Origin of the sequence: Methanolobus mangrovi, assembly GCF_031312535.1 — an archaeon.
GTDB lineage: Archaea > Halobacteriota > Methanosarcinia > Methanosarcinales > Methanosarcinaceae > Methanolobus > Methanolobus mangrovi.
Genome location: NZ_CP133594.1, coordinates 403,435 through 461,105 on the forward strand (window position 1 = coordinate 403,435; position 57,671 = coordinate 461,105).

At 41.7% G+C, this 57,671-nt stretch carries 54 protein-coding genes (2 of these 54 only partly in view); 45 read left to right on the top strand and 9 right to left on the bottom strand.

All coding sequences use genetic code 11. The features are described 5' to 3' along the window. Positions 1–162, bottom strand: partial view of a rhomboid family intramembrane serine protease gene (locus RE476_RS02120; protein ID WP_309309546.1) — the 5' end (the start) only. It extends 705 nt beyond the left edge of the window; only the first 162 of its 867 coding nucleotides appear in the window; its start codon is at positions 160–162; the stop codon falls past the left edge of the window. A 375-nt stretch (positions 163–537) separates the two neighbouring features. Here RE476_RS02120 and cdhA point away from each other — a divergent pair, with 375 nt between their 5' ends. From cdhA to RE476_RS02155, 7 genes are all read left to right on the top strand, one after another. Further along, positions 538–2,949 (top strand): CO dehydrogenase/acetyl-CoA synthase complex subunit alpha, encoded by a 2,412-nt coding sequence (gene cdhA / locus RE476_RS02125; RefSeq protein WP_309308739.1) that lies wholly within the window; start codon positions 538–540, stop codon positions 2,947–2,949. After that, a complete protein-coding gene (gene cdhB / locus RE476_RS02130; protein ID WP_309308740.1) occupies positions 2,950–3,462 on the top strand; it encodes a CO dehydrogenase/acetyl-CoA synthase complex subunit epsilon in 513 nt (170 codons plus the stop codon). Positions 3,463–3,491: 29 nt separating this feature from the next. Continuing rightward, positions 3,492–4,910, top strand: coding sequence for a CO dehydrogenase/CO-methylating acetyl-CoA synthase complex subunit beta (cdhC, locus tag RE476_RS02135; RefSeq protein ID WP_309308742.1), 1,419 nt, complete (start codon positions 3,492–3,494; stop codon positions 4,908–4,910). 11 nt (positions 4,911–4,921) lie between these two features. Beyond that, positions 4,922–5,674, top strand: a complete 753-nt coding sequence (locus RE476_RS02140; RefSeq protein ID WP_309308744.1) for an ATP-binding protein — start codon at positions 4,922–4,924, stop codon at positions 5,672–5,674. Positions 5,675–5,701: 27 nt separating this feature from the next. Next, on the top strand, positions 5,702–7,027 hold the full coding sequence (cdhD, locus tag RE476_RS02145; protein ID WP_309308746.1) for a CO dehydrogenase/acetyl-CoA synthase subunit delta: 1,326 nt from the start codon (positions 5,702–5,704) through the stop codon (positions 7,025–7,027). Positions 7,028–7,030: 3 nt separating this feature from the next. Continuing rightward, the gene (gene acsC, locus RE476_RS02150) at positions 7,031–8,440 is read left to right on the top strand and encodes an acetyl-CoA decarbonylase/synthase complex subunit gamma (protein WP_309308748.1); all 1,410 of its coding nucleotides are present in this window, start codon (positions 7,031–7,033) and stop codon (positions 8,438–8,440) included. Between the two features lie 158 nt (positions 8,441–8,598). After that, positions 8,599–8,946, top strand: a complete 348-nt coding sequence (locus RE476_RS02155) for a hypothetical protein (RefSeq protein ID WP_309308750.1) — start codon at positions 8,599–8,601, stop codon at positions 8,944–8,946. A gap of 426 nt (positions 8,947–9,372) precedes the next feature. Here RE476_RS02155 and RE476_RS02160 read toward each other — a convergent pair whose 3' ends face one another. Further along, complete coding sequence (locus RE476_RS02160) at positions 9,373–9,525, bottom strand: hypothetical protein (RefSeq protein WP_309308752.1); 153 nt, start codon at positions 9,523–9,525, stop codon at positions 9,373–9,375. Between the two features lie 462 nt (positions 9,526–9,987). On the opposite strand from RE476_RS02160, the gene RE476_RS02165 reads away from it, so the two are divergent. The 7 genes from RE476_RS02165 to RE476_RS02195 all read left to right on the top strand — a co-directional run bounded on the left by RE476_RS02165 (position 9,988) and on the right by RE476_RS02195 (position 17,222). Continuing rightward, a complete protein-coding gene (locus RE476_RS02165; protein WP_309308754.1) occupies positions 9,988–11,049 on the top strand; it encodes a DUF362 domain-containing protein in 1,062 nt (353 codons plus the stop codon). A gap of 58 nt (positions 11,050–11,107) precedes the next feature. Continuing rightward, positions 11,108–12,160: a 60S ribosomal export protein NMD3 gene (locus RE476_RS02170; protein WP_309308756.1), complete on the top strand. Its 1,053-nt coding sequence runs from the start codon at positions 11,108–11,110 to the stop codon at positions 12,158–12,160. Positions 12,161–12,176: 16 nt separating this feature from the next. Continuing rightward, positions 12,177–13,346, top strand: a complete 1,170-nt coding sequence (locus RE476_RS02175; RefSeq protein WP_309308758.1) for an ATP-grasp domain-containing protein — start codon at positions 12,177–12,179, stop codon at positions 13,344–13,346. Positions 13,347–13,451: 105 nt separating this feature from the next. Further along, positions 13,452–13,949 (top strand): transcription factor, encoded by a 498-nt coding sequence (locus RE476_RS02180; protein WP_309308760.1) that lies wholly within the window; start codon positions 13,452–13,454, stop codon positions 13,947–13,949. 1 nt (position 13,950) lies between these two features. Then, positions 13,951–14,457, top strand: a complete 507-nt coding sequence (locus RE476_RS02185; RefSeq protein ID WP_309308762.1) for a TIGR00295 family protein — start codon at positions 13,951–13,953, stop codon at positions 14,455–14,457. Between the two features lie 111 nt (positions 14,458–14,568). Beyond that, a complete protein-coding gene (gene psmB, locus RE476_RS02190) occupies positions 14,569–15,198 on the top strand; it encodes an archaeal proteasome endopeptidase complex subunit beta (protein ID WP_309308764.1) in 630 nt (209 codons plus the stop codon). A 113-nt stretch (positions 15,199–15,311) separates the two neighbouring features. Beyond that, on the top strand, positions 15,312–17,222 hold the full coding sequence (locus RE476_RS02195; RefSeq protein WP_309308765.1) for a beta-CASP ribonuclease aCPSF1: 1,911 nt from the start codon (positions 15,312–15,314) through the stop codon (positions 17,220–17,222). Positions 17,223–17,281: 59 nt separating this feature from the next. Here the strand turns inward: RE476_RS02195 and RE476_RS02200 are convergent, their stop codons facing one another. The 5 genes from RE476_RS02200 to RE476_RS02220 all read right to left on the bottom strand — a co-directional run bounded on the left by RE476_RS02200 (position 17,282) and on the right by RE476_RS02220 (position 21,927). Further along, positions 17,282–17,935 (bottom strand): HAD family hydrolase, encoded by a 654-nt coding sequence (locus RE476_RS02200; RefSeq protein ID WP_309308766.1) that lies wholly within the window; start codon positions 17,933–17,935, stop codon positions 17,282–17,284. Between the two features lie 143 nt (positions 17,936–18,078). Further along, positions 18,079–19,011: a nucleoside recognition domain-containing protein gene (locus tag RE476_RS02205; protein ID WP_309308767.1), complete on the bottom strand. Its 933-nt coding sequence runs from the start codon at positions 19,009–19,011 to the stop codon at positions 18,079–18,081. A 229-nt stretch (positions 19,012–19,240) separates the two neighbouring features. Beyond that, the gene (locus tag RE476_RS02210; protein ID WP_309308768.1) at positions 19,241–20,464 is read right to left on the bottom strand and encodes a carbohydrate-binding domain-containing protein; all 1,224 of its coding nucleotides are present in this window, start codon (positions 20,462–20,464) and stop codon (positions 19,241–19,243) included. A 20-nt stretch (positions 20,465–20,484) separates the two neighbouring features. Continuing rightward, the gene (locus RE476_RS02215) at positions 20,485–21,180 is read right to left on the bottom strand and encodes a DUF4956 domain-containing protein (RefSeq protein WP_309308769.1); all 696 of its coding nucleotides are present in this window, start codon (positions 21,178–21,180) and stop codon (positions 20,485–20,487) included. Next, positions 21,181–21,927, bottom strand: a complete 747-nt coding sequence (locus RE476_RS02220) for a polyphosphate polymerase domain-containing protein (RefSeq protein ID WP_309308770.1) — start codon at positions 21,925–21,927, stop codon at positions 21,181–21,183. Positions 21,928–22,684: 757 nt separating this feature from the next. On the opposite strand from RE476_RS02220, the gene RE476_RS02225 reads away from it, so the two are divergent. After that, positions 22,685–22,903: a hypothetical protein gene (locus tag RE476_RS02225; RefSeq protein ID WP_309308771.1), complete on the top strand. Its 219-nt coding sequence runs from the start codon at positions 22,685–22,687 to the stop codon at positions 22,901–22,903. On the opposite strand, the gene RE476_RS02230 is transcribed toward RE476_RS02225, so the two are convergent. Continuing rightward, positions 22,900–23,796 carry a hypothetical protein gene (locus RE476_RS02230; protein WP_309308772.1) on the bottom strand — a complete coding sequence of 299 codons (897 nt, stop codon included), beginning with the start codon at positions 23,794–23,796 and terminating at the stop codon, positions 22,900–22,902. The genes RE476_RS02225 and RE476_RS02230 overlap by 4 nt on opposite strands. A gap of 323 nt (positions 23,797–24,119) precedes the next feature. On the opposite strand from RE476_RS02230, the gene mbhE reads away from it, so the two are divergent. From mbhE to RE476_RS02380, 30 genes are all read left to right on the top strand, one after another. Then, complete coding sequence (gene mbhE / locus RE476_RS02235; RefSeq protein WP_309308773.1) at positions 24,120–26,489, top strand: hydrogen gas-evolving membrane-bound hydrogenase subunit E; 2,370 nt, start codon at positions 24,120–24,122, stop codon at positions 26,487–26,489. Then, entirely contained in the window at positions 26,486–26,902 is a 417-nt protein-coding gene (locus tag RE476_RS02240; RefSeq protein WP_309308774.1) for a monovalent cation/H+ antiporter subunit B, read from the top strand. Before mbhE ends, RE476_RS02240 begins: the two co-directional genes overlap by 4 nt. Then, the gene (locus RE476_RS02245) at positions 26,899–27,327 is read left to right on the top strand and encodes an NADH-quinone oxidoreductase subunit K (RefSeq protein WP_309308775.1); all 429 of its coding nucleotides are present in this window, start codon (positions 26,899–26,901) and stop codon (positions 27,325–27,327) included. The genes RE476_RS02240 and RE476_RS02245 overlap by 4 nt, the downstream gene beginning before the upstream one ends. Then, entirely contained in the window at positions 27,324–28,865 is a 1,542-nt protein-coding gene (locus tag RE476_RS02250; protein ID WP_309308776.1) for an NADH-quinone oxidoreductase subunit M, read from the top strand. The genes RE476_RS02245 and RE476_RS02250 overlap by 4 nt, the downstream gene beginning before the upstream one ends. Further along, entirely contained in the window at positions 28,862–29,356 is a 495-nt protein-coding gene (locus RE476_RS02255; protein ID WP_309308777.1) for a Na+/H+ antiporter subunit E, read from the top strand. The genes RE476_RS02250 and RE476_RS02255 overlap by 4 nt, the downstream gene beginning before the upstream one ends. Continuing rightward, entirely contained in the window at positions 29,353–29,619 is a 267-nt protein-coding gene (locus RE476_RS02260) for a cation:proton antiporter (RefSeq protein ID WP_309308778.1), read from the top strand. Before RE476_RS02255 ends, RE476_RS02260 begins: the two co-directional genes overlap by 4 nt. An 11-nt stretch (positions 29,620–29,630) precedes the next feature. After that, positions 29,631–29,987, top strand: coding sequence for a monovalent cation/H(+) antiporter subunit G (gene mnhG, locus RE476_RS02265; RefSeq protein WP_406600986.1), 357 nt, complete (start codon positions 29,631–29,633; stop codon positions 29,985–29,987). 465 nt (positions 29,988–30,452) lie between these two features. Then, positions 30,453–31,505, top strand: coding sequence for an L-threonylcarbamoyladenylate synthase (locus RE476_RS02270; RefSeq protein WP_309308780.1), 1,053 nt, complete (start codon positions 30,453–30,455; stop codon positions 31,503–31,505). 7 nt (positions 31,506–31,512) lie between these two features. Next, entirely contained in the window at positions 31,513–31,740 is a 228-nt protein-coding gene (locus RE476_RS02275) for a hypothetical protein (protein ID WP_309308781.1), read from the top strand. A 755-nt stretch (positions 31,741–32,495) separates the two neighbouring features. After that, on the top strand, positions 32,496–33,983 hold the full coding sequence (locus RE476_RS02280) for a cohesin domain-containing protein (RefSeq protein WP_309308782.1): 1,488 nt from the start codon (positions 32,496–32,498) through the stop codon (positions 33,981–33,983). Positions 33,984–34,071: 88 nt separating this feature from the next. Further along, positions 34,072–34,416 carry a hypothetical protein gene (locus RE476_RS02285; protein ID WP_309308783.1) on the top strand — a complete coding sequence of 115 codons (345 nt, stop codon included), beginning with the start codon at positions 34,072–34,074 and terminating at the stop codon, positions 34,414–34,416. Between the two features lie 292 nt (positions 34,417–34,708). Next, positions 34,709–38,335 carry a hypothetical protein gene (locus RE476_RS02290; RefSeq protein WP_309308784.1) on the top strand — a complete coding sequence of 1,209 codons (3,627 nt, stop codon included), beginning with the start codon at positions 34,709–34,711 and terminating at the stop codon, positions 38,333–38,335. Between the two features lie 22 nt (positions 38,336–38,357). Beyond that, the gene (locus RE476_RS02295) at positions 38,358–40,289 is read left to right on the top strand and encodes a cohesin domain-containing protein (protein ID WP_309308785.1); all 1,932 of its coding nucleotides are present in this window, start codon (positions 38,358–38,360) and stop codon (positions 40,287–40,289) included. Between the two features lie 70 nt (positions 40,290–40,359). Next, complete coding sequence (locus tag RE476_RS02300) at positions 40,360–41,004, top strand: hypothetical protein (protein ID WP_309308786.1); 645 nt, start codon at positions 40,360–40,362, stop codon at positions 41,002–41,004. 52 nt (positions 41,005–41,056) lie between these two features. Continuing rightward, a complete protein-coding gene (locus tag RE476_RS02305) occupies positions 41,057–41,332 on the top strand; it encodes a winged helix-turn-helix domain-containing protein (protein ID WP_309308787.1) in 276 nt (91 codons plus the stop codon). A 368-nt stretch (positions 41,333–41,700) separates the two neighbouring features. After that, on the top strand, positions 41,701–42,372 hold the full coding sequence (locus RE476_RS02310; protein WP_309308788.1) for a hypothetical protein: 672 nt from the start codon (positions 41,701–41,703) through the stop codon (positions 42,370–42,372). A 242-nt stretch (positions 42,373–42,614) separates the two neighbouring features. Further along, positions 42,615–43,289 (top strand): hypothetical protein, encoded by a 675-nt coding sequence (locus tag RE476_RS02315; RefSeq protein WP_309308789.1) that lies wholly within the window; start codon positions 42,615–42,617, stop codon positions 43,287–43,289. 188 nt (positions 43,290–43,477) lie between these two features. Continuing rightward, positions 43,478–47,770 carry a DUF7507 domain-containing protein gene (locus RE476_RS02320; protein WP_309308790.1) on the top strand — a complete coding sequence of 1,431 codons (4,293 nt, stop codon included), beginning with the start codon at positions 43,478–43,480 and terminating at the stop codon, positions 47,768–47,770. A 239-nt stretch (positions 47,771–48,009) separates the two neighbouring features. Continuing rightward, complete coding sequence (locus RE476_RS02325) at positions 48,010–49,551, top strand: DUF7507 domain-containing protein (RefSeq protein ID WP_309308791.1); 1,542 nt, start codon at positions 48,010–48,012, stop codon at positions 49,549–49,551. Positions 49,552–49,598: 47 nt separating this feature from the next. Next, the gene (artB, locus tag RE476_RS02330) at positions 49,599–50,192 is read left to right on the top strand and encodes an archaeosortase B (RefSeq protein ID WP_309308792.1); all 594 of its coding nucleotides are present in this window, start codon (positions 49,599–49,601) and stop codon (positions 50,190–50,192) included. A gap of 123 nt (positions 50,193–50,315) precedes the next feature. Next, on the top strand, positions 50,316–50,564 hold the full coding sequence (locus RE476_RS02335; protein WP_309308793.1) for a winged helix-turn-helix domain-containing protein: 249 nt from the start codon (positions 50,316–50,318) through the stop codon (positions 50,562–50,564). Between the two features lie 175 nt (positions 50,565–50,739). Then, positions 50,740–51,486, top strand: a complete 747-nt coding sequence (locus RE476_RS02340) for an ABC transporter ATP-binding protein (protein WP_309308794.1) — start codon at positions 50,740–50,742, stop codon at positions 51,484–51,486. Next, positions 51,465–52,688, top strand: coding sequence for a SufB/SufD family protein (locus RE476_RS02345; RefSeq protein WP_309308795.1), 1,224 nt, complete (start codon positions 51,465–51,467; stop codon positions 52,686–52,688). Before RE476_RS02340 ends, RE476_RS02345 begins: the two co-directional genes overlap by 22 nt. Before the next feature lie 40 nt (positions 52,689–52,728). Then, positions 52,729–53,583 (top strand): hypothetical protein, encoded by an 855-nt coding sequence (locus RE476_RS02350; RefSeq protein ID WP_309308796.1) that lies wholly within the window; start codon positions 52,729–52,731, stop codon positions 53,581–53,583. Positions 53,584–53,851: 268 nt separating this feature from the next. Further along, complete coding sequence (rpl7ae, locus tag RE476_RS02355; RefSeq protein WP_309308797.1) at positions 53,852–54,208, top strand: 50S ribosomal protein L7Ae; 357 nt, start codon at positions 53,852–53,854, stop codon at positions 54,206–54,208. Positions 54,209–54,230: 22 nt separating this feature from the next. After that, positions 54,231–54,446: a 30S ribosomal protein S28e gene (locus tag RE476_RS02360; protein ID WP_309308798.1), complete on the top strand. Its 216-nt coding sequence runs from the start codon at positions 54,231–54,233 to the stop codon at positions 54,444–54,446. A gap of 10 nt (positions 54,447–54,456) precedes the next feature. Then, positions 54,457–54,645 carry a 50S ribosomal protein L24e gene (locus RE476_RS02365; RefSeq protein ID WP_309308799.1) on the top strand — a complete coding sequence of 63 codons (189 nt, stop codon included), beginning with the start codon at positions 54,457–54,459 and terminating at the stop codon, positions 54,643–54,645. Positions 54,646–54,658: 13 nt separating this feature from the next. After that, positions 54,659–55,108: a nucleoside-diphosphate kinase gene (gene ndk, locus RE476_RS02370; protein WP_309308800.1), complete on the top strand. Its 450-nt coding sequence runs from the start codon at positions 54,659–54,661 to the stop codon at positions 55,106–55,108. 110 nt (positions 55,109–55,218) lie between these two features. Then, positions 55,219–56,997, top strand: coding sequence for a translation initiation factor IF-2 (gene infB, locus RE476_RS02375; protein WP_309308801.1), 1,779 nt, complete (start codon positions 55,219–55,221; stop codon positions 56,995–56,997). 68 nt (positions 56,998–57,065) lie between these two features. Then, positions 57,066–57,482 carry a 30S ribosomal protein S6e gene (locus RE476_RS02380; RefSeq protein WP_309308802.1) on the top strand — a complete coding sequence of 139 codons (417 nt, stop codon included), beginning with the start codon at positions 57,066–57,068 and terminating at the stop codon, positions 57,480–57,482. A 25-nt stretch (positions 57,483–57,507) separates the two neighbouring features. Here RE476_RS02380 and RE476_RS02385 read toward each other — a convergent pair whose 3' ends face one another. After that, on the bottom strand, positions 57,508–57,671 hold the 3' portion of the coding sequence (locus RE476_RS02385; protein WP_309308803.1) for a hypothetical protein. It continues 1,105 nt past the right edge of the window; only the last 164 of its 1,269 coding nucleotides appear in the window; its start codon lies beyond the right edge, outside the window; it ends in the stop codon at positions 57,508–57,510.

The following is a 57,671-nucleotide window of genomic DNA, read 5'->3' on the forward strand; positions in this document are numbered from 1 at the left end:
ACCGCTATAGGTCCTGTCCTGTTTGATCTGTTCCAGTCCTACGCAGGCATGTTGCTCAGGAAGTCTGTGCCTCGAACAAAAGTTTTTTCCACAAAAACGGCATTTAAAAGGTATATTTTCTTCTTTACCGCATATCCAGCATTTTTTGTCCAAATAGTTCACCATGATAATAATGCTTCTCTATGGTATACTGGCATCAAATAAAACTATTTCCAAGAAACATACAAAAAGAGAAAATATATTAACAAGAATAATCGTGACAGATATCGGAAAACTTATATGTGAAAATTGTATATTCATTTCATTCATTTACTCTAATTATATACTCTTTTTTGACAGAACCGTTATGTGAAACACTCTATATTAATCACCAATAATCGTGATAGATTCTGGAAACTTTTTTATATAGGGTGGTGTTATTAGAACATCTTACACAACAGTTTCAAAAATGTTACTAAATCAAAAAGACGTATTAATTAGTTATAATTTAGTGTTTTTTCGTAGCACTTCCACGCCTAAAAAGGAGGACAAAAAAATATGAGCGACATATCAACTGGACAATTTTCCATTGACGAACTGGAAAACGTTCAGATCACAATTGGCAAGATCGTAGGTGCCATTGAGAAAAAAGCGAAAGAAGAGGGAGTTGAAGTAGGACCTACTCCAAAGCCAGGTATCTCTGGCCTTAGGGACTGGGACCACAAGTTGCTGTCACGTTACCAGCCCGTTTATACTCCAGTCTGTGACCAGTGTTGTTACTGTACCTTTGGTAAATGTGACCTTACCGGCAACAAGGAAGGTGCATGTGGTATCAACATGGAAGCTCATCAGGCTCGTGAAACTCTTCTGAGGGTTATTACCGGTGCTGCTGCACACTCTGCACATGGACGTCACATCCTTCATCACCTTATCGATATTTATGGCCGGGATAAAGCTATAGATGTAGGTCCCTCAAACCTGATTGCACCAAACACTCAGGCAGTAACAGGTATCAAGCCGGAAACCCTTGGCGATCTGGAAGAAGTCATGAGCTATGTTGAGGAACAGATCAATCAGCTGCTTGCTACTATCCATGCAGGGCAGGAAGGGGCAGCTATTGACTTCGAGTCAAAGATCCTCCATGGCGGTATGCTTGACCATGTAGGTATGGAAGTATCTGACCTTGCTCAGATGTCATGTCTTGGGATGCCAAAGGCAGATACTGAAGCACCTCTTGTAGAGATCGGAATGGGTTGCATCGATGCAAAAAAGCCTGTACTTCTTGTAATTGGTCATAATGTTTCTGGTGTAACATACATTATGGATTACATACATGACCACAACCTTGATGATAAGATCGAGCTCGGCGGCCTTTGCTGTACTGCCATTGATATGACACGTTACAAGGTAGAGAACGGTGGCCAGCCAAGGGCCAAAGTAATCGGTACCCTTGCAAAGGAACTCAAGATGATCAGGTCTGGTGTACCAGATGTTATCGTTGTGGATGAACAGTGTGTCAGGGCCGATGTCCTTGAAGAGGCAAAGAAGCTCTCTATTCCTGTTATCACAACAAATGAGAAGATCATGTATGGTCTCCCAAACAGGTCGAATGACAGTGCAGCAGAGATCATTGAAGACCTTTCAACCTTCAAGGACCCGGGAGCACTTATCCTTAATTACGATACCCTCGGAGAGGTAGCCCCTGAACTTGCTATCAAGATGTCAAAGATCCGTGATGACATGGGTATCACTGCACTTCCAAGTGATGAAGAACTTCAGGAACTTTCCGAGAAATGTGTCCAGTGTGGTGCCTGTGAACTTGATTGTCCTGTCAACCTCCCGATAATGGCAGCCATGAAAGATGGTGTTGACAAGGACTTCCGTAAGTTCGAGGAACTCCATGACATCTGTATCGGTTGTGGAAGATGTGATCAGGCATGTCCAAAGGATATCCCTGTTCTCAACATGATCGAACAGGCTTCAAAGAAGCTCATCATTGAGGAGAAGGGATTGATGAGAGCCGGAAGAGGTCAGATAAGTGACCCTGAGATCCGTGAGGAAGGTGTCAACCTTGTTCTCGGTACAACACCAGGTATCATCGCAATGGTAGGATGTTCAAACTATCCGAACGGTACAAAGGATCTCTACAAGGTTGCAGATGAGATGCTCAAGAGGAACTACATCGTTGTTATGTCCGGATGTTCAGCAATGGACCTCGGTATGTACAAGAACGAAGATGGTCAGACCCTCTATGAGAAATATCCTGCAAAGTTCCTTGCCGGTAACCTCATCAATGTAGGTTCATGTGTATCCAACTCACACATCACAGGAACAGCTATTAAGGTAGCTGCAATTTTCGCTCAGAGAAATGTTACAGGTAACTACGAGGAGATTGCAGACTACATCACCAACCGTATCGGTGCTGTTGGTGTAGCATGGGGAGCATACTCACAGAAGGCTATCGCGATTGGTTCCGGATGTAACAGGCTCGGTATCCCCGTAGTTGTCGGACCACACGGTTCCAAGTATAGAAGGGCACTCATCGGTAAGCCTTATGATGAGGCAGCCTGGAAGGTATACGATGCAAGGGACGGATCAGAAATGCCTATCCCTTCCGCACCTGAGTTCCTGCTCACAACAGCTGAATCCATTGAGGAACTCTTCCCGATGCTTGCAAAGAACTGTATCCGTCCATCTGACAACAGTATGGGAAGGATGATCAAACTAACCCACTACATGGAACTCAGCCAGAAATATCTCGGTCACATGCCAGAGGACTGGTACAAGTTCGTAAGAACGGAGACAGACCTTCCACTTGCAAAGCGTGAGGAGCTTCTCAAGATCCTCGAGGCAGAGCATGGATGGGAGATTGACTGGAAGCGTAAGAAGATTATTTCAGGTCCTACAATGAAGGCAGATGTTTCCGCTCAGCCTACAAACGTAAAGAGACTCTGCAAGGGGGAATGTTAAATGGTAGATACAACCAAGAACACACTGATCTACTCCACTTATGGCAGAAAGATGGCAAAACCTGTAAACCCCAATGTTGCAGGCAAGATGCTTTCAAAGGCAAAAAGACCACTTCTAGTCGTAGGTTCTGAGATAGTGGACAATGAACAGCTTATTGAGAAAGTTGTTGCAATTGCAAAGAAGGGAATTCCGGTAGCAGCTACCGGACATTCCATTACAGCACTTGTGAACAAGGACATAGGTGCAAAGTACATCAATGTCCACTCACTGGGTCATTTCCTTGGTGATAAGAAGTGGACAGGTCTTGACGGGCAGGGTCCCTATGATACGGTTATTTTCATAGGGCACAAGAAATATTATCTTGACCAGGTTCTTTCAGGAATCAAGAACTTTACAGACCTCAAATCGGTTGCAATCGAAAGACATTATATGCAGAACGCTACACTGTCCTTTGGTAATCTCAAACCAGAGGTACACCTTGAGGCGCTTGACGAATTAATTGAGAATATTTAATTTTTTGGTGACAATACGGAGAACTAATCATGGCAGATGAATTCCCTTTTGAAATCTCCCCTATGTTTGAGGGTGAGAGAATTAGAAAAGATGGTATGTATGTAGAACTCGCAGGTCCGAAGTCAAAAGGCTTTGAACTTGTAAGGGCAGCAGACATGGGCGATGTGGAAGACGGTAAGTTCACCCTGATAGGTCCTGATCTTTCAGATATGGAAGAAGGTTCCAGATATCCTCTTGCAATGATCTACAAGATCGCAGGAGAACTTGTAGAAGCTGACCTTGAGTCCATTGTGGAAAGAAGGAACCACGAATTCCAGAACTACATACAGGGCTTTATGCACCTGAACCAGAGAGACGATGTCTGGATGAGGGTAAGTAAGGATGCAGTTGCAAAAGGTCTGACTTCCTTTGAGCCTGTTGCAAAGGCAATTATGATGCTTTTCAAGAACGAACTTCCATTCATAGAGGGTGTCGAAGCTATCTATATCACAGATATGGATGAGATCGAGAAAGAGATCGAGAATGCAAGGGGAGTTTATAAGGCAAGGGATGAGAGGACTCGTGACCTTCATGATGAGGATGTTGACACATTCTACGGATGTACTCTTTGTGCATCATTCGCTCCAACCAATGTTTGTGTGGTAACACCAGACAGGATCTCACTTTGTGGTGCTATCAACTGGTTCGATGGAAGGGCAGCAGCAAAGGTAGACCCTGAGGGTCCACAGTTCGCAATTCCAAAAGGAGATGTAATTGATGCAGCATCCGGAGAATATACCGGTGTCAATGAAGCAGCAAAGAGGCTTTCAAGTGGTGAATATGACCGTATCAAGCTCCACTCATTCTTTGAGTACCCACACACATCCTGTGGTTGTTTCGAGGTAGTAGGTTTCTACATCCCTGAAGTCGATGGTATCGGATGGGTAGACAGGGACTTCGCAGGTACAGCTCCAAACGGACTTCAGTTCTCAACTATGGCAGGACAGACAGGTGGAGGTAAGCAGGTTGTTGGTTTCCTTGGAATCGGTGTCAATTACTTCCGTTCACCAAAGTTCATCGAATCTGATGGTGGATGGGACAGAGTCGTATGGATGCCAAAGATGCTCAAGGACAAGGTAATGGGCGATATTCCTGAGGAGATTCGTGATAAGATTGCAACCGAAGAGGAAGCAGCAGATGTCGAGAGTCTCAGAACTTTCCTCAAGGACAAGGAACACCCAATTCTTGAGAGGTGGGTAGAGGAAGAAGAGGAAGCACCAGAAGAGGAAGAAGCACCTGCAGCAGCAGCTCCACAGGGAGGATTCGCTGCTCCACAGATGATGCAGATGCCTTCAAACTTCATGCCATCCATGCCAATGATGAGTGGCGGTGGATCCGGTGGTGTGAAGATCATATTGAAGAATGCAAAGGTCAGCATCGAAAAGGTAATCATTAAGAAACAGGACTAAAGAGGTCTTCTGTGGCTAAGATTATTGCAGTAACAGGTAAAGGTGGAACAGGGAAGACTGCAACTACCAGTCTTCTCATCCGCCACCTTACGAAAGGTGACAAGGTTGTCCTTGCCGTTGATGCGGACCCTGATACCAACCTTCCCGAAACACTGGGATGTGAAACCAATAAGACAATTGGTGATATCAAGGAGTTCATGCATGATGAGCGTGATAATCTTCCTCCTGATGTCAACAAGGAATCTATATTGGAAGGAAAGCTCTATGAGGTCCTTGAAGAGATGCCGGGATATGACTTGCTTGTTATGGGCAGGCCTGAAGGTTCAGGATGTTACTGTTATGTTAACAACCTGCTTCGCGGTATCATGAACAAGCTTGTGGCCAATTACGATGTACTTATCATCGATGCGGAAGCAGGTCTGGAACATTTCAGCAGGAAGATCTTCAGGAACGTTGATGATCTTGTAGTTGTCACCGACGGCTCACGCAGAGGTTTAAGGACGGCCGAGCGTATCCGGGAACTTGTGGGTGAGTTGGAGACTGACGTCTCTAACATCTATGTTATTGCAAACAAGGTCACAGATGCAAACCGTGAGAGGATCGCCATTACTGCTGAAGAACTTGGTCTTGAACTGATAGGAATGATCCCTGTGGACGAGATGATAATTGAAAGAGATCTCGCCGGGGAACCTTTATTTGATCTTCCTGATAATTCCGCAGCAGTGCAGGAAATTGAGAAGATCGCTCAGAAACTTGGTTTGTAACAAATATTATCATATGGTGGAATGCACATGACAAAGAAAATGAAATTATCGCAACTTAGCGATATGTTGCAGGACCTCAATGTGGAATCACTGGAAGGAGTGACCATCGAAGGTGACATTGAGCTCAATATTACAGGTGGTGGCGGACTCAATCCTGCACTTGCCTATGCACTTGGAAGTGAGATATCCCAAATATCCCTTCACATGGCTAACATCGGAAGGATCCTTGGATTCCCTGCTGAACAATTGTTCGCATCTGCTTTTGGAATGGGTGAAATGCCCCAGCCTCAGGCACTTCCAACTTCTCCGAAGATACAGGAACTACTCGCTTCCAAATTTGAGGTTGCAAAGGTTGACAACTGGAAGAATCCTATCCAGGAAGTTACACTTGGTGCAACATCAGGTGACGGTGGCTCAAGGAAGAGCACTGTAACCCTTGGTGGCGAAAATGCGCTCCCATATTACTTTGATGCAGAGATGCCTCACAGAAACTACGTCACAATGGATGTCTTCGACATGCCAATAGGAATGGCAAAGTCAGTTAAGGGCAACTATGAGGATGTTATCAACGACCCGGCCGAATGGGCAAAGAAGGTCGTACGTGAGTTCAATGCTGACATGGTAACTATTCACTTAATTTCAACAGATCCGCTCATCAACGATACCTCTGCAAAGGAAGCAGCAAAGGTCGTAGAAGATGTTCTGCAGGCAGTTGACGTACCTATTGTTATCGGTGGTTCAGGAAACCCTGAGAAAGACCCTGAAGTTCTTGAGAAGGCAGCTGAGGTCGCAGAGGGTGAGAGAGTACTCCTGGCATCTGCCAGCCTTAACCTTGACTATGAGAGAATAGCAAAAGCTGCCATGGATTATGGACATGTTGTCCTTTCATGGACACAGCTTGAGATCAATGCTCAGAAGGAACTTAACAGGAAACTGATGAAGCAGTGTAATGTCCCAAGGGACCGCATAATAATGGACCCTACAACCGCAGCACTGGGATATGGTCTTGACTATGCTTACACTAACATGGAGCGCATAAGGCTTGCCGGTCTTATGGGCGACGATGAACTCACATTCCCAATGTCATCAGGTACTACCAATGCATGGGGTGCCCGTGAGGCATGGATGGTCTCATCCCCACTTAACCAGGATTCTGACTGGGGACCAAGGGAATACCGTGGACCTATCTGGGAAATTGTCACAGGTCTTGCACTCTCACTTGCAGGTAACGATATGTTCATGATGATGCATCCAACATCAGTTCAGGTGCTCAAGGAAATCACACAGACACTTTACGGATCAATTGAGTCCGAAGAGATAGACATCACCAACTGGATTGGAGCGGAGGTGTGATAAATGAAGATTAACAGTCCACTCGAAGCTTACAAGTTCCTGCCAGCCACTAACTGTGGTGAATGTGGTGAAGCTACATGTATGGCTTTTGCAGCACACCTTATTGACAGGTCCCATAAACTCACAGATTGTACTCCAATACTCGAGCCAAAATTCAAGAAGAAGTATGAAGAGCTTGATGCACTTCTGGCTCCTGAGATAAGGGAAGTTGAAATCGGTGTTGGTGACAAGATCGCAAAGATCGGCGGAGACGATGTACTCTATAGGCACAAGCTTACATTCTTCAACCAGACACAGTTAGCATACGATGTATGGGACACAATGGATGAGAAAGCTCTCGTTGAGAGAGTAAAATACATACAGGACTTCAAGAAGTTCTATGTAGGCAACTTCCTCACCGTGGATATGGTAGCAGTACGCTGTACATCCAATGACCCTGCTAAGTTTGCATCAGCTGTGAAGAAGGTTGTTGAAACAACAGATCTGCCTATCATTCTCTGTTCATTCGACCCTGCAGTCCTTAAAGCAGGTCTCGAAGCATCTAAGGGTAGAAATCCACTTCTCTACGCTGCAAACAAGGACAACTGGAAGGAAGTCGGAGAACTTGCACTGGAGTACGACGTGCCTGTAACACTCTTTGCACCAAATGACCTTGACCTTCTCAAGTCACTGGCAAAGACCTTTGCAGCAATGGGTACTGAGAAACTTGTACTTGATCCGGGAACATTCCCGACCGGCAAACAGCTCAAACAGACCTTCACCAATTTCGTAAAGGTACGCAGGGCTGGTATTGACGGTGACCGTGAGATCGCCTATCCGATAATGGCAGTGCCATTTACAGCATGGATGGCTCATGATGATCCTGTAAGTGCATCTTACTGGGAAACCGTGGTCGCATCAGTGTTCACCATCAGATACGGTGATATAATGATCCTCCACAGTACAGAGCCTTATGCTGTCTTACCTGAACTGCACATTCGTGATACTATCTATACAGATCCGAGGAAGCCTGTTTCTGTTGATCCGGGAATGTACAAGGTAGGAGAGCCAACAGCGGATTCACCTGTACTGGTCACAACAAACTTCGCTCTCACATACTACACAGTAGAGAGTGATATCGCATCCAACAAGATTGACTGTTTCCTCTGGGCAATTGATACCGATGGTATTGGTGTAGAGGCTGCAGTGGCTGGTGGACAGCTTACCGCCGCCAAGATCAAGAAGGGAATCGAAGAATCAGGATTTGACCTCAAGAAAGATACAACACACAACACCATCATTCTTCCGGGACTTGCAGCACGTCTGCAGGGTGACGTGGAAGATGAGACTGGTGCCAATGTTATGATCGGTCCTGCAGATTCCGGTAGGATCCCTGGCTGGATGGAAAAGAACTGGCCGCCACAGAAGAAATAAGACTGCTTTGAAAGGTGTTATGCCGTTCACATGGCACCTTTCTTTAAAATTTTAAAATTTGTACATGGTTTTGATTAACACTTTTATGTCCAAACCAAAGCTATTTTTTGAACACAAAATTATTATACTATTTACATGTGGTTTTACGTTGGGATAAAATGGATATGATCATACGTCGTCACAATAGCATAGAACTGACAAAAAACGGGATGCACTGCGTCATTATTGGTGATGTTAAAGATGTAAGGGATGAGCATATTGAAAAAATGGCTGAGTGGGCAAAGTGCTTATGGGATTATGATAAGATCACCATGTGGAAAAAATCCGATTCAATGAGTCCTGGATATTTTATACGTGACAGTGAAGACGGTAGGTACAAAGTACATGTCCTTGATCTCGATCAAAAAGCAGAACTTTTCGGAGCCACGCGAAAAGATAGTCCGGCAAAGCTGGATAATTGGGATAAAAAAGAATTACTTGCTTATGTGGACTGGTTTATTGAATAGGCATATTTTAACGATATATTTAAAGTAAAATGTGGGGATTATCGGCGAAAGCTCAATACCCACAATCATCGATCAGCATTTCCTGGATACAATCCTGTTCAAATCAACAGAAACATTTGATTCAAGATATTTCAAAAACTCACATTTTCCAGTTTTCACAAAGATGATGCACTTTTGACAGTAAAGCTTTTTGTTTTTTTCTGAATAACCCAGCTCTTCTATCAGACACATACGTTCACTCCACCACTATTGATGGTAACTGTTACCATGTCTTTTGCGGAAGTTATTCTTCCGCAGTCTTTGCAATAATAGAATACATTAGATCCTAGCAACTGTCTCTTAAGTTCAGTGCTACAATGTTTGCAACACAAGTTTTCTTCTTTTCCCATATGATAATCTCCCACAGATTCCCAAATGCAAAGCTATTTATTTAGCACCCATTCCGCCAATCATGAAGCGCATGAATTCCAGATCTTCTTTATCGATTGTTTCTTTGAATTGTCCGTTGATAACTAATTGCAGATTGCAATCAGTTACATTATTTAGACATGTGTTCACATGTTTTTTAATATTACGCATAATTTTCCCTCTTTTGTTACTATCAATCTCTAATTGACATGCACAAATATATACACGATGCATATAATCTATATATTTTGAAGCTTAGTATGTATTTTGTAAAACTTAATTTATTTTGTGTGCATGGGTTGTGGTTATAATTTGTTGCATTTTTCATCACATGGGGATTCCAAGTCTGATATCCCTGGAATTCCAATAATCAATTATTGCCATCATATATTGTGAGTTTATTATATTTAAATCATTATAGTTATTAATGTTATTTTCGATAGGTTCTGATAGAGTTCCAGGGGTGGTTTAGATCTTCAAACCTCTTCGAAATAAAAAAGTCCTACTTACAATGCATATATCGAGATTCTGTATAATGAACACTAAGAATCTCTTTTTTAGGTGGTAATTCAACGGTATGCTGAAACATGTATAAATACTGATATAACAAATTGTATAAGCAGAGGTATTGGCATGAGTGAAGTCTTTTTTAGATCAGCAGAAGAAATTGGGCCTGAAAACACCCAGATTGACCAGATAATCGATATTTTTCCAAAAATATCACCTGTCAGGAAAGGCGATATTGTCGCAATAAAAATACATCCGGGAGAATTGGGAAACACTACGTATGTACGTCCTGTTATTGTAAAGACAGTGGTGGATCTTGTAAAAGAGGCAGGTGGTATTCCTTTTGTTACGGATACGACCGTACTTTATAGTGGAAAACGTTTCAATGGTGCAGATCTGCTATGTACGGCTGCTACAAATGGTTTTACTCACGGGAGTATGGGCGCCCCCATTATTTGTGCCGACGGGCTCTGTGGTGATGATTTTGTACCAGTGAATATTGGAGGGGAAGTATTAAGCGAGACCACCGTGGCATCAGCTATCGCAAAAGCTGACTCGATGATTATGATATCGCACTGCAAAGGCCATCCTGCATCAGGATTCGGAGGGGCGGTGAAAAACCTTGGAATGGGGTGTCTGGATAAAGCAGGCAAAACAGCTGTTCACAAAGTTGGGATGCCTGACATTGACCTCGATAAATGTGTAGGATGCAAAAAGTGTCTCAAAACTTGTCCGTGGAATGCATTGACAATCGAGGGTGGGAAAGCCGTTGTGAATAAGGATCAGTGTAGAGGTGAACTCTCCTGCCTTGGAAGCTGTGCTTATCATGCTATTGTTCCTCCTGCTGATGCTCCTTTGAAAATGCAGCAACTTCTGGGGGAAGCCGCCATGGGGCCCATTAAACTTCTCCCCGGGAAGATCGGGTACATTAACTGGATATTTGATCTTACGCCAGGCTGTGATTGTTTCAACTTCTCGGCACCAACTTTTACAGGCGATATCGGTATCACAGCTTCAAAAGATGCGGTGGCAATCGACAGGGCAAGTCTTGATCTCATAAACGAGAAGATGAATCATGAAAACAGGGGCTGCATCAACAATATCTGGGGCGTGGATCCGATGGTACATCTTGAATATGCGAGAAAGATTGGTGCTGGCAGTATGGAGTATGAATTAATACGCCAGTAGACAGGCGGTTTTATTGCTGAGCGAAAACAATATCTAATAAACTATGATATCAAATCCAATGAACAGTACTGTATGCCCAAAATGTGGGAATGAAACACCTAAATTATTTCAGGGGCGTTGCAAGGACTGCTTTTTAGAGAATTTTACCCTTGCAGAAATAGCTCCAGTGCTGCACGCAAAGATATGCGCCAGTTGTGGAGCACGTAATATTAGGAATAAATGGATCAATTATGGTAATCTTGAGGATATAGTCATCCAGACGGCGGAAGATGCACTTTTTGTACATGAGATAGCTGAGGATATTGAGATATATGTAAATCCCAGAGAACTTACTCCTCACCTCTACAGGGTGCATATTGAAGTGGATGCAATGTTGCTTGATGAGATATTTCATCAGGAACTTGATACCGAGATACGTATAGTCCGTGAGTCATGTGATATGTGTAGCCGTATATCCGGCGGATATTTTGAAGCTATTCTGCAGATAAGAGCAACCAACCGAATTCCTGCTGAAGAAGAGATGAAAGAGTGTATCAATATCGCTAATGATGTAATGGCAAGAATGCGCAGCAAGGGTGACAGACTTGCTTTTATAACTCATTCTCTGGATATTAAAGAAGGTGCTGATCTTTATATCGGTTCCTCAAATGTGTGCAGACACATCTGTAAAGAGATTGTTTCCCGGGTGGGGGGCAGTTTTAATGAATCGGAATCCTTACAGGGAAGAAAGGATGGCAAAGATATCTATCGTATTACTTTTTCACTGAGGCTGCCTGAATTTATGCCCCATGATATTATTGAACATAAGGGAAGGGTAATAGAGGTTAGGAAGTTCGGTAAAAATGTCACAGGTGTTGACGTTGAAACCGGGGCACGTTTTATTGGTACGTCTGATGAACTAGAAGGAGCAACACTCATTGCAAAAAGAAAGGATCTCCAAAAAACAATGCTTGTGGCAATTGAGAACAATGACCTTCTTGTACTTGATCCTGACACCTACGAGACAGTAACTATCAAAAAACCGGTTATGTTCACTGCAGAAGCAGGTACAGAGATACCAGTTATTAAAACAGAAAAGGGACTTCTTGCTGTTGCGGATAAATCAAAATAAAAAGGTCCGTATAGCTATGAAAAATATACTGGTTATAGGTTTTAGTACTCGCAATATAGTTTGTTCCGGCAAGAGGGCCGGATACAATATGTATTCTATCGATGCTTTCTGTGATTATGACCTTTTACAGTGTTCTGCAGGTGCAAAGAAACTGGACATCGGGGAAACATTTGACGTTGATAACATCTGCCTTGAAGAGCTGGCAGGAATCATTGAAAGTTTTAATGTGGCTTTCGATGCTATTATACCAGGTTCGGGTTTTGAGACAATTGGTCTGGAAAGGCTACCATACAGGGTACTCGGTAATGAACCCGAACTCATGAAGGAAGTATCGGATAAATACCGCTTTTCCACATTACTAAAAAGATTGAACATAGCTCATCCAAAGACAGTCCTTCTTTCTGAGATCGACAAATTGCAGTTGCCTGCAATGGTAAAACCTGCATGTTCCGGTGGAGGTATATTCAACACAAAAGTTGAAAATGAGGATGATCTAAAGGCTCTTCATGAAAAATCACGAAACACTAATATCCCGGCCTGTAAGAGCATTATGATTGCCCAGGAATATATTGATGGTACTCCTGCGAGTGTTTCAGTAATATCCACGAAGGAAAAAGCAATTGCTATTGCCGTCAATGAGCAGCTTATCGGGATACCCTGGCTCACAAAAACCCCATTTGCGTATTGTGGTAATATAACACCTTATGTTACACCTTATGCCTCAGAAATGAAAAAAATATCTGAAGAATTAATACTTGAGCTTGGCCTGGTAGGTTCAAATGGTGTTGATTTCATTATAAGTGAAAACGGACCGGTAGTCATTGAGGTAAATGCCCGGTTCCAGGGCAGTCTGGATAGCGTCGAAATGGCGACCGGAATAAACTTGCTAGATGCTCATATGAAGGCTTTTGAAGGAAATATCAATATAGCGGAAATCTCTGAAATTCAGTATGCAGGTCGTGCAATAGTTTATGCCGGACGGGAAATGATGGTAAATGAAGCCGTTCAGAAGAAGCTACTTGAAATGAACGTGTGTGACATTCCCAATGTTGGACAGGTTATAAATCCCGAAGAACCCGTGATCTCAGTCTTATGCTCTGGAAAAGGTCGTGAGGGTATTTTGGCTGGTATTGAAGAAAGCGTTATCTTTATAGGTGAATCATTGAATCTACTTGATTCCAGATAATAATTTGAAATGGACTGGTAATGTTAAAAACCAGTCAAGACTTGCAAGCAAAGATTAATATTTGAATACACTGCATTAAGCATGTACATCATGAGGTGAAATTTTTTGATAGATTTGAATGATCTGGTTGTCAGAGGTTATCTAGTTCGGCTGGTGGGTGAAGAAGGGCTCCAGATGATAGAGAACATGCCCGAAGGAGAAGTTACTGACGAACAAATAGCAGAAGCAACGGGTATCCTATTAAATATAGTTCGAAGAACTCTTTTTATTCTTAATGAGAACAAACTCGCAGTATGCAGGCGCGAACGTGACTCCAGCAGTGGATGGCTCACTTACCTTTGGACGCTCGATATGACGGACATAGGCCCACAATTGATGAAGGAGAAAAAAAGGCTCGTAAAAAACCTTCGAAACAGAGTTAAGTTCGAGGAAGACAATGTCTTCTATAATTGTCCTGAAGGCTGTATCCGTATGAACTTCAATGAAGCTACAGAATGCGAGTTTCTTTGTCCTGACTGTGGTGAGGACATGATGTATGAGGATAATTCCGAATTCATCCATAAAATAGAAAAGCGCCTGGCTTTCCTTGATAAAGATAAATAGAATGTTATCACGTGAAGATGCTCTTGATATCCTAAAGGTTTCGGGTTGCAGCGATAAAGTTATAGCTCATTGCATAACTGTTGCTGACCTTGCTCTTGAAATTGCTACAAAACTGCGGGATAAAGGCAAGGATGTAGACCTTGAAATTGTCGAGATTGGCGGGCTGCTGCATGATCTTGGAAGGGCCAGAACTCATGGGATAGACCATGCCATTATGGGTGTGGATATTGCAAAAGAAAATAACATTGCGCCTGCAGTTCTGGAGATCATTAAGCGTCATATCGGTGCCGGGATTACAAGGGAAGAAGCAGAAGCTATGGGACTTCCAAATGATGATTACATTCCCGTGACGCTGGAGCAGAAAATTGTAGCCCATGCAGACAATCTTGTTATGGGGACTGAAAGGATATCTCTTGACCGCCGCATTTTGAAAATGCAGGAAAAGCAGATCGATAAAAAGAGCATTGAGCGCGTGAAAGCACTTGCCGAAGAAATAGGTCTTTGTTAAGCAAGGGATAAATATATATATAAAAATTGCTTATGAGTAACTGATTAATGCATTAAGATGCATAGCACATTTTTCAAATTTATTTTCTCATTTTTGTATGAGGTATAATTAATGGTTAATGATAAACATTACAAGGGTACAACCACTGTAGGTATAGTTTGCAATGACGGTGTTGTTCTTGCAACCGAGCAGCGTGCAACAATGGGGAATTTCATTGCAAGTAAAACTGCAAAGAAGGTATATCAGATCGATGATCTGGTTGCAATGACCATTGCAGGTTCTGTGGGCGATGCGCAGCAGATTGTAAGGGTAATGAGTGTGGAATCCAAATTATACAAAATGAGACGTAAGGAGTCCATGACCATTAAAGGTCTTACAACTCTGTTGTCAAATATGCTCAGTGGGCAGAGATATTATCCACTTATGGTACAGCTTCTTGTTGGAGGATATGACAAGAATGGACCTTCAATTTATTCACTTGATGCTCTTGGTGGAAGTATTGAAGAGACAAAAGCAGTTTCTACAGGTTCAGGTTCTCCCTTTGCATACGGTGTACTTGAAGACCGCTACAAGGAAGATATGAATACCGATGAAGGTGTTGAGCTGGCTGTCAGGGCACTTCACAATGCAATGAAGAGAGACTCTGCATCCGGTGAGAATATAGATGTTGTGGTTATTAAGAAGGACTCATATACCAGACTTGATATGGAAGACGTCAAAAAAATGAGGGAAGAATTTTAACTTTGTATAACAATTCCTTAATTTCTTTCATTTGAACTAGCATCTATAGCATTTTGAATATAGTTTTTTAACTATATCATATTTTTCACTTTTTTATAAGGAAGGCTGTTTTAATGGCGGTAGAAGAAGTACTATCTGATCTGAAGAAGAAAATAGAAGAAAAACTACCAATTGGTACTACTATTTCTAGTGTTGAGTTTGAAGGCCCACAGCTTGTTGTTTACACAGAAGAGCCTAAAAAGTTTGCAGATAACGGCAATATTGTCAGGAATCTGGCAAAAGCACTGAGGACACGTATTGTTGTGCGTCCCGATCCAAGAGTGCTTATGCCACCAGAGGAATCAATTGAAAAAATAATACAAACCGTTCCAGAAGAGTCTGGTGTATCCAATTATCACTTCGATCCCGATGTAGGTGAGGTCATTATAGAGGCTGAGAAACCGGGACTTGTAATAGGAAAACACGGAGAGACTCTCAGGGAAATTACAAAAAAGATAGGATGGACACCAAAGGTAGTGAGGACTCCTCCTATTAAGTCACGTACTGTTAAGAACATACGTGAATTCATGCGTACCAATCACAAAGAGAGAAAAGATATCCTCAAATCTGTAGGGAGAAAGATACACAGAGGATGTACTTCAAAGGATGAGTGGGTAAGGATTACATCACTGGGTGGTGCAAAAGAAGTCGGAAGAAGTTGTTTTATTATTTCAACTCCTGAATCACGTATCATGATAGATTGTGGTGTCAATGTCGGTTCCGATGACAACATGACTCCTTACCTCTATGTTCCTGAGGCATACCCTATTAACCAGATAGATGCTGTTGTTCTAACACACGCCCATCTTGATCACCAGGGTCTTGTGCCACTTCTCTATAAATATGGTTTTGAAGGCCCTATTTATTGTACTCCCCCAACAAGGGACTTGATGGCACTGTTGCAGCTTGACTACATCGATGTGGCTGCAAAGGAAGGCAAAAGACCTCCTTACAGTTCAGCGGAGGTAAGGGAAGGACTCAAGCACACAATTGTTCTTGATTACGAGGAAGTAACTGATATAGCACCTGATATAAAGCTCACATTCCATAATGCAGGACATATTATCGGCTCTGCAGTATCTCATTTCCATATTGGGGACGGACTTCATAATGTGGTTTTCACAGGTGACTTCAAGTATGAGAAGACAAGGCTCTTTGATGCTGCAGTTAATAAATTCCCTCGTGTTGAAAGTGTAATCATGGAATCCACATATGGAAACTCCAATGCTATACAGCCAACCCTTCAGGAAGCGGAAAAGAATCTCCAGAACATCGTTAATGCAACGCTTGCAAATGATGGTGTCGTACTGATACCTGCTTTTGCGGTGGGAAGAAGTCAGGAAGTAATGATCGTACTGGAAGATGCTATACGCAAAGGCATTATACCAAACGTCCCGGTCTATCTTGATGGTATGATATGGGAGGCAACAGCCATCCATGCAACATATCCTGAGTACCTCAACAACGACCTGCGCAAGCTTATTTTCCAGAAGGGCCAGAACCCATTCCTTGCAGAATGCTTCAAGCCTGTTGACTCCAATGAACTGCGTCAGAAGATCATCAATGAGCCACATCCATGTGTGATACTGGCAACATCAGGTATGATGAATGCAGGTCCTGTAGTAGAATATTTCAAGGCGTTTGCAGAGAACGAGAATAACACTCTTGTTTTTGTAGGTTACCAGGCAGACGGAACTATGGGTAGAAGGATCCAGAAGGGCTGGAAAGAGATACCCCTGTCAAGCAGCAATGGAACCCATGTTGTCAAAATGAACATGAAGGCAGAGGTAGTCGATGGTTTCTCCGGTCACTCTGACAGGAGACAACTGATGGACTACATCAAGAAGATGAAGCCACGCCCGGAAAGAGTCTATACCGAGCACGGAGATGAGCGTTCATGTGTTGACCTTGCAAGCTCTATCCACAAGAGAAACAAGATGGAGACTAAAGCGCTTACCAATCTTGAAACAGTACGGTTGGTCTGACCGTACTTTTTTGTTTTTTTATTATGTTTTGCTTTTTTTAGTGGTTTATTCTGTTTCTACTAACTCTGTTTTTCTTCAAGACCTTTAAGATAATCAATAAGTTCTTTGTGATCTTTAACTATCAGGTCAGCTTCCTGAAGTTTTCCCGCATCAAGATATGTCGGTATTCCTACGCAGAACATGCCTGCATTCTTAGCAGATTCTATTCCAAGAGGTGCATTCTCTACAACAAAACATTCATTTTTGTCCAGTCCCAGCAGTTCAACTGCCCGGTTATATGGTTCAGGGTCAGGTTTTCCTTTTTTGACATCCTCTCCGGAAATTATAGCATCGAATATTCCTGGATAGAACTTTTCCATAAGTGATGTTACAATTGTCCTGTCTGCACCGGATGCAACGGCAAGTTTGAATTTAGGTTTAAGGGAATTCAGGCACTCGTACATGCCTTCAAATGTCTCTGCGCGGTTCTTCTCAAGAAAATGTGCTCTTTTCATTTCCAGTATCCTGTCATACATGTCCGGTTCAGGAACCCTGCCGGCTTTTTCAAAAAAGATATTGATAACACCAACATGGTTTGACCCCTCGATGTCATATATCTCTTCTTCAGTGACATTGATACCGAACTGCGCAAAAACATCAACCCATGCTTTTGCATGATATGGCATTGAGTTAACTAGAACTCCGTCAGAGTCAAAAATTATCCCTTTGAACATATGTGTTCCTTGCCGGTATTTTCTGATAAACGTTGTGGATGTACACATTCTCTTTTTAATAGATATGGAAATCATTGTTTACTCCAAAGATGCAGTTAATATGATCTCTACAGGGCCGAAAAAAACGTGATCTTCTGGTGACTTCACCAGAACATTATGATAAAAGCCACGATCGCGACCATTATACCGTTCTGCATCATCAGGGATACGAACATGATTTTCACTCCAAGCCTGGGGCTGAATATACCTGCATAATATGGCAGCATACTCTTGATCCTGGGAACACTGGCCAGTATCCTTCCAACAATAAGGGCAAGTATGACATCTTTTGGTGTAAGCATTTCTGCCGTTAGAAGATTACCGGCTATGGTGTAAGCAGCTATATTGCTGGCAAACCATCCGGCCACAATGGGCAGACCCTCGGCAGGAACATATCTGATCAGAAAAGAGTTGCTCATCAAGGATGATGCCCAGTCAAATATACCGGTCTCCATGAGCTGGAAAACAATTATAGATACCACTGCCATGGTTAGGACTATTTTTTTCAGTGATCTCCCTGATTTTTTAGAGGCCCTTCGAAGTGCTTGCCCGAAAGGGATCTTCTCGATGTTTGCATGAATCTCTCCGTGGGGTTTAGGTTCAAGGAGAACACGTGCAGCAGCCAGAGCTATCAATGTCTTCAGAAAACCGATAAGTACCACTATACCCAGATAGATAAGGCCGGTGGTACCAAGTAGTACGACAACAACAGGCAGCAGATCCCTTGAGAGCACTATGCTTGATGGGAACGAGTTGACCATTGTAGCGATGATGGTCTCTTTTCTATCGATGTAGTTATCATCATGCAGCTTTGCTATCATGGAATTTCCCGCAGCAGATGAGCCAAAGGATGTGAGAAAACTCACACCTAGCTCCTCTCTGAGATTGCCAAAACGCATCACAGGGGATGCAAGGAAACCCAGTTTTTTGACCCATCCCATTTCCACGAGAATATCCATTATAATGGTCCCTATTACGATGGGAGGGATAACCTTAATGAGATAATCAAAAGATGAGTAAAGAGCATCGATCCACATTTGACTCCCATATTCTCCCATACAAGATAAGAGTTTTAGTAGAGACGATCTATTAGTGGAGTTATGCTCTGTTATTAAAGACTAGAACTTGGTCAATAAAGGAACATACGACAGAAAATTACTCAGTATTTCTTATTCAGATCAGAAAAAGCCAGATTTTTCAAAGGAAACTTTGTATTATATGAAGAAAAAACAGTATAAAGCCACACTTTATACTGCAATTAAATCATTATCTTCGCATTCCTCCCCCAGGTCCTCCTGGCCTGTTTCCGCCGCCCATCATTTCTGCTTGTATCTCATATATCTGCACGCCATTTACAATCACAGTTCCTCCATTTATGTAAGATTCTTCATCTACATCAATTCCGGAATTACAAGTGATCGTTATGTAACCATCATTAATGGTTACCGAGCCATTTGCATCAATCCCATCAGTGTCACCACTGGCCATCTCTATATTAATGGTCCCGCCATTAATAATGATTTCAACATCATAGCTCGTACTTTTCCTGGCAGCATTGATCCCATCATCGGTTGCGTAAATATCAATATCAACATCATTGATCACTATGTAAGTAGCTTCAATTCCTTCAGAAGCTCTTATAATTGTGATATTTCCGCCATCGATCTGTATAAAGCCGGCAGCGGTTATCCCGTCATCAGCTGCATAGATCTCAAACGTTCCATTGTAGATGTAAATGTTCCCTAAACTATCGTCTTCATCATTTTCACAATGGAAGGCATCTTTTGAAGAATCAACATCAAATGTTCCATCGTAGATCATAATCCTATCATTAGCCTCAAAAGAATCCAGTTCTGAAGTTACGTAATAAGTTCCTCCGGTTATTTTCAGATCATCTTTACTGCTAATTCCGTTTTCTGACGAAACTATTTCTAAAGAACCTACACCATTGAAGACCAGGTCATCTTTTGAAAATATGACTGCATCGAGATTCGTATCTCCCTCGCTAACAAAAGCTCCGGTTGTTTCCATATAATTCTCACTATCTGTGGTAGTAATGAAAACTTTGTCTGCTGACTTAACGTAAACAACTGGCATATCTTCATTAACGATATTCACACCATCTAGAACGATCTGGACCTTGCTTTCATCCGGTGCATCTACATAAATAGTAACTTCAGTAGCATCTCCACTTATTACATAAACTCCTTCTTCGGAAATTATAATATCAGTGTCTGACTCAGCTTCTATATATGTTGCATCTTCCAGGTCTGCTTCCTGTTCTAAGTCCCTGTCAGTAAATTCTGAGCTTGCTGCATATATGGAAATATCTTCATTAGTTTCTCCTGTAATTGTGGAGACAATACTTCCTTCACTACTCAGGTCATTATTATTTTCTTCTGTAGTTGCAGGGACAATACTTCCTCCAACACTTAAAAAAATAAGTAATAGGGCTAGTAAAGTTCCCCCTATCAAAATATACTTTTTCATTTTAGTTCCCTCTTATAATTTCATAGGTCTGTGGTGTTGTAACCGGTTATCAGGAACACTTTCTGATTTCCGTTCTGACTTTTGATGGATTGGATGAACTCATGCTTGTTGGCGTTTTTCTTGAGTATTATGCTGTAGACGAGTTCTGTCACTGTTCCTGAGCGGACTGAATCTATTCCTATAAGTTCTGCTGATTGTGTGTATTTGACGAATGTCCTGTCAAATAGTTCTTCAAAATCAACATCCTTGTCAAGCTGGATTTTCAGTATCTGGCTCATGGCAGGTCTTGCAAACCAGTCAAATTCAAACATTATAAAGATAAGAGCACCGATGACACCGGTTGCGATGATTGCCAGCATGTAGAATTTTGTACCCGTTGCCATACCGATCGCCATAGCGAAGAATATGAAACCAATATCACGGATCTCTTTCACTGCATTCCTGAAACGTATGATGGACAATGCACCTACAAGTGAGAATGCGCGTGCAATGTTCGAGCCAACTATGAGCATGATGATATCTACGACCAGTCCCATCATGATCAGAGTGTGAACGTAACTCTGGGTGTAAGATGTTCCTTTATGCGTGCGTTTGTACAGCCATCCGATAGCTGATAACAATATGAAACCTAAAACAAGACCAACAAAAATGTCGGTGGCTGTGAAGGTTCCGCTTAAGTCTTCGAAATCCAATAGACTTTCAATATCTACTGCCATTTAATAAACCTCGATCTTTCGGGGGAACTCGTTCTCCATATCCAGCCCTGTACAGTATTTGCTAATTCTAATGAGTCTGTAATTGTTCTGAGCGATGAGGTCTGTAAGCCAGTAAGGTACCTTCTCATTGGCTTTAATCTCCAGGATCACCCGGTCGGGCGATACTATATATTTTCCAAGATTCTTGGAGGCCAGGTCCAGGTCATTAATCCTGTATCTGATGTTCGAGTCAAAGGTTATCCTCAGACCGTTGTCATAATCCGTTCCTGTATATGCATGTCTGAAATAACTTGTAATAAGTGTTGGCTGGAGGTTTCTTTCCTCGATCATTGCGAGAACCTCTTCCATGACCGGCCTATCCTTTTCATCATATTCATCGGGTAGGCGACGCTCATCGCAGAGTGTCATGGCATCCCTGTAAGGTATTGCAATCCTGCGCTTCTGTATTGTTTTGTCGTATCGTTGTTTGATCTCGACGAAAACAATGGAAGCTTCTGTTATGTTCTCTTCGGTTTCGTATATACGAACTCTGAGCTTTTTCCGGAATTTCAGCCCATCAATCTTTTCCCAATAACATTGAAGATCCGGACTATCATAGTACAGACTTGATATCACATAGTCCCCTGAATCCCATGCATACTGGTCAGGAAGCATGTAAGCCGCTATCTGCTGTTTTAATTTGCGTGCCTGTTCCATTGAGAGCAGATACTTTAATTCGAACCGATTGAACTTTCGAATTGGTTCCATTCTTTTCCTCCCTATAATTTGATCGTCTTAAATTATCCCTTGCTGTTGTTTTGTAGGTAATTTTTTGGTAGTATGCGATATGAATTTGTTATTATTGTTAGAAAGATCACATGTTATTTGGTGTACGATATGTATGGTGGTACATTGTTGGTGGTTGGTGATGATGGTGGTTGGTGTTACGCTAACATGTGATCTTACAATTCGAGGATTCTCAAATGCAAATATAAAGATACTTATGGTAAAAAAGAAGAAATAAAGCATTAATTTCAGATTAAAAGAAGATAAAGTTTTGAAATATAAATAAAGCTATGATAATTGTTATTTAATTGATTAAATGCACTATAAAGCTTCATTTTGGATAATCGTCTTAAAAATCAAATCTAGTAGTCTATTTATAATCCATAATTTCATGTGGGCTGCAATATGCAGATAAAATTGAAAGTATTTTTTTACAGAGCCAACTATATCATTTTTACCTTGTAGATTAAAAAGTAGCTCACTTTTAACTATCTTCTTCAAAATCAACCGTGAATCGTCAATATATACTAATGTAGATTTTACTTGTGGAACTGCTGATATAAGGAATAATATTTTATATCTAACTATTTCATATGAAAATAGCCAGTGGATAATTTGGCACATTTCTATAAAATTAAGAGCAGAAACATCCGGTAATTCTCTGATAAACGTTGTGGACAAACATATCAGGATTAGCTGATATCGACAATGATTTATTCCAGCATATTGAATTTTAATTATGGATTCAAAAGATACTGACAACTCCTTTCGCGTCTGTCTCAGTTGTGGATATCAGCGTGGTTTCCATGTTCACTTTAAAGCTGTCTCTGAAGGAAAAGCAAGATTGGGACTAATATGTCCAAATTGTGGCCAGAGTTATGATATTGGCTGGCTCACTGCGGATGTAGCAGGTCTGGAGCCAAAAAAAGAAGATGTATATGGGGAAATGGACCATTAGGTCTTTTTCAGTTTCTCCATTTTATTTTTGATCTTTAAGGCACTATCACTGTGTTTCTTGTGAAGATTCTCAAACTCTTCCTCGCTGAGTTTCTTCTTTTTCCTGTCTTCCTTTATTTGTGCAAGGACTGCAAGTTCTGCTTCGTAAAGGTCTTCAAGGTCACTTATACTGCCCGAATCATTCTTTTTGTAGAACAATGCAGCAGCTACCACAATAATCAGTAATACAATTCCCACAATGAGGCTATAATTGTCCCACATTCCTGTTTTTGTGCCGGAATTCTGGTTTATGAGGGTGATACTAAACTCATTGAACTGCGGAGAAGACCATGCATAGGATGTGTAATTCATCTCACTGATGACTTCGTCAGCTACAAGTTGCAAGCCTGATACTGAAGTAATTGCAGGAATCTCGCTTTCTTCATGATGGACAATTATTATGAGTCTTGACACGGGATAATCAAATATTCCATCTTCACTGATGACTTTTCTGAAAGTCTGTTCTTCCTCGTGGCTTTGTACCACATACCTGATACCATAAAGAAGTGGCATTCCACTGGAACTGGTGTCTCCATAGGATGGGAAAGAAACGAAATCTCCTGTCCTTGAGTAGTTGACAGAAGTGGCAGTGGTGCTGGCAATCATGTCAGTTACCTGAAACTGCATTATCTCCGCATTCTCCGGAATCCATAATACAAGTTCCTGACTGTTATTTGCTGAACTCGCAGAATAAACAATGGATTCACTTGCAACCAGGTAATTATCATCCTCAAAATATACCTCTATCAGATGACTGAATTCTGAGACGCCCGCTTGTTCAGAATCTGTAGAAATTGCAGATGGATTACTTATATTGTCTGAGTCATTGGATAATGCCAGGGCAGGGCCCTGCAAGAATATACAAAAAATACATAACATCAGGAATACTGATGCATATCGCGCTATGTATTTTCTGGAATTTATGTCCTTATTAGATGGTTGTTTTTTCATTTTATCACAAAATAATTAGATAGAAACTAATAAAGTACACTATATATCTCTATTATCCTGTCATTTTTCAGGTCGACGGACATCGAACTATTCTATATAAAGGTTTCGTGTTTTTCTTCGGAATTGACTTTTATAACAACGCATTTGATTCAAATATGCGTATATTCATCATAAATAATAATTCACATTAATAAACGTTAAATATAGGTAATGGAATCTAAGGTTTCATGGATTCGTTTACAGCAATTACGTTAGCGGTTTTTTTGCCATTTATTTTGGCCGGTATATTGCCTGCCATTGAAAAACTTCTAAAGGATAAAATAGGATGGTACGCGTCCGCAGTTGCATTCCTGAGTTTGTTGTTGGTTGCTCAGGCGGCACCGGAAATAATACACGGGGAGACTATTCAGAGATCTATAGAATGGCTTCCTTCACTGGGTATAAACCTCTCTTTCTATGCCGATGGCCTGAGTGTCATGTTCGGTTTCATTGTATCCGGCATTGGTGTGATAATCATGTCATATTCCAACGGATACATGTCAAAGAAAGAGGATCTTCCCAGATACTACCAGCAACTCCTCTTCTTCATGGGATCAATGCTTGGTATGGTATTCTCGGCTAACACTATTCAGTTGTTCATTTTCTGGGAACTTACCAGTATCACATCTTTTATGCTTATCGGATACTGGCGAAACAGGCCTATGTCAGTATACGGCGCAACGAAATCATTACTCATAACCGCAACAGGTGGTCTGTTCATGCTTGCCGGATTCCTTGTATTGCATGCTATTACCGGCACGTTTGATATTCCTACTATATTACATAACGAATCCATGAGGGAAATGATACACGGCCATGAACTTTTCCTCGCTGCGCTAATCCTCATATTCATTGGAGCTGCTTCTAAATCAGCACAGGGTCCATTTTACATATGGCTTCCAAATGCAATGGAAGCACCAACACCTGTCAGCGCATTCCTGCATTCGGCAACAATGGTCAAGGCCGGTATCTATCTTATAGCAAGGATACACCCAATATTCTCAGGAACAGATGCCTGGTTCTTCCTTGTAAGCGGCATCGGTATATTTACAATGCTTCTGGCAGGTTTCCTTGCTTTCCGCCAGACTGACATCAAAGGAATACTTGCATATTCTACCATAAGCCAGCTCGCCTATCTTATGACAATGTATGGTTACACCACATACCACGAACCCGGAATTGGTGTTGCCGCTGCAACTTTCCATCTTCTCAACCACGCAACCTTCAAAGCATGTCTTTTCCTCGTAGCAGGTATAGTTGCTCATGAGACTGCCACAAGGGACATTACGAAAATGGGAGGTTTACGAAAGGAGATGCCCATCACCTTTATTGTAGCTACCATTGGAGCACTCTCCATGGCAGGTATACCGCCTCTGAATGGTTTCCTCAGTAAGGAGATGTTCTATGAGGCATCTGTTGAGATGGGTGCATTGCTCGGCTCACCATATAATATACTCATCCCTGCACTGGCAGTGCTTGGTGGTGTGTTCACATTTGCATATTCCATCAAACTCATTGATGGTATATTCCTTGGAAAAAGACCTTCAAAAGGATTGCCTGAGCACATACACGACCCATCAATGGTAATGCTCGCACCTGCTATCTTCCTTGCAGGACTTATAATACTATTCGGACTTGTTCCTTCAATACCAGTCCATTATTTCATAGACCCTACTGTTTCAGGAATATTGCTTGAGGAAACACAACTTCATGTAAAACTATGGCACGGATTCACAACATCACTTATGATGACAATTGTCACTTTTGCACTGGGGATCCTCACATACACACAATACGGAAAGATCGCAGAATGGCAGAACAGGTTCAACGCACGTTTCCCATGGATAAGTGTCAACTATTATTATGATGCAACCGTGGAGAATGCAAAGAAGGTAACATCAAAGTTCTCCAACAGGATGCAGCCAGGTCCTGTTAAGACATACGTGCTTGCTCTGTTGTTACTTACCATCGCAATGTTTGCAATACCTGCAATATTGCTGGCATCAAGCCTGATACCACAGAATCTTAATTTTGATATTCCACTATATGAAGGTCTTATCTTCATGTTTATGATAATCGCAGCATTTGGAGCTGCATTATTGCCAAGATATATACCTGCGATACTAGCTCTCTCCGGATTGGGGTATCTGGTAAGTCTTCTGTTCATATACCTGCAGGCTCCTGATCTGGCGCTAACGCAGGTATTGGTAGAGACACTTTCAACCATAATCTTCCTGCTGGCAATCGTGAAGATCCCGCAGAAGTTCAAGGAGCATGTCCCAGCAACAACTCTTACAAGGGATCTACTCATTGCCGTGACGGTGGCTTCAATGGTATTCATTCTGCTGATAAATGCCAACCAGGGAATAATTCCTCCATTTGAATCTCTCTCACACTATTTCATCGAGAAGAGTCTTCCACTTGCAGGCGGGCACAATATAGTCAATGTGATTATAGTGGATTTCAGGGGATATGATACTCTTGGAGAAATATCCGTTCTCTGTCTTGCAGCATTTGGTGTCTATAACCTGATACACAGCAGGGGTGATGACGAATGACAACCTTGATAACAAAAACAATAACAAAGATATGTTTGCCTTTAGTCATCCTCTTTTCAATATCCCTCTTACTTGCGGGACACAACAATCCCGGAGGCGGATTTATAGGGGGTGTCATGTTCGCGTCAGTTATTGCACTGACGTACGTGGTATATGGTCTGGATCACATCAAATCATTCTTCAATCCTGATTGGGGTAACTGGTTTGGATTCGGGTTACTATTGGCCTCGTTCACAGCCTTTTCAGCAATCGCATTTTCACATAACTTCTTCAGAAGTGCTGTGGAATTTGTCCACCTGCCATTTTTCGGAGAGGTGGAACTGGTATCTGCCGGATTGTTCGACATCGGAGTCTACTTTGTCGTAATTGGCGGGCTGCTTTCTATTTTCAAAAACGTAGGTGACGACAAATGAACAATACACTGCTTTCTCTTACGATAGCTATACTGTTCGGTATCGGTACATTCCTTATCCTGCGCCGTGATATTGTCAGGGTGATCATTGGGCTTGGTGTACTTTCACATGCAGTCAACCTCCTGATCGTATCAACCGGAGTGTTTGCAGGAACAAAGGTCCCGATCATTACAGATGATGGCGGACATGGAGCTGCCGAAGCCACAGGAACTATATTCACAGACTCATTGTCTCAGGGTATTCTCGCACCTGTACTTGCTGCAGGCAATCATGTGGATTTTGTGGATCCTCTGGTACAGGCGCTGGTACTTACAGCAATCGTAATCAGTCTGGCAACGACTGCATTCATATTGATACTTGCATATCGTATCTATGAGGAATACGGGACAACTGATATCAAAGAACTCAGGAGGCTCTGGGGATGATATCATTGGATACTCACTTACCAATTATACTGATAGCTACGCCAATATTGCTGGCGTCTCTCATGGTGCTTTTGAGAAAACAACCGGGAATTCAGAAGATCCTGAGTGTTTCAGTTTCATTTGTTATGTTCATAGTAAGTATACTCCTGCTCCTGCAGGTCTGGTCCGGTGGGATACAGGTATATGAGGTAGGAGAATGGGGTAAATACGGTATCATGCTGGTTGCCGATCTGCTCAGTTCCGGTATGGTCGTCCTGACATCATTTGTGTCATTCTTAGCACTTATTTACTCACTTGATTATATCGAGGAAAAGTCATTGAGTGCATCCTACTATCCGCTCTTCAGTTTGCTGGTGGCAGGACTTAACGGTTCCTTCCTTACTGGGGATATATTTAATCTCTTCGTATTCTTTGAGATACTTCTGCTCTCTTCATGCGGACTTGTAATCGCCAATGAAAAAGGAGGAGTTACAAAAAGTTCAGACAAGATGGAGGCAACTTTCAAGTATCTTGTACTTAACATGCTCAGTTCCATTGTAATGCTGATAGCAGTAGCTTCCCTTTATGCAACAACAGGTACACTGAACATGGCAGATATCTCCGTTAAGCTCAGTGCAATGAGTGCAGCCGGAACGCTTCCATGGTATGTGTTTGCCATAGCATTGATGTTTGTGGTGGTTTTTGGTAACAAGGCCGCAATATTTCCGCTTCATTACTGGCTTCCGGATGTGCATCCTACAGCACCATCACCCATAAGCGCAATGCTTAGTGGTGTGTTGATAAAAGTTGGTGCCTACGGAATGCTGAGGGTATTCTTCCTTATATTCATCGATACGCTCTACATATTCAAACCTGTGATAATCTATCTCGCACTTGCAACCATTGTGGTCGGAGCCATATCAGCTGTTGCCCAGACAGATGTTAAGCGCCTGCTTGCGTATTCAAGTGTCAGTCAGATAGGTTACGTGTTCCTTGGGATTGGTTTTGGCAGTGTTTACGGACTCACAGCAGCTCTTGTGTATCTTGTGAACCATGCATTTGCAAAGTCCATGCTTTTCCTTACCTCTGGTGGTATTATCCATCATGCAGGTACAAGAGATATGAGAAAAATGGGAGGCATGGTCGATAGTGCCCCACTTATGTCAATGATGTTCCTTGTAGGTGCAATGTCCATTGCAGGGCTGCCCCCTATGGGCGGATTCATTGCAAAGTTCCAATTATTCGATGCGGGAATCACTGAGAAATATTACTTTGAGATCGCAATAGCACTTATATTTGCAGTATTCACCCTTTTCTACATGTTCAGGGCAATGTTGCTGATGTTCTGGGGTGAGAAAAGAGATGTTAATGAACATGGTGAATATTCCACACATGGCACATCCCCGTTGATCGCTCTGCCAATAATCATGCTTGCACTTGGAGTTGTAGTATTCGGACTTTATGCAGAACCGCTGATAGCTTTTGCAAATGCTACCGCTAATCAGATACTTGACCCGCAGCTCTATATTGATGCTGTAATGACGAGGGTGGTAAGATGAAAAGATACATCGCCTATTCAGCTATACTTGGTCTTGTATGGTGTTTTGTCCACGGTACTGTAAATGTTAATAATTTCGTGCTGGGGGTGCTAATTGCACCATTTATCATAAGGCCATTCAAACCCCTGTTCAATTTTGATATGGAGTTTTCATTCGGCAATGCCATTAAGAAGATTCCGGCACAGGTTACATACCTGTATGTGCTTATCAAGGAGATAATAAAAGCAAACGTAATGGTTGCAAAAATAGTGCTTCAGCCAAAGATAGACATAAAACCGGGTATAATTGCAGTACCTATCAGGACCAAAACAGATCTTGGGATAACTGCTATTGCAAACACTATCACGCTTACGCCAGGTACACTGACAATTGATATGTCAGATGACAGGTCCATTCTCTATGTTCATGCAATAGATGCAACCGATCCTGAAGGTGTAGCCCAATCCATACGGGATGATCTGGAAAAATACGTATTGGAGGCATTCGAATGAATACAATGTTACTTGAATATTCACTTCTGTTCATGGTTATTGCAATTATACCATGCATGTACAGGATCATCAAAGGACCGACTATCCCTGACAGGGTTGTGGCCCTTGATGCAATGACAACGGTAATTGTGGTGATGCTTGGTATCTACTCATTTGTAAAAGGGTCCGCTTTCTTCATGGATGTGGCACTTGTACTTGCCATCATATCCTTTGTGGGAACAGTCACAGTTGCAAAGTACCTTGATGAAGGGGTGGTATTTTGAGTACCGTTTCAATGGTTTTGGAAATGCTTAGCAATGTTGTCCTGGTAATCGGATTATTCTTCGTGTTCCTTGCAATGCTAGGACTTGCCAGACTTCCTGATGTGTATAACAGGTTGCATGCAACTACAAAGATAGGAACTCTCGGTGCTTTTGGAGTTATGCTTAGTATACTACTGAAGGTGGGCTTTTCCCCTATAGGTGTTAAGGCAATTACAGTAGCTCTTTTCATCCTGGTGACTTCGCCCATAGCAGCCCATATGATAAGCCGTGCAGCTCACCGACATGGAGTAGGTCTTTGTAAGGAATCTGTAATTGATGAATATGGAAAAGCATGTTCATCTGCATGCTCAATAAATGACAATGAGTGAATAATAGCAGCTTCTGGCGTAATGCCAGAACAATTCTTTTTTATATCGTGCTTTAAACTTTAATTGTTTTGAATATATTCAGATCTTGCATTTTTGCAGTAACATCTGAAATGCCCAACAAAAACCAATATTAAACTTCCCAATTATTTATCGTGAGCGGGTTGGGGAGTGGGGGGTTAGTGTGGGAGTGGGGTTAAAAAATGTACCCGCTCACAGCGTGACTAGATGAAATAATCATATATAAGTATTACCTTTTACTAGACTGCAACCTGCATAAATGTCACAATTGGATAAAATAGACTGATTGATGTCATAATTGTCATCTTAAAGTTATAATGATTCTTGGGGAAGATGAACAAAAAACTTATGAGCCTTATCACCTAATAATGGCTGCAGTCTATTGAATAGTCTAAAATAAAAAGGCACTTCTAAAATGAAGTCGATTTTTTAATATAATACCGAATTATGAAAAAGAACACAAAGGTATTCTACATAAGTGAAGAAGATCGGGAAGCTTCTATTGTGGAAGCAGCAAGAATTCTGAAAGAAGGTGGAACTGTTGCTTTCCCCACCGAGACTGTCTATGGACTTGGAGCTGATGCTCTCAATGAAAAAGCAGTACTGCAGATATTTGAAGCAAAAGGCAGACCGGCAGATAACCCACTTATAGTTCATGTGGATTCAAAGGAAAGCTGTCTGAAACTTGTCAGGAGTATACCTGATAAAGCATCCCTCCTTATGGATAAATTCTGGCCGGGTCCATTGACTCTTATTATGGAAAGGAAGCCGATAGTTCCTGATGTAACAACAGGAGGTTTAGATACCGTAGCTGTCAGAATGCCTGAAAACCTGATCGCTCTGGAACTGATAAAACGTTCGGGAATACCTATAGCTGCACCAAGTGCTAACCTTTCAGGAAAACCAAGTCCTACAACTGCAGAACATGTTTTGTGTGACCTTTCCGGAAGGATAGATGCACTTATAGATGGCGGGGAAGTTTCCATTGGACTTGAGTCGACGGTAGTTGATATGACCTCCGAGATCCCTGCGATATTAAGACCTGGTAAAATAAGCAAAGAAGAACTTGAAGAGTGCATAGGTGAGGTCAAAGTTGCTTATGATGACAAAGTGCATCCGGAAAGCGAGACCGTCCGTTCTCCGGGAATGAAATATACGCATTATTCTCCGGAGTCAAGTGTTATCCTAGTTGAAGGAGAACATGAACATGTAGTTTCCAGGATAAAAGAGCTTATTGTTGATCTTAGTCTGAGGAATGCAAAAATAGGATTGTTGCTTACAGAAGAATCACATAATAATTTTTCAGAATATCTTTCATATTCCATGGGTAAGAAAGACAAACCTGAACAAGCTGCAAAGAATTTATTTTTTGGACTTCGTTACCTCGATGAAAGAAACATAGATATAATAATAGTGGATGGTTCTTTTAGGCCGGATGGAATAGGAATGGCTGTTTTTAACAGAATTCGCAAGGCTGCAGATATGATAATCAAAGTGTAGTGGTTCTATGAATGAAGAAAAAAAGCATATTATCCATGAAAAGCAAAGGTATGTCAGTATCATCTATCGTAATCGAAAATTGCTTAAGGTCAATGTACTGATACTCAGTATAGGTCTTGCACTTTCATATCTTGGACATGAAGGCATAGGGGAACCTATAATCTGGTTGGGCATAATAATATTCGGATATGCGACAGTGTCCATTCTTATGGCAAAAAAACAACTAAAACAGTAATTTCGAAGTGTGCAGATTTTACTTATAAGAACTACTAATCAATCCTTCTCAAAACAGTTTCTATAAGCTTTATTTTGTTTGGAAACCAAAAGGAGTATGGTGGTCGTAATTTGTCTCCGTATCCCCCGCTATTAAGGGAACATTTCGCTTTCGTACCACTACAGATACCACCAAACAAGCAAATAGAAGGAGATAGAGGCAGGGCTTTCTTAACCTGTCTCTTATATTTATATCATTGTTTTTGCTATTTCAGGATTCTTTCAATTTAAAATATTTTTGATTTTGATTATATCTTTATTGCAGATATAGCAATTTCAACAATTCCAATTTAATGATGAAAAAGCTCAATAATGAAGGGGAATACTCACTGTCCTGTAAAAATGAAAATATTCTAATCCTTAATAATTATCCATAATACAGTTTCCTCTCTATTTATTTCCTGTAAACGCAAATATATGGATTGTAATCATGATTTTGTCTCCATTTTTTATTGTATAAGGCATAGTCTGATTAAGAAATAGTATCAACGTACCCCCACCGTACCACCATAAACGGAATCAGGGGAATAGATGGTCTATATGACCATTTATTTCCCACAATTCTTTTTTGATATGTTCTCTTTTTATGTTTATATTTGCTCAGTATGTTTCTTTGTAAACAAATCGGAACCTATATATCTTCATAATTGAAAAACGGATATTAATTACTGAACAAATAGGCCGTTGTGCCTATAAAACCGTAACGGGGGTTACATAATGTGGGGTATTAACAACATTGTCAAATATACTGTCATGACTCTATTGGTCCTGATGATAGCCATTGGGAATGCATCTGCAACAGCATCGATTTCTATATCTCCTGAATCGCATACCGGTCTATCTCCCGGTGAAACGTTTAATGTGAATATTGATGTTAATTCAGGTGTTAGTCAGTTATCAGCGGCACATATTAAGTTGGACTATGATCCTAACGCTTTTGAGGTAATTGGCATCACAAAAGGAAGCCTCTTTGAAAATGATGCGCTTATAGAGCCGGAAAGTGGTGATGATGGAGATGGCACGATAACCTATGGATTCGCTGATTCGAACTATGACGCGCCAGGAAGTGGGACATTGATATCCATCGAATTCCAGATAAAGGATACTATTGAGGGTGTTTACAGTCTCAGTTTCAAGGAAGCGAAGCTTCTTGATCAAAATAAAGATTACCTTGTCGGTGAAGCAACCGGAAGCTCGGTGGTAGTTGGGGATGTAACAGATGATGCTTCAACACCTTTGGAAACCATTGATCTTGCAAGCCAGACTAAAAGCACATCTGGCAGCAGCAGCTCATCAACATCTGTCGTGGAACCGCAATTAGGATATGCATATATTTTTGGTTTCCATCCTGATGATTATAAAGTAATAGGACGATATGGAACAACTCGGAATGATGAATCCTGGTCACAGAATAGTCTTATACTTGAGAATGAACTTGTAACTGAGTTCGAAGGCCAATATCTATTCCCTCAAGGTAAGATTGTATCGATTGGCTCCAACTCTGCTGGATATCTGGTAGTCGTATTCTATGAACCACTCATGGTCGATCGAACTGAGATGGATGGCATCTATGCAATAATTGACCAGAATGCACAGGACATGGACATAGGTAACGTTCCTGTGGAATTTGCTGAGGGTACGATCTCAGATGTCAGTGACCAATTGCAGGAATTGATCCAAAGGGTACAGGCAATTAATGAGATGGAACTTGGAGATTTCATGAATAATGAAAGTTCTTTGTATGATCCTACAGTAGTGGCTACAGCCGGTAAACTGCCACAGATAAACACTGAGAAGGAATGCTGGCAATGGTATTTCCAGGATTCATATGCCATTTCTCTTAATGTAAGTGATGAGATGGATGATTATTTGCAAAGTGGTATACTTCTGAGTACGGGATTATCGCCTGACGGGTACTTTGAAGTAAAGATCAATGAAGAAACCGATGCAAACAAAAAATCACTTATCACTGATGTATATCAGCTTATGAACAGAGAAGCCACGAACATTGGCGTAAGCGAAGTTCCTGTAGTTTTCAAACTGGGTAGTCCTGATGAAATAGAGGATAGGCTAACGTCAACTCAGGAAGAGGCATCAGATGAAGTACAGGGTACTGAGGGTGAAGCAAAGGCGACACCAGGATTTGGTTATCTTATAGGTATCTTGTCCATCACACTGGCGTATTGTATGAGGAGTAAAACATAGTTATAATCAGAAGGAAGAACTCATGAACACGATAAGAATGATACCTTTCCTAAAAAGGTTTTTTCTTTATCTTACTATTTTATTTCTGGTGTGGGTCCCTATAGGCGGGAGATATTTTGCCGCTTCCGTTGTTATTGTGGACCCTGCTAATTTCTTTTTGTTTTATCTCCCGTTGAATTTCATTCCTTTTGTAGCTCTGGTACTTGCTACGGCTCTTGAAAGGAAGAGGACCATTAAAATATTACTGATAGGCCTTATGTTAACGATTATTTTCAATTTAGTGGTGATCTATTTGCAAATACTTTTCTTTTCTTATCAGGATGCGTTTCTTTACATGTATGCTATTGGGCGGATAGCTTTTCCTTTCCTTTTATGGCTGATCTTTACTTATGACGTAGTTGTTGTTCCTTTACAAAACAAATCAAATGTGTGATCATTGTCCTCTTTTTATTTTTAGCTCCTTACTATTTTCTAATGCCCAGTCCTGTTGATTTGTTTTTCAAGTAACATTGTTCAGGAACAATGTTTCTTATTTTTGTTTGCTAACTAAATTCTGAAGTTTTATTTCTTATCGGTTTATAAAATCTAACTTCATATCATTGTTTGGGGTTGTCGGTGGGATTGTCCAAGACAGCTTCACTGGGGTATCATTGAACGAATGGAGACGGAGTCATGTTTGATGGTATCAAAAAGTCATATGACTTTAAGAAAGGAGGATACTAACAATGAAAGTGAAGTTCCAGCATAGGCTTTTAGTAGTTGCTATTGCTCTACTTACTATATTTTCAATAGCAACTTCAGCAAGTGCTGCTGAAGACGCAAATTCATTGAGGATATACGGTGAAGAAGGACTCAGTGCAGCATTCCCATACACTGATCCGGAAGCACCATTTGATCCAATGAATATAGAATCGCCAGAGAAAGATTTTGTAACGTTTAATCCGGCCTTAATTGAAGATGATATTGTGGTAAACAATATCGACTCCAAGCAAAAGGTCTTTACAAGACAATGGTTTGTGCCAGAGTACACTGAACCAACAGGTATGGTTTGGCTTGATGACTTCATACGCTGTTTTGATCGTACACTTGATACGGGTGAAGTTATAGAAGAAGAAGAGGTATTAACTGAAGATGACTTGAGGGCTATATCTCTTGATCAATTCGAGAAGCCAATCAAAAGAGTGGAATGGGTGCCCAATCACAACGAGTACACTTGGGAAGATGTAGTTACAGACTACACCTACATGTTCGTTGACAAGCACTACCAGCCAAGAGCAGCAACTGCAAAGAGCACAACAGGTGCTTATTGGACAACCTTCTGGTTCCCTGTCGCAGATAATGATGATGCACAGATTGGTCTTGATGGTTATGACATCGACTACGATGGTGTCGATGACATGGTTGTGCTCAAGAAAGTAGGAGATTTCAATTACGATGGTTACAAGGACATAGATATCAGTTCTGATCTTATATCTGTAAAAGTCGGTGACAAGGTACAGTTCCTCGATCATATCGTAGAGATCGATGATATCTATTATGATGGAAGCGGTGAGCTTGCCAAAGTTGGTGTGAAGGTTTACTACAACGGTAACAAGGAACCTGAACTTATAGGTACACTGCACGAAATCGATGTCGAGAAGGGAATCCTTAGTGCAGGCCGTCACACAGTAACAGATGACAAGCCACAGTTCTATGAACCATGGTATCTTAAAGTAGAGGCTACCAGTGTAGGCAGTGACAAGGTTCTTCTTACAGTAGGACGCCAACTCTATGAAAGAGAGACATTCTTCGTAGATGGTGCAGAATATGACGTCGCCAGGATCTATGGTCCTGAGTACAACAGTGTTAAGTACATCACTATCAGAAACCCTGTACCAGAACACCAGGATGTTTCAATAAATGACCTCTCAGTTGTCAAGGAAATGGTTGACAATGGTGAGTATCTCCCATTGCTGCCACCACTTAACAAGGTGCACACAATGGTTGATGACATAAACATTCCTCACAATGAATACGAGATCTGTCCATACACAGGATATGAAGGTTCTATTCTGAATGAAGCCGCTCCTGATGGAGAATGGTATGAGGATATAGGAATATCTGATGCATATGATACTGTAGAAGAACGTAAGATCTACGATGTTGATCCATTGCTTATCTACTTCATCAACAAGGATCTTGAACCAAGGTTCCACACCAACCTGCTTGAGCTGCTTGACGAAGGTGAACTCAAATCAGTTGATGTGGAAGTAGTTGAAGCCTGGAAGTGGCTACACATCCGTACAATGCCAGACTTCTACAAGGAATTCGTCTATCCTGAGCTGCCTGATATTGATGAAGGTACAGGTGACTTCCTGTTTACAAGTTCTTTCAGAGCAGAGAACTCAATATTGTGTGATGACGTTCCACAATACGTCTGCAACTTTAAGAACATCGTCTGGCCACAGAGACTTATGTTCGTCTATGATCAGGTAACAGGAGCCGAGGATATCTATGTCAACGAGATTGACACAGAGACCAATGGACTGAGAGTCTATGGTGAAGATGGACTCACTGCAGCATTCCCATACGAGGATCCTGAAGCACCATTTGATCCACTGAGTGATGAAGCTCCAGAAAAGGACTTTGTAACACTTAACCCTGCAAAGATAAAGGCAGGAATTGTTGTGGACAACAAGGACTCACACGAGAAGGTCTTCTTCAGACAGTGGTTCGTACCTGAATACACTGAGCCAACCGGTATGGTATGGCTTGATGATTTCTACCGTGTTGATGGTGATTCAAGAGAACTTCTAACTGAGGAAGATTTGAGAAAGCCTCCACAGGATTGCATAGTTGAATGGGTACCAAACCACAATGAATACGTCTGGGAAGATGTAGTGAACGAGTTCACTTACATGTTCATTGACAAGCATTACCAGCCAACGGCTGCAACCGCAATGAGCTCCACTGGTGCTTACTGGACAACATTCTGGTTCCCAGTTGCAGACAATGACGAACAGATCGGTCTTGACAGCTTTGACATCAACTATGATGGAGTTGACGATATGGTGCTGCTCAAGAAGGTAGGAGACTTCAACCATGATACTTACAAGGATATCAAGATCAGCTCAGATCTTCTGTCTGTAGGTGTCGGTGAGAGGGTACAGTTCCTCGACCACATTGTAGAGATTGATGACATTAACTACGATGGAAATGGTGAAATTTCCATGGTATCTGTCAAGGTATACTACAACGGTAACAAGGAACCTGTGCAGATAGGAACACTACACACAATTGATGTAGAGTACGGAATCCTTAGTGCGGGTCGTCACACTGTAACAGACAACTATCCACAGTTCTATGAACCATGGTATCTTGAAATTGAAGGTACAGGTGTAAACCATGACAAGGTACTTCTTACAGTAGGACGCCAGCTCTATGAAAGAGAAACATTCTTCGTAGACGGTGCAGAATACGATGTTGCCAGGATCTTTGGTCCAGAGTACAACGATGTCAAGTACATCACCATAAGGAACCCACTGCCAGAACACAAGGACATTGCACTCAATGACCTTTCCGTTGTCAAGAAGGCTGTGTATGACGGTGACATCATACCTGTGCTACCACCATTCAATGGTGACCACATTATGATAGATGATATCGATGTACCACACTACATACCTGGTGGAGAAGACACGACCTGCTACTACGGACAGTGGTTCGATTCAACTGCAACCGACGACCTGCTCTGGTATCATGACATGTACATCAACACACCATATGACACAATTGCAGAACGTATGTTCGATGTGCCAGCAACTGAGATCTACTTCACAGGCAAGGACTATGAGGACAGATTCCACACCAACCTGCTTGAGCTGCTCAGAGAATGTGATGGTGTAGTTGCTACAGCAGACACAATTCCAGTTAAGTCATTCGAGACCTGGAAGTGGCTACACATCTACACAATGCCAGACTTCTACAAGGAGTTTGTCTATCCAGATGTGCCAAATGCAGGCGGCGAAGGCGACTATCTGCTGACAAGTTCATTCACAGCACCAAACTCTGATGTTTGTGACAATGTTGAACTATCAACTGAATTCCAGAGGATTATGTTCACATATGATCCAACGGATGGCACAGGTCTGTACATGAACGGCGGTGCTCCAGTAGTTGAACCACCAGTTGATGAGATGAAGGGTGACTACGATGGAAATGAAATTGTCAACTTCGACGACTTTGTTGAATTCGCAGCATGCTACAACTCAGTAATGGGTGACAGCAACTACAATGCAATCTTCGACTTCGATGACGATGGTGACGTAGACTTCGATGACTTCGTAGAGTTCGCAGGAGTATATCAGTCTTAAGCCTGATATAAGAGGTGAAATCATGACAAAAATAACACATAAGGGAATGGCAGGATTAACTGCCACCCTTTTAATATTTTGTGCATGTTTCATGGTAGGCGTAGGACTTGCAGCTGCTGATCCTTCGGTGTCAGTAGATCCACAAACAAATGAGTATGATGCAGGCGATACGTTTCAGGTTACTGTAATGGTTAATTCTGATACAGATAACCTCCGTGCCGTGAACCTGCAGCTTGATTACGATCCGGCAATACTCTCGGTGAACAGTGTAACCGATGAGGACTTGCTTGGAGCGGGAGCCCTTGTAGCACCAGGCAGTGGCGACGACGGTGCAGGTACCATATCCTATGGTATTGCATCTACCAGCGGTGTTTATGCACCGGTAGCCGGAACAATGCTAACCATTGAGTTTGCAATTGATGCCAGTGCAGCAAATGGAACCTATAACCTTGACCTGAATGCTGTATCGCTTAAGGATCAGGATAACGTAGCTATTCCAGGAGTTATAATCACAGATGGAACAGTAAAAGTTGGAGATGAAGTAATTCCAACACCTTCTGAACCGGAAGTGGAGATTAGTCCGGTAGCAAGCGGTCCTGTTGGTCCCGGTGACACATTCCAGGTACAGGTAGAAGTGGATTCTGCTGACTACAACCTTCGTGCTGTAAATCTGCAGATGAATTACGATTCATCCGCACTTATGGTGAACAGCATTACTGATGAGGACTTACTTGGAGCAGGAGCACTTGTTGCACCTGGAAGCGGTGACGATGGTGCAGGCACCATTGCCTATGGTATTGCTTCTACCAGCGGTGTTTATGTACCGGTAGCCGGAACAATGCTAACCATTGAGTTCGAAGTGAAGGCAGGCGCAGCAAACGGAACCTATGATCTTGACCTGAATAGTGTCTCTCTCAAGGACCAGGACAATGTAGCTATCCCTGATGTAGGTGTCACGGATGGTAGTGTTCAGGTATCTGGAGACGGTCAGGTCCCCGATATGCCAACAGCCATGATAGTACCAACATCAAGCGGACCTATTGCAGCTGGAGATACTTTCCAGGTGGATATAGAGATAGACTCTGCTGACTACAACCTCCGTGCTGTAAGCGTGCAGCTTGATTATGATCCTGCAGCACTCATGGTAAACAGCATGACCAATGGCTTACTGGGACCGGGAGCACTTGAAGCACCTGGAAGCGGTGACGACGGAGCAGGTACTATTACATATGGACTTGCAGCCACTGGTGGTGTTTATACTCCAGAGGCCGGTACATTGCTGACAATCGAGTTCGAAGTCAAAGCAGATGCAACAGATGGTATCTATGATCTTGACATGTACAATGTAGTTCTCAAGGATGAAGCAAATGCTGATATTCCTGGTGTTATAGTAACTGATGGTATGGTTGAAGTTTCAACAGTGCCTGAGGTTGAAGGAATAGCACTCCTGCCAGGATGGAACTTGATATCAATTCCACAGACACTTGAGAATGCAGGCATTGACTATGTACTCCAAGACTTCAATGATACTGAAGTAGACAGTGTCTTCTATTATGATGCTTCTACTGGCATGATGGTTGTACCGGATGACTTTGAACCATTGAAGGCATACTGGGTGCACAACAACCTGAGTGAGACTGTAGTGATCAATGGAAGCTATCTTACACCAATGGTACCTTCCACACCTCCATCACTGACACTTTATCCAGGATGGAACGCAATTGGTCACACTGCCATGGTAGAGCTTCCTGCAGAGGTTGCTTTGTCCACGATTGATGACTGCTACATCAAGGTCATGGGACCATGGATGGCTTCCACAAGTGAGTTTGCTTACGTAGGCTACAATGGAGAGGAAGGAGTTATCAATGGTAACCAGGTAGGCACCGATGTCTTTGCCATGAATATGTATGAAGGCTATTTCGTATTCGTAGATGAGGAGTGTCTATTGGGCTGAGGTGAAAGAAACATGAAAAGTTTGCAGTGAGATTTCTCACTGCTTTTTTGATTTATCAAAGGTGGGACGTATGATAAGCGATAAAAAATATGGTGTTTCATTACAGGTTTTGATAATTTTATTCTCATTCATAGTAGTAGCTGTACCTGCTGCAGCCATTTCTCCTCCGGTAGTATTAGAAGGGAGTTTAATGCTTGATGGAAGTCCGGCACCTGTGGGTACCGAAGTGGCAGCTGTTGTTGATGGCCAGACAGTTGGTGAAACAACTGTAACGAATACAGGTCTTTTCGGTGATGAACGAAGCAACAGGCTGGGAGTGAGCTCTGATTACAGTGTAGTCACGATCTATGTGAATGGTGTGGAAACAACAACATTGGACCTTAGCAGTTACCAGAGTGGTGAAATGATTTCCCTTGATCTTAGTGCAACTACTCCTGCATCTCCTACTACAACTGGAACGAAATCTTCAGGTGGTGGCGGAGGCTTTAGTAGTGTTACTACGGAGACTACCGAAGAAGCTGTGGACACAGGATCTGAAACATCACAACCAGATGAAACAATAGTTCAGAGTCCAATAGAGGAAGAAGTAGCTGATGAAGTAGCAGGTGAAGAAGAATCATCGCCTGTAAGTGGTGTCAGCAGTATGATTGCTATATTTGGTCTTATTCTTGTAGGGGCTGTAATTGTTTCCTATAGATACAAGTCCAAGAAATAGATCGAATCTGCATGTTGGAATGAATTTTTCTTCCAACATTTATTCATCATGAGTGGGTAGTTGCAGGTGGAGAAAAGAAACTGTAACTAGTGGATGTGGTTATATTAGAAGAAGCAGGACTGCCATTAGTGTGGAAATTTTAAAAGCTGCATTGGAGGGGGCTAAAAAAACACATATAGTTTACAGTGCAAATCTGAACTTTGATATGGTTAACAGGTATCTTGAAATGTTAGAAGAAAAAGGCCTTCTTGAACATAAAGGAAACTTGTATATCACAACTGCAAAAGGTAAAGAGTTTCAGGAGATTGCAAAGGAATTAGGTCTTTGATTTCATAGTCATTGGTTATTATTGGATAGCCACTGACAATTTCTCAGTTCACGAATGCATTGTTTTTTTGAGGTCTAACTTGTACATAAAATGTAGGGACTTTGTACAGTATCTGTCTTAATTATTTATAACTATGTGCACAGTATATATTAATTAATACACTCTATGTACACAAATAACTGTATATAGGGGCATGATGTTTATACCTATGACCAAACTAACCATATCCTATAAAGCTCAATAATTGGGCATAATAGGTTTCTCTGGACAACTCCACGGAAGTATAGTCCAAAAGTCATGGAGGAAAAAAAATGCTGACCCGAGAATTAATATATGGATTGATTCCCTATTCAATTCATCAAAAGATTGTGAGATGGAAATGCAAATTCAAAAAGCAGGATAATCTTCTGATAGAAAATCACCTGGCATTATATCCGCATTCTCTCGACATAAATAAAGTGGTAAGAGATGATCTGGATAAGTGTGTTGCTTTTTTACCATATTGTGCAAAACCCCTTGGGGAACATGAATGTCCGACATCGGACAAGGTCAATAATAGGAAGAACCAGAAATGTATCAAGGTATCTGGTGGAAAATGTGATGTACCATGTTCACTCGGTGAAATGGTAGATGTTCTTGTAAAACATGGCTTCAAAAAAGATCAGATATTCATAATAGATCGTGATTCCAACCTTTTCCCCTGGCTGCAGCAAAAAAGGAAGGAAGGTTACGAATATTTCATGCCGGGCACAGGCTGTAAATACGGCGTATCTTATGCCATAGATTATATTGGTAAGAAACTTGGCTATAAGGGTTGCATAGCCTTTGTAGATGATTATTGTTCTCAAGACAAAGACAATGGTGTTTGTAAATGCATGAACGATTATCTGGGAATGGAAGGTATAGACAAGGGCAAAAGGACTAAGATGCATAAAGAGACCATTATCCTGATGGATCGTATCCTGTCGGGGAACTATCATAATATGGTGGATGTTCCTCACAAATCGCCTAATACTAATGAAAATCCTTCCAGTACATGATTCATTACTATTGAAAATATTAGGGTGCTTTCCTTATTTATTTCTCTACTATAAATATATATCAAGTTTGCAGGTTTTATTTGTATTTTTTTTTGTTCCTACAAAAAAAGATACACTATACGGTATTTTGTTGCAACGCCAAAGTTTTATTATCATGATTATGCTATCTTTATTTGGGAGATATGCACATTCCAAAGAATGAAGCATTTAAGAGGTGGGGTTAATCAACGAAAATATCTGTCTTGGAAAGATTATATTCATTCGTTCCATATTCGATAAATAAAAGGCTCATAGAAAACAGATTGAGTTACAATCAGGTAAACAAAATTTTGCTCAGTCATAGCGTAGCTATCTCCTCACCTTCTGTTGATATGCAGAAAATAGTTAAAGATGAGCTGGACAGTTGCATCTCTTTTCTTCCTTATTGCGCCAAACCTTTTGGAGATTATACTTGTCCTGTATCTGATAATGAAAAATTAAGGAAAAATAGAAAATGCTTAAAACTGGATGGCAGAAGTTGTAATGTTCCCTGTTCGCTGGGTCGTATGATAGATGTTCTGAAGCAACAGGATTTTACAAAAGACCGAATTTTTATAATTGATAGTGATTCTCATCTCTTCCCCTGGCTCGAAGAGAAAAAGAACGAAGGTTACAAATATTTTCTTCCGGGTGTCGGATGCCATTATGGGGTGAGTTATGCATTAAAATATATTCAAAGGGAAATAGGGTTAGAAGGTTGTATAGTATTTCTGCAGGATAATGATCCTTTGGACAAACGTCATGGTGTATGCAAAAGTATTTTTGATTACAACAATATGGAAAAGATTGACAGGGGCAAAAAAACAAAGATTGGTGAGGAATCCCTGAAAATAATTGAAGATATACTATCCGGAAAACTCTATCTTAAAACGAAATAAAATGAATAAGGATCATTTATCTTAAACTCTTCCTTCTGTTTATCCTTCTATTCAATGTTTTGTAACTATCCTACTTCAGTATGCTACGGAGTATTCCTACTGATTTTTGTTTGCTACGATAATAAATAGTGTTCTATGTAAATTATTCCCTAGTAGTAATAAATCTTTTACTTATAAGGGTGGGGCAAATGACAAAATACAATTTACTTTTTGTGATAGCTCTGGTGTTGCTCGTGATGTCGGGGACAGCAGTAGCTATCACTGTGGATGGAGAAAGAAGTATAGATGAATGGAATGAGAACTGGAACTTTGGCCAGGTAAATGGTACCAGCTATGATTCAAATGGTCCTTTCGGAGACAAGATGGTTGTATTCCAGAATGGGGGCTGGTATGATGAGGACCCTGCTGCAGATGCAGGTACCAACTTCAATGAGAATCTAAGTACGGAAGGTCCTTATCCCAGTGGATATGATATAAAAGGACAGTATGCTCATTATGACATAATCAATGACACGCTCTATGGTATGTCTACAGTATACGGTCTTCCTGGCGATCTTGACGGTAATGGGAATATAGTCGGCCTTACGGAAAATGGCGATATACTTGGACCAGTTACTGGAAAAGATCTCACAGGAATCGGTCCTGGGGAACAATGGAGTATCATGATATTCCAGGGTGATAAAGCACTGATAATAGTGATTACAAATAATGACTGGACTGTTAGCACAATAGGCTTTACAGGAATTGATGAGAATGATGTAATTGCTGCAAATGGTAATGCAGGTGGTCCTGATAACTGCAGTAATTGTGTATATGAGATATCAGTACAGAACCTGGCTCAATATTTCGATATGACTCCTGGTCAGGGATTCAGTGTGGCTTCGAGTGCCGGAGGAAACCTTGACATTGTAGGAGAAGACATTGCAGCAGTATTCTTTGAAATACCAAATCCAGAAATTGATATTGAAAAATCAACTAATGGTGAGGATGCTGATGCTGCACCAGGTCCTGGAATACCTCAGGGTAATGAACTCCTGTGGACCTATGTTGTAACCAACACCGGTAATGTGCCATTGGAGAACATATCGGTCACAGATGACAAACTCGGTTCCATCACTGACATAATCAATAATGGTGATGGTGATTCGACACTGGCGATCGGAGAAACATGGATCTATATTGCAACTGGAATTGCTGAATGTGGTCAGTATGAGAATAATGCTACAGCAGTTGGTTTCTTTGATGTGATACCTGTTTTTGATATTGACCCAAGCCACTACTTCGGTGAATGTCCTGATATCGATATCGAGAAAGCTACTAACGGTGAAGATGCTGATGTTGGCCCTGGTCCTGGAATCCCGGAGGGTGATGCTGTTACATGGACCTATGTTGTAACCAACACAGGTAATGTCAATCTTACAGACATTCAGGTAAGTGACAACATTCTTGGAACTATCACCAACATAATCGATCAGGGTGATGGTGACGATGTACTTGCCGTCGGTGAGGTATGGACACTTGAAGCAACAGGTGTTGCTGAATGTGGTCAATACGAGAACGAGGGTACCGTTACCGGTGATTCTGGTGACACTACTGTAAATGACAGTGACTTGAGCCACTATTTCGGTGAATGTCCTGATATAGATATCGAGAAAGCCACAAACGGTATCGATGCTGATGTTGGTCCTGGTCCTGGAATCCCACAGGGTGATGTTGTTACATGGACGTATGTTGTAACCAACACAGGTAATGTCAACCTTACAAACATTCAGGTAAGTGACAATATCCTCGGAACTATCACCAACATAATCGATCAGGGAGATGGCGATGATATACTTGCCATTGGTGAAGTATGGACACTTGAAGCAACCGGTGTTGTTGAATGTGGTCAGTACGAGAACGAAGGTAGTGTAGCCGGTGATTATGGTGACACTACTGTAAATGACAGTGACTTGAGCCACTACTTCGGTGAATGTCCTGACATTGATATCGAGAAAGCCACAAACGGCGAAGATGCTGATGTTGGTCCTGGCCCTGGCATTCCACAGGGTGATGCAGTAACGTGGACCTATGTTGTAACCAACACAGGTAATGTCAACCTTACAAACATTCAGGTAAGTGACAACATCCTCGGAACTATCACCAACATAATCGATCAGGGAGATGGCGACGATATACTTGCTGTCGGAGAAGTGTGGACACTTGAAGCAACGGGTGTTGCTGAATGTGGTCAGTACGAGAACGAAGGTAGTGTAGCCGGTGATTATGGTGATACTACTGTTACTGACAGTGACTTGAGCCACTACTTCGGTGAATGTCCTGACATCGACATTGAGAAGGCCACCAACGGTGAAGATGCTGATGTTGGTCCAGGTCCTGGACTACAGGAAGGTGATGTTGTTACATGGACGTATGTTGTAACCAACACTGGTAATGTCGATCTCACAAATATTCAGGTAAGTGACAATATCCTCGGAACTATCACCAACATAATTGATCAGGGAGATGGCGACGATATACTTGCTGTCGGAGAAGTGTGGACACTTGAAGCAACCGGTGTTGCTGAATGTGGCCAATACGAGAACGAAGGTACTGTAACCGGTGATGCTGGTGATACTACTGTAAATGACAGTGACTTGAGCCACTATTTCGGTGAATGTCCTGACATCGATATTGAGAAGGCAACAAATGGTATCGATGCTGATGTTGGTCCTGGCCCTGGAATCCCACAGGGTGATGTTGTTACATGGACATATGTTGTAACCAACACTGGTAATGTCAACCTTACAAACATTCAGGTAAGTGACAGTATTCTTGGAACTATCACCAACATTATCGACAATGGTGATGGCGACGATATACTTGCTGTCGGAGAAGTGTGGACACTTGAAGCAACCGGTGTTGCTGAATGTGGCCAATACGAGAACGAAGGTACTGTAACTGGTGATGCTGGTGATACTACTGTTACTGACAGTGACTTGAGCCACTACTTCGGTGAATGTCCTGACATCGATATCGAGAAGGCCACCAATGGCGAAGATGCTGATGTTGGTCCTGGCCCTGGAATCCCACAGGGTGATGTTGTTACATGGACGTATGTTGTAACCAACACTGGTAATGTCAACCTTACAAACATTCAGGTAAGTGACAGTATTCTTGGAACTATCACCAACATTATTGATCAGGGAGATGGCGACGATATACTTGCTGTCGGAGAAGTGTGGACACTTCAAGCAACCGGTGTTGCTGAATGTGGTCAGTACGAGAACGAAGGTACTGTAACTGGTGATGCTGGTGATACTACTGTTACTGACAGTGACTTGAGCCACTACTTCGGTGAATGTCCTGACATCGATATCGAGAAGGCCACAAATGGTGAGGATGCTGACACTGCTCCAGGTCCATCACTTGATGTTGGTGATACTGTCACGTGGACCTATGTTGTAACTAATACTGGTAATGTTGACCTTACAAACATCCAGGTAAGTGATAACATCCTTGGTGCTATCACTAATATTATCGATAAGGGTGATGGAGATGACATACTTGCTGTAGATGAGGTATGGGTGCTTGAAGCAATAGGCAGTGCTTCATGTGGTGACTATGCAAACCTCGGTACTGTAACAGGTGATTATAACGAGATCACAGTAACTGACGAGGATCCAAGTCACTATAATGTTGTCTGCATACCTCGTATTGATATCGAGAAATCAACCAATGGTGTTGATGCTGATGTAGCTCCAGGACCTACGCTTGTCTATGATTCAAATATCACCTGGGAATATGTGGTCACAAACACTGGTAATGTACACCTTACCAACGTGACGGTCACTGACGATAAGCTTGGTGTCATAACAAATATCGTGGACAAAGGAAACGGTGATGACACTCTTCTACCGGGTGAAGTATGGATATACCAGGCAACAGGTAAAGCAGAATGTGGTCAGTATGCCAACATTGCAGATGTTGTAGGTCATTATGGTGCTATTCCGGTAACTGATAATGACCCCAGCCACTACAATGTGAACTGTGGACCTGATATTGATATTGAGAAATATATCAATGGAAACGATGCTGACCATGCTCCTGGAGTTCTGCTTGCTGTAGGTGATGAGATCATCTGGACCTTTATTGTGGAGAACACAGGCAATGTTCCATTGGTGAATGTGGTTGTTGATGATGACAAACTGGGAATAATACCTTCATCAAGCATTATTTCGAAGAGCATCAACAATGATGACATTCTGGATCCGGGAGAGGTCTGGACATACGAGCTAAGGGATAGCATGCAGGAATGTGTTCCGCAGCACACGAATACTGCAGTTGTTACAGGTGAGTTTGAAGGTGATGAAGTTACAGATGAGGATGCAGCCAATTACTACTGCCAGCCTGTAGTACCACTGTTGAGTCCTGTTGGAATGGTGGTATTCATCACATCTCTTGGACTTGTGGGGGCATTCTATCTTAGGAGGGGGGATTAATTCCTCCTTTTCTTTTCTTAAAATAAGTTCTGATTTTACCTGACTTAACAATTTAACTTATGTTTGCTTAAATTTGCAGAGTTGAGTATTCCTTTTATACTTACTTTAAACCAAACAGTATTTTTCCGAAATATTTTTACGTAACAATCCTACTGAATTTAGTTTGCTGTATTGCTATATATTGTGGCAACTAACTCTTTATTGTTAATATATTCTTTATAAGAAGGGAGCGGAAAATAATGAACAGATTACATGTAATGTTCGGAATATTGATCATTTTATTCTCCGTCCCCAGTGCTGCGGCAATATCCGTGGATGGGGTGCGTGGAGTTGGGGAGTGGGACGAAGGCTGGGCCTTTGCACAAACAGAAGGCACAGGTTATGATTCCAACGGTCCTTTTGGAGATAAAATGGTTATATTCCAGGATGGAAATTGGTATGATGAAGACCCTCTGACCGATTCGGGTACGAATTTTGATGAAAGCATGGCTACGGCAGGACCGGCTGAAAGCGGATACGACCTTCGGGGATTTTATGCACGTTATGATCCTGTAGGCGATGTACTTTATGGTATGTCTACAGTATACGGTCTTCCGGGTGACCTCGATGGTGATACAAGCATATCCAGTGTAATAGCTAATGGTGACACTGCAGGTGCTGTAACCGCAAGACCTATCACAGGTATTGGTGCTGGTGAGCAGTTCAGCATAGTACTTACCCAGGACACACAGAGTGTGCTTATACTTGTCACCAATAATGATGTGACTGTAGCTATCCTTAATGGTGCCTTCCCTGGTTTTACTGAAGCAAATGTAGTTGCGGCTAACAGTCAGGCTGGAGATGCAGTATATGAGATATCTATCGCAGGTCTTAGTAACTATTTCGATCTGAGTGGCGGTGAAGAATTTGAAGTAGAAATAACTGCCGGAGGCAATCTTGATATTCCTGGTGAGGACAGGGCACTTATATTCATTGCAGTTCCTAACCCGGACATTGATATTGAGAAGGCAACTAACGGTTTTGATGCAGATAATCCAACAGGACCTGAACTTCAGCCTGGGGATGATGTTACATGGACCTATGTTGTTACTAATATGGGAGATGTGCCACTGGAAAATGTTGCTGTTACTGACAACATTCTTGGTGTCATAACTAACATCATAGACAAAGGCAATGGTGATGATATACTGGACATTGGTGAGATATGGACCTATGAGGCGACTGGCACTGCAGAATGTGGTCAGTATGCTAATGTTGCTGACGTTGTAGGTTACTATGGTGTCATTCCGGTAACTGATGAAGATCCAAGTCACTACATTGTAAGATGTGAACCTGACATTGACATTGAGAAGCATACAAATGGCTATGATGCAGATTACCCTTCAGGTCCGCAGATTGCTGTAGGGGAGACCATTACATGGGAATACTTCGTAACCAACACTGGAAATGTACCACTGGAAAATATCGTTGTTGAAGATGATGTGATCGGTACGATCGGGGATGCTAAGATCGTTTCCAAGAGTATTAACAATGATGATATTCTCGATGTTGGAGAAGTATGGACCTATGTGGTTACAGATACTCTGGAGGAATGTGTTCCACTGTACGAGAACATTGCTGTTGTAACCGGTGAGGATGAGCAAGGTACTGTCGTAACTGATGAGGACCCAAGCCACTACCACTGTCAGCCTGTTGTCCCACTGCTGACGCCTGTTGGTATAATGGCTATGGTCGGTGCACTTGGAATACTTGGAATTGTCACGCTGAGACGTCGTGATTAATTCCAATCCTTTTTCTTTTTCATAGTTTTTTTTTTCTTGGAGGAAAGATGGCTAAAAAAGAAAAACAATTAAAGGGTGCCAGGAAACATAAAACTATAGAAAAAGTAGATGGTCCTTTAGTTCATAGTAAGGGTAATGTGCATGCATTCTTGAAAAAGAACGAGCGCATTCTCAGGTTCATAGGGCCGTATCTCTTTTACATAGCACTTTTCACAGGGACATATGTATTATTTCAGGAGAAGTTCGTTTTCCTGAGCACATCGACTGCAAGTGCCCTTTCAGTTCTGATGTCTCTCCTTGGAGTTGAAAGTTCTTCTTATGGTCAATCCGTTTACATGAACGGCTTTTCTGTCATGGTCATAGATGAATGTACAGGAATGTATGAGCTACTGGTTTATGCAGGATGTGTGCTTGCCTATCCTACGACATTACGTAACAAGGCACTTGGTATCGTTCTGGGAATACCCGCAATGTTAGTTATAAACATGTTCAGGCTGGTTTTCCTTTCCTTTGTAGGATTGATGTATCCTGCACTTTTCAGCTATGTACATTATTATCTGTGGCAGATAACATTCATCTTCCTTATCGTGATGCTCATGTTACTATGGATAGAAAAGGTAGTGAAGAGTGGAAATATTTGAAGGGGGATAATTTGGAGGTATGATGGGTGATGAAAACCTTTGATATGGCCAGTTGTTCTGAAAAGATAGAATTTTCAATAAAGTGTTCATCCTTAAAACACGATCTAATATATTGTTTCAACTATGCATTTGAGTGTGGGTGTTACTATTAGACGAACCAAATCAACAATAAGTGTGGAAATATTAAGGGCTGCATTGGAGGGGGCAAAGAAAACACATATTGTGTACCGTGCAAATCTGAACTTTGAAGTTGTGAACAGGTACCTGTCCCTGTTAAAAGAAAAGGGTTTGATAGAACAAAGAGATAATCTGTATATTACAACTGATAAAGGTAGGGAATTCCAGGAGATTGCAAAATATTTAGGTATGTGAATTAACCATAGTTCCTGCAACCACTATCTCTTTTATATCTTTAGCATGGCATTGAATTATCATACTATTTTCTTAAATCTCAATAGGTTTTTAACCGATAACCCGTATAATAAAGCTGGATTTTCATGAATTTCATATTTCATGGGTATTAAAAATCATAAAAGGAGGCCATATTATGCTGGAGATCAATAATCTAACAGTTGAAATCGGCGGCCGAAGGATACTGAAAGGCGTTGACCTTAATGTTGAAGCCGGTTACACTAACGTTCTTTTCGGACCAAACGGAGCAGGCAAATCCGCACTTCTTATGACACTGATGGGATTTAGTGGTTATAATGTTGTAGAGGGAGAAATAATTTTCAAAGGAGAGGATATCACCAACATGTCGGTCTTTGAAAGGGCGCAAATGGGTATGGGTATCATGACCCAGAGACCTCCTAATATGAGTGGTGTTAAACTCTATGATCTTTTGAATGTTATTACTAAGGACCTTAAGGAAACTGAAAGTCTTGCTGAAACGCTGGACATGGTCAGGTTCTTTGAAAGGGATGTTAATGTAGGATTTTCTGGTGGAGAGATCAAGAGGTCTGAACTTCTCCAGCTTTCCGCACAAAATCCTGATTTTCTTCTTCTGGATGAACCTGAGTCAGGTGTGGATCTTGTGAGCATTGAACAGCTTGGTCAGACGATAAACCAACTCTTGCAGAAAGATTGTAAATGTGCCGGTGACAGGTGCAAGCATGGCAAATCTGCACTGGTAATTACACATACCGGACAAGTCCTTGATTATGTCGAAGCTGACAGGGGCTATATCTTGTGTAATGGGACCGTCATGTGTTCCGGAAACCCACGTGAAATGCTGACCGAGATCAAAGAACAGGGATATGAGGAGTGTATCAAATGCAAGCTGATGAAGATGTGAGAAAGAGGGCAGAGGCTGCACTCAAGAAGACTGCTGCTTATGGGGAGGATTTCGACCTTGATGAATACTCCATTGCTTCAAAAGATGTCGAAAAAACAGAGGATCTTGGTGAACTCAGTGAAGAGGATCAGAGGACTCTCCTGAATGTGGGATTCACACCATCTGAGGAGAATCGTTCAGGCAGTCTCATTATGCTGGATAACGCTGTCACACACACATCTCTGCGCAACAAGGATGTCGTGGAACTGATGTCCCTCAAAGATGCAATGAAGACTCATGAATGGGTTAAGGATTATGTCTGGAAACTGGTCAAACCGGATGCTGACAAATATACTGCAATGAGTTATCTTCAGGAAGCGGATGGATATTTCATCAGGGCTCCGGAAGGCAAAAAATCAAAAATGCCGGTTCAGACATGTTTGCTTCTGGGTTCCAAGCAGGTTTCCCAGACAGTTCATAATATAGTCATCGTTGAAGAGGGAGCAGAACTTGATGTTATAACGGGCTGTTCCACAAAACATGGAATTGAAAAAGGTCTTCACCTTGGAATCTCAGAGATGTATGTTAAGAAGGGAGCAACTCTGAACTTCACGATGATCCACAATTGGGCAGAACAAATTGGTGTCAGGCCAAGGACTGTCGTTCATGTGGAAGAAGGTGGTACATACATCAGTAATTATGTAACCCTTAAACCTGTCAAATCCATACAGGCATACCCGACTGTTGTCCTTGAAGGAAAAGGAGCCTTTGCAAGATTAAATACAATTGCTGTGGCACATCCTGATTCGGAGCTTGATCTTGGAAGCAGGGTTATTTTCAATGCAGAGGATACAAAGGCTGAACTTATATCAAGAACAATTACCACAGGAGGCAATATCATTGCCCGCGGTGAGATGATCGGTAATGCAAATAAGGCCAAAGGTCACCTTGAATGTCATGGACTTGTGCTTGGTGGTGGAATGCAAAGGGCGATTCCTATACTCGAGGCAAATGTTGAAGATATCGAACTATCTCATGAAGCTGCTGTGGGCAGAATAGCACGTGAGCAGATCGAATATCTCATGGCAAGAGGACTTACGGAAGAAGAATCCGTGGGTATGATCGTAAGAGGGTTCCTTGATGTTGGTATCCAGGGCATTCCGGATGAATTAAAAGCTGATATAGATGCCACAATAGAAAAGATAGGAGAGAACGCTATCTGATTCTCTCATCTAAAGTTAATCAATTATCTGAGGAGAATAAATGAATCAAAAATATGCAGCAATATTTCTAGCAGCTATCATGGTAATGTCTATTTTTTCATACTTTGTTGCGAGTTTTATAGGAGATTCCGGCAACGATGAAGTAGCAGCAGATGTACAGGATGCACCAGGTTTTGAGATTATTGACGGGACGCATTTTGAAGCAGATATAAATTCCATCTCTGATGGGCTTGCAATTAGTCCTGAGGGTATATCAAATGCAGCATACATTGATTACTCTAAAGTATATGGCACTCCGCTTCAGGCCTTTGCACCAAATATCACCGATCTGTATTCAGTATACAATACTCTGATCGTCAAAAGATACTCAGCATATAACGATGATGGTTTTGCATTTGAAGCACATGTGCTGTCGCCGGAAATTGTAAATTTCCAGTATATGCCAGCAGAAACTTATAATGGTTATCAGATTCTTTTGAGGGGCCAGGAACTATACAATGTTATAGGTACTCCTACGTTATTGGGACAACAAAGCAGTCTTGAGGATGTTATCGATGTTTCATCAGGTATAGCAAATGCTTCTACGGACTATGCGGAATTACTTGAGTACGTGGAACCGGGAGCCGAATACCAGATGCTGAGTTCTAATGATATTCTTGCTGACCAGCATTATCTTGAATTCAGAGGAACGGGGGATGGTAATTACACAAGGACAGAGATTTTCCTTAATCCTTCGGACTCTGCACTTAGTACAATATCCGCTCTTGAAGGCAACAGTACTGAAAGGGGTTTGTTGTATGATACAACCATTGAAGATGATGGAAAGATTGTAAAGGTCGTTGTTACGGCTAATGAATCAAATTTCTTTAATCTTGCAATGGAACAATACTGGTGATCTCAGATCACCATTCTCTTTTTTTAGAAATATCCTGCCACAAGGTTTATACCTGAACAAGTTATTTAATGACTCCAATTGCGCATTATGCAAACATTATATCTGCAGATGCAGTAATTCAAAGCCAATACTTTGGCATTTAACTTTGTGTCAGTTAATTATTGATAACTTTATTACAATCGTAATTGGCCAAATTAGCCGGATAACGGCACACAATGAATAATGAAAAACCATGAGTATACATCATGGTTTCGAAGGAGACTATAATATGGCAGCTAAATTTGATGTTCCAGAAGAACTTGTAAACAAAGCACTTGAGAGTGTAGAACTGGCAAGAGACACAGGTAAATTAAAGAAAGGCATAAATGAAGTGACAAAAGCTATCGAGAGAGGCATCACAAAGCTTGCAGTAATTGCAGACGATGTCGATCCTGCTGAAGTTATTGCACACATTGCACCACTCTGTGAAGAGAAGAATACTGCATACATCTATGTAACTGAGCAGAAAGAGCTTGGTGCTGCCTGCGGAATAGGTGTTGCTTGCTCTGCTGTCGCTATTATCGACGCTGGCAGGGGTAGTGAGCTTGTTGAAGACATTGCACAGAAAGTAAGTGCACTTAAATAATCCCGATACGTGAGGTATCACTATGGCAGATGAAGATACAGGCTATGCGGCTGAAGTCATCGATGTTATCGGTAATACCGGTATGCATGGTGAAGCCAGCCAGATCCAGTGCCGTGTGCTTGAAGGCCGTGACAAGGGCCGTATAATCACCAGAAATTGTGTTGGTCCTGTAAGACTTGGTGACATCATGATGTTGATCGAGACTTCCAGAGAAGCTAAGAAACTGACTACCAGATGAGGTGACTACAATGGAACAAAGAAAATGTTCTTTTTGCGGTGAAATTCTTGAACCGGGAACTGGTAAGCTCTTCGTAAAGAAGGATGGTTCAACTTATTATTTCTGTACATCCAAATGCGAAAGCAACTTTGATCTCGGAAGGTTACCAAGACGTACAGTCTGGACCGAACAGGGTAGAATCCACTTGAAGAAAGCATAATTGGGTGTTCTAAATGGAACAGACATACATTATGATCAAGCCAGATGCAGTACAGCGTGGACTGATGGGCGAGATCATTTCAAGAGTAGAGAAACGCGGTCTTAAGATCGCAGCTATGAGACTTGGTGTCATGAGTGAAGAGAGTGCAAAGGAGCACTACAAGGAACATGCTGAAAGGCCATTCTTTGCTTCACTTATTGAGTATGTAACATCAGGTCCTTCTGTTTCCATGGTAGTGGAAGGAAAGAATTCCATTGCTATCATGCGTGCAGTGAACGGTGCAACAAATCCTGTTGATGCACTCCCTGGTACAATAAGGGGAGATCTTGCAATTGAAACCGGCAGGAATGTAGTACATGCTTCCGATTCAACAGAATCCGCACAGCGTGAAATCGCTATCCACTTCAAGGATTCAGATATAGTGAACTATTCAAAGATCGATGAGGTTTGTCTCTACGAGTAAGTAGTGACAACTCAGGATGTTTGCGATACTTATATTAGCAAACGTCCTGAAGTATCCTTTACTCAAAATTGTTTTCCAATTATCCTAACTATCTTTGAAGGGGCTTGTGCATGGCTGTAAATGAAAATCTACGTACACCAATAGTTTCTGTAATGGGACATGTCGATCATGGAAAAACGACTTTACTTGATATGATCAGGGGAAGTGCCGTTGCCGAAGGAGAAGCAGGTGCTATTACTCAGCATATAGGTGCGACTGAGGTTCCGATTGAGAACATTGTTACTAAATGTGGGGATCCATCCCTTAAAGACAGGTTTATTGTCCCGGGACTTTTATTCATTGATACCCCTGGACATCATGCATTCACTTCTCTGAGAAGCAGAGGAGGCGCACTTGCAGACCTTGCTATTGTGATCGTTGACATCAATGAAGGATTTATGCCTCAGACGATTGAAAGCCTTCACATACTTAAGAGGTTCAAGACTCCTTTTGTAGTTGTTGCAAACAAGATAGATAGGATACACGGCTGGAACCCAAATAAGAATTCATCTTTCCTTGCTTCGTATAACAAGCAGAGCGAACGTGTGAAGACCGATCTTGACAACAAATTCTACGATATTGTCGGTGAGCTTTACAATTTAGGATTCAATTCTGAAAGATTCGACAGGGTCGGCGATTTCCAGCGTAATATCGGAGTTATTCCGATCAGTGCGGTTACTGGTGAAGGTATTTCCGATGTGCTCATGATTCTTCTCGGACTTGCCCAGAAATTCCTTGAGGGAAGCTTGCATTATACTGCAAAAAGCCCGGGAATCGGGACAGTTCTTGAAGTAAAAGAAGAGAAAGGTCTGGGAACAACTATTGATACTATTCTTTATGATGGGACCATCAAAAAAGGTGACATTATAGTTGTGGGGAGCCTTGGCGATCCAATCCAGACAAAGATCAGGGCATTGCTGAAACCACGTCCGCTTTCTGAGATCAAGGCTGAAGAAAAATTCCAGCAGGTAGCTGAAGTCACAGCTGCAGTTGGTGTGAAGATATCAGCCCCGAATCTTGAAGGTGCACTTGCAGGAGCTCCTGTAAGGGTTGTAAGCCCGGAGACCATCGACGCTATTACTGCAGAAGTAAAAAGCGAGATCGCAGATGTCCAGATAGATACTGATTCTGTTGGTGTCACGATTAAAGCTGATACAATAGGTTCTCTTGAAGCTCTTGTAAATGAGCTCAGGAAAGAAGAGATACCTATAAGAAAAGCACATGTCGGTGATGTCAGCAACAGGGATATTGTGGAAGTTTCAGCAATTGAAGATCCATTCTATTCGGTCATTATCGGATTCAACGTGAAGGTTCTTCCTGATGCAAAAGAGAAGCTTCAGACCACTTCAGAAGTAACACTTTTCAGGAACGATGTGATATATCGCCTGATAGATGATTACAAGGACTGGGCCAAGAAGCAGAAGGAACTTGCGGAGAAAGAGATATCCGATACCATCATCAAACCCGGACGATTCAGAATAATGCCTGATTGTATATTCCGCCAGAGTAAACCGGCTGTGGTAGGCGTGAAGATCGTCAGCGGAGTTGTGAAGACTAACGTTGATGTTGTAAACACAGATGGTGAAGTCGTTGGTAAGGTAAAAGGTCTTCAGCTAAGGGGAGAGAACATCTCCGAGGCAAAGATTGGCATGGAAGTTGCAATGGCTCTTGAAGGACCAACCGTTGGAAGGCAAATAAAGGAAGAGGATACACTCTTTGTGAATGTCCCAGAAAGACACGCAAAGAGGATTGAACATGAAATTTACGACTCAATGACGGCAGATGAATTAGAGGCACTTGATGCATTTCTTGCAATCAAAAGAAGGGATAATCCTTTCTGGGCAAAATAATTCGAATGCATATTCATAAAGGCATATCATAACAACAGGAACAATAAAACTAATAAGGAGGAAAAAGTATGGCAGATTTTAAAGTAGTGGTAGCAGATCCTAAGACAAAATCATATCAATTTGATGTCACAGGCGCTGAAGCCAACAAGTTAATTGGAAAATCTATCGGAGAATCCGTAGATGGAGCGATCGCTGGTTTACCAGGATACACACTGAAGATAACTGGAGGAAGTGACAAGAGCGGAATGGTCATGAGACCGGACCTTCCTGGACCAAGGAGGCAGAGATTGCTTGTTGCAAATGGGGCAGGCTATTCCCCTGTTGCAAAAGGAGTACGCCGCAGAAAGATGATGCGCGGAAAAGAAATCGCTCCTGACATAATCCAGATCAACACAGTTGTTGTAGGATATGGTGACAAGACTATAGAGAAGATCCTTGGCGGCGACGAAGAGCCAGCTGGGGAAGTTGAAGCAGCAGAAGAGTGAGTTTCTCACTCTCTTGCTTTTTTACTTATTTTTTCATCCCTTTATATCGGGCTGTTCCGAATCCTACATCGATTATTTTGTTTTCTGATAGCAATTTTGAAAGGAATTTATTTGCTCCTTCTGTGCTTAAACCTGTCATTTCAGCCACATCGGATGCATCGAAGGCTTCATCATTTACTATCAGAGATT

Excerpts from the sequence above, each read along its gene's own strand:
- RE476_RS02290 (WP_309308784.1), top strand. The coding sequence starts at position 34,709 with ATGAAAGTGAAGTTCCAGCATAGGCTTTTAGTAGTTGCTATTGCTCTA.
- RE476_RS02340 (WP_309308794.1), top strand. The coding sequence starts at position 50,740 with ATGCTGGAGATCAATAATCTAACAGTTGAAATCGGCGGCCGAAGGATA.
- RE476_RS02250 (WP_309308776.1), top strand. The coding sequence starts at position 27,324 with ATGATATCATTGGATACTCACTTACCAATTATACTGATAGCTACGCCA.
- RE476_RS02275 (WP_309308781.1), top strand. The coding sequence starts at position 31,513 with ATGAATGAAGAAAAAAAGCATATTATCCATGAAAAGCAAAGGTATGTC.
- RE476_RS02320 (WP_309308790.1), top strand. The coding sequence starts at position 43,478 with ATGACAAAATACAATTTACTTTTTGTGATAGCTCTGGTGTTGCTCGTG.
- RE476_RS02175 (WP_309308758.1), top strand. The coding sequence starts at position 12,177 with ATGAAAAATATACTGGTTATAGGTTTTAGTACTCGCAATATAGTTTGT.
- RE476_RS02345 (WP_309308795.1), top strand. The coding sequence starts at position 51,465 with ATGCAAGCTGATGAAGATGTGAGAAAGAGGGCAGAGGCTGCACTCAAG.
- RE476_RS02160 (WP_309308752.1), bottom strand. The coding sequence starts at position 9,525 with ATGCGTAATATTAAAAAACATGTGAACACATGTCTAAATAATGTAACT.
- RE476_RS02215 (WP_309308769.1), bottom strand. The coding sequence starts at position 21,180 with ATGGCAGTAGATATTGAAAGTCTATTGGATTTCGAAGACTTAAGCGGA.
- RE476_RS02185 (WP_309308762.1), top strand. The coding sequence starts at position 13,951 with ATGTTATCACGTGAAGATGCTCTTGATATCCTAAAGGTTTCGGGTTGC.
- RE476_RS02220 (WP_309308770.1), bottom strand. The coding sequence starts at position 21,927 with ATGGAACCAATTCGAAAGTTCAATCGGTTCGAATTAAAGTATCTGCTC.
- RE476_RS02270 (WP_309308780.1), top strand. The coding sequence starts at position 30,453 with ATGAAAAAGAACACAAAGGTATTCTACATAAGTGAAGAAGATCGGGAA.
- cdhA (WP_309308739.1), top strand. The coding sequence starts at position 538 with ATGAGCGACATATCAACTGGACAATTTTCCATTGACGAACTGGAAAAC.
- RE476_RS02365 (WP_309308799.1), top strand. The coding sequence starts at position 54,457 with ATGGAACAAAGAAAATGTTCTTTTTGCGGTGAAATTCTTGAACCGGGA.
- RE476_RS02350 (WP_309308796.1), top strand. The coding sequence starts at position 52,729 with ATGAATCAAAAATATGCAGCAATATTTCTAGCAGCTATCATGGTAATG.
- cdhD (WP_309308746.1), top strand. The coding sequence starts at position 5,702 with ATGACAAAGAAAATGAAATTATCGCAACTTAGCGATATGTTGCAGGAC.
- RE476_RS02155 (WP_309308750.1), top strand. The coding sequence starts at position 8,599 with ATGGATATGATCATACGTCGTCACAATAGCATAGAACTGACAAAAAAC.
- RE476_RS02255 (WP_309308777.1), top strand. The coding sequence starts at position 28,862 with ATGAAAAGATACATCGCCTATTCAGCTATACTTGGTCTTGTATGGTGT.
- psmB (WP_309308764.1), top strand. The coding sequence starts at position 14,569 with ATGGTTAATGATAAACATTACAAGGGTACAACCACTGTAGGTATAGTT.
- RE476_RS02380 (WP_309308802.1), top strand. The coding sequence starts at position 57,066 with ATGGCAGATTTTAAAGTAGTGGTAGCAGATCCTAAGACAAAATCATAT.
- RE476_RS02325 (WP_309308791.1), top strand. The coding sequence starts at position 48,010 with ATGAACAGATTACATGTAATGTTCGGAATATTGATCATTTTATTCTCC.
- acsC (WP_309308748.1), top strand. The coding sequence starts at position 7,031 with ATGAAGATTAACAGTCCACTCGAAGCTTACAAGTTCCTGCCAGCCACT.
- infB (WP_309308801.1), top strand. The coding sequence starts at position 55,219 with ATGGCTGTAAATGAAAATCTACGTACACCAATAGTTTCTGTAATGGGA.
- RE476_RS02170 (WP_309308756.1), top strand. The coding sequence starts at position 11,108 with ATGAACAGTACTGTATGCCCAAAATGTGGGAATGAAACACCTAAATTA.
- artB (WP_309308792.1), top strand. The coding sequence starts at position 49,599 with ATGGCTAAAAAAGAAAAACAATTAAAGGGTGCCAGGAAACATAAAACT.
- RE476_RS02200 (WP_309308766.1), bottom strand. The coding sequence starts at position 17,935 with ATGTTCAAAGGGATAATTTTTGACTCTGACGGAGTTCTAGTTAACTCA.
- RE476_RS02335 (WP_309308793.1), top strand. The coding sequence starts at position 50,316 with ATGCATTTGAGTGTGGGTGTTACTATTAGACGAACCAAATCAACAATA.
- mnhG (WP_406600986.1), top strand. The coding sequence starts at position 29,631 with ATGGTTTTGGAAATGCTTAGCAATGTTGTCCTGGTAATCGGATTATTC.
- RE476_RS02300 (WP_309308786.1), top strand. The coding sequence starts at position 40,360 with ATGATAAGCGATAAAAAATATGGTGTTTCATTACAGGTTTTGATAATT.
- RE476_RS02210 (WP_309308768.1), bottom strand. The coding sequence starts at position 20,464 with ATGAAAAAGTATATTTTGATAGGGGGAACTTTACTAGCCCTATTACTT.
- rpl7ae (WP_309308797.1), top strand. The coding sequence starts at position 53,852 with ATGGCAGCTAAATTTGATGTTCCAGAAGAACTTGTAAACAAAGCACTT.
- RE476_RS02295 (WP_309308785.1), top strand. The coding sequence starts at position 38,358 with ATGACAAAAATAACACATAAGGGAATGGCAGGATTAACTGCCACCCTT.
- cdhC (WP_309308742.1), top strand. The coding sequence starts at position 3,492 with ATGGCAGATGAATTCCCTTTTGAAATCTCCCCTATGTTTGAGGGTGAG.
- RE476_RS02260 (WP_309308778.1), top strand. The coding sequence starts at position 29,353 with ATGAATACAATGTTACTTGAATATTCACTTCTGTTCATGGTTATTGCA.
- RE476_RS02165 (WP_309308754.1), top strand. The coding sequence starts at position 9,988 with ATGAGTGAAGTCTTTTTTAGATCAGCAGAAGAAATTGGGCCTGAAAAC.
- mbhE (WP_309308773.1), top strand. The coding sequence starts at position 24,120 with ATGGATTCGTTTACAGCAATTACGTTAGCGGTTTTTTTGCCATTTATT.
- RE476_RS02245 (WP_309308775.1), top strand. The coding sequence starts at position 26,899 with ATGAACAATACACTGCTTTCTCTTACGATAGCTATACTGTTCGGTATC.
- ndk (WP_309308800.1), top strand. The coding sequence starts at position 54,659 with ATGGAACAGACATACATTATGATCAAGCCAGATGCAGTACAGCGTGGA.
- RE476_RS02240 (WP_309308774.1), top strand. The coding sequence starts at position 26,486 with ATGACAACCTTGATAACAAAAACAATAACAAAGATATGTTTGCCTTTA.
- RE476_RS02195 (WP_309308765.1), top strand. The coding sequence starts at position 15,312 with ATGGCGGTAGAAGAAGTACTATCTGATCTGAAGAAGAAAATAGAAGAA.
- RE476_RS02360 (WP_309308798.1), top strand. The coding sequence starts at position 54,231 with ATGGCAGATGAAGATACAGGCTATGCGGCTGAAGTCATCGATGTTATC.
- cdhB (WP_309308740.1), top strand. The coding sequence starts at position 2,950 with ATGGTAGATACAACCAAGAACACACTGATCTACTCCACTTATGGCAGA.
- RE476_RS02225 (WP_309308771.1), top strand. The coding sequence starts at position 22,685 with ATGGATTCAAAAGATACTGACAACTCCTTTCGCGTCTGTCTCAGTTGT.
- RE476_RS02280 (WP_309308782.1), top strand. The coding sequence starts at position 32,496 with ATGTGGGGTATTAACAACATTGTCAAATATACTGTCATGACTCTATTG.
- RE476_RS02205 (WP_309308767.1), bottom strand. The coding sequence starts at position 19,011 with ATGTGGATCGATGCTCTTTACTCATCTTTTGATTATCTCATTAAGGTT.